Annotated in this window: 41 protein-coding genes and 3 pseudogenes (1 of these 44 only partly in view); 19 read left to right on the top strand and 25 right to left on the bottom strand. The window is 66.0% G+C overall.

Annotation, left to right across the window (positions count from 1 at the left end):
* Positions 1-1639: AIPR family protein (locus CWS39_RS05745; RefSeq protein ID WP_233213368.1), on the top strand; the 1639-nt coding region annotated here is incomplete at its 5' end.
* A gap of 575 nt (positions 1640-2214) precedes the next feature.
* Here CWS39_RS05745 and CWS39_RS05740 read toward each other — a convergent pair.
* Complete coding sequence (locus CWS39_RS05740; protein ID WP_102141933.1) at positions 2215-2688, bottom strand: very short patch repair endonuclease; 474 nt, start codon at positions 2686-2688, stop codon at positions 2215-2217.
* A gap of 27 nt (positions 2689-2715) precedes the next feature.
* Between CWS39_RS05740 and CWS39_RS05735 the strand changes: the two genes are divergently transcribed.
* Entirely contained in the window at positions 2716-4659 is a 1944-nt protein-coding gene (locus CWS39_RS05735; RefSeq protein WP_102141932.1) for a DNA cytosine methyltransferase, read from the top strand.
* Here CWS39_RS05735 and CWS39_RS05730 read toward each other — a convergent pair.
* The 3 genes from CWS39_RS05730 to CWS39_RS05720 form a co-directional block, all read right to left on the bottom strand.
* Positions 4656-5945 carry an ATP-binding protein gene (locus CWS39_RS05730; protein ID WP_102141931.1) on the bottom strand — a complete coding sequence of 430 codons (1290 nt, stop codon included), beginning with the start codon at positions 5943-5945 and terminating at the stop codon, positions 4656-4658. The genes CWS39_RS05735 and CWS39_RS05730 overlap by 4 nt on opposite strands.
* Before the next feature lie 214 nt (positions 5946-6159).
* Positions 6160-6873: an RES domain-containing protein gene (locus CWS39_RS05725; protein WP_102141930.1), complete on the bottom strand. Its 714-nt coding sequence runs from the start codon at positions 6871-6873 to the stop codon at positions 6160-6162.
* A complete protein-coding gene (locus CWS39_RS05720) occupies positions 6874-7482 on the bottom strand; it encodes a hypothetical protein (RefSeq protein WP_102141929.1) in 609 nt (202 codons plus the stop codon).
* A gap of 142 nt (positions 7483-7624) precedes the next feature.
* On the opposite strand from CWS39_RS05720, the gene CWS39_RS05715 reads away from it, so the two are divergent.
* From CWS39_RS05715 to CWS39_RS05700, 4 genes are read left to right on the top strand one after another with little or no spacing between them, the layout of a single operon-like run.
* Positions 7625-9292, top strand: a complete 1668-nt coding sequence (locus CWS39_RS05715) for an SWIM zinc finger family protein (RefSeq protein ID WP_102141928.1) — start codon at positions 7625-7627, stop codon at positions 9290-9292.
* A 44-nt stretch (positions 9293-9336) separates the two neighbouring features.
* Complete coding sequence (locus tag CWS39_RS05710) at positions 9337-10431, top strand: hypothetical protein (protein ID WP_233213367.1); 1095 nt, start codon at positions 9337-9339, stop codon at positions 10429-10431.
* A gap of 45 nt (positions 10432-10476) precedes the next feature.
* A complete protein-coding gene (locus CWS39_RS05705; RefSeq protein WP_102141926.1) occupies positions 10477-11127 on the top strand; it encodes a hypothetical protein in 651 nt (216 codons plus the stop codon).
* Entirely contained in the window at positions 11124-11726 is a 603-nt protein-coding gene (locus CWS39_RS05700) for an RES family NAD+ phosphorylase (RefSeq protein WP_102141925.1), read from the top strand. Before CWS39_RS05705 ends, CWS39_RS05700 begins: the two co-directional genes overlap by 4 nt.
* A 554-nt stretch (positions 11727-12280) precedes the next feature.
* Here the strand turns inward: CWS39_RS05700 and CWS39_RS05695 are convergent.
* The 3 genes and pseudogenes from CWS39_RS05695 to CWS39_RS05685 all read right to left on the bottom strand — a co-directional run bounded on the left by CWS39_RS05695 (position 12281) and on the right by CWS39_RS05685 (position 15530).
* Positions 12281-12781, bottom strand: a complete 501-nt coding sequence (locus CWS39_RS05695) for a GNAT family N-acetyltransferase (RefSeq protein WP_102141924.1) — start codon at positions 12779-12781, stop codon at positions 12281-12283.
* Positions 12778-13082 (bottom strand): annotated as a pseudogene (locus CWS39_RS05690) (type II toxin-antitoxin system TacA family antitoxin); the annotation flags it as partial. The pseudogene CWS39_RS05690 and the gene CWS39_RS05695, both read right to left, overlap by 4 nt.
* A gap of 54 nt (positions 13083-13136) precedes the next feature.
* A complete protein-coding gene (locus tag CWS39_RS05685; protein WP_102141922.1) occupies positions 13137-15530 on the bottom strand; it encodes an AAA family ATPase in 2394 nt (797 codons plus the stop codon).
* Positions 15531-15594: 64 nt separating this feature from the next.
* Here CWS39_RS05685 and CWS39_RS05680 point away from each other — a divergent pair, with 64 nt between their 5' ends.
* The 6 genes from CWS39_RS05680 to CWS39_RS05655 are packed head-to-tail and all read left to right on the top strand — an operon-like array spanning position 15595 to position 22861.
* Positions 15595-15834: an AbrB/MazE/SpoVT family DNA-binding domain-containing protein gene (locus CWS39_RS05680; RefSeq protein WP_102141921.1), complete on the top strand. Its 240-nt coding sequence runs from the start codon at positions 15595-15597 to the stop codon at positions 15832-15834.
* Positions 15831-16262 (top strand): PIN domain-containing protein, encoded by a 432-nt coding sequence (locus CWS39_RS05675; RefSeq protein ID WP_102141920.1) that lies wholly within the window; start codon positions 15831-15833, stop codon positions 16260-16262. The genes CWS39_RS05680 and CWS39_RS05675 overlap by 4 nt, the downstream gene beginning before the upstream one ends.
* 54 nt (positions 16263-16316) lie before the next feature.
* Positions 16317-17750, top strand: coding sequence for a DUF3375 domain-containing protein (locus CWS39_RS05670; protein ID WP_102141919.1), 1434 nt, complete (start codon positions 16317-16319; stop codon positions 17748-17750).
* The gene (locus tag CWS39_RS05665; RefSeq protein WP_102141918.1) at positions 17747-18325 is read left to right on the top strand and encodes a DUF4194 domain-containing protein; all 579 of its coding nucleotides are present in this window, start codon (positions 17747-17749) and stop codon (positions 18323-18325) included. Before CWS39_RS05670 ends, CWS39_RS05665 begins: the two co-directional genes overlap by 4 nt.
* Positions 18318-21701 carry an ATP-binding protein gene (locus CWS39_RS05660; RefSeq protein ID WP_102141917.1) on the top strand — a complete coding sequence of 1128 codons (3384 nt, stop codon included), beginning with the start codon at positions 18318-18320 and terminating at the stop codon, positions 21699-21701. Before CWS39_RS05665 ends, CWS39_RS05660 begins: the two co-directional genes overlap by 8 nt.
* Complete coding sequence (locus CWS39_RS05655) at positions 21698-22861, top strand: Wadjet anti-phage system protein JetD domain-containing protein (RefSeq protein ID WP_102141916.1); 1164 nt, start codon at positions 21698-21700, stop codon at positions 22859-22861. The genes CWS39_RS05660 and CWS39_RS05655 overlap by 4 nt, the downstream gene beginning before the upstream one ends.
* Before the next feature lie 7 nt (positions 22862-22868).
* Here CWS39_RS05655 and CWS39_RS05650 read toward each other — a convergent pair whose 3' ends face one another.
* The 4 genes and pseudogenes from CWS39_RS05650 to CWS39_RS05635 all read right to left on the bottom strand — a co-directional run bounded on the left by CWS39_RS05650 (position 22869) and on the right by CWS39_RS05635 (position 25162).
* The gene (locus CWS39_RS05650) at positions 22869-23264 is read right to left on the bottom strand and encodes a Uma2 family endonuclease (RefSeq protein WP_102141915.1); all 396 of its coding nucleotides are present in this window, start codon (positions 23262-23264) and stop codon (positions 22869-22871) included.
* 170 nt (positions 23265-23434) lie between these two features.
* Positions 23435-23806 (bottom strand): hypothetical protein, encoded by a 372-nt coding sequence (locus CWS39_RS05645; RefSeq protein WP_102141953.1) that lies wholly within the window; start codon positions 23804-23806, stop codon positions 23435-23437.
* Positions 23807-23880: 74 nt separating this feature from the next.
* Positions 23881-24072, bottom strand: a pseudogene (locus tag CWS39_RS05640) (AAA family ATPase); the annotation flags it as partial.
* Between the two features lie 73 nt (positions 24073-24145).
* The gene (locus CWS39_RS05635) at positions 24146-25162 is read right to left on the bottom strand and encodes a TIGR03617 family F420-dependent LLM class oxidoreductase (protein ID WP_102141914.1); all 1017 of its coding nucleotides are present in this window, start codon (positions 25160-25162) and stop codon (positions 24146-24148) included.
* 56 nt (positions 25163-25218) lie between these two features.
* Here CWS39_RS05635 and CWS39_RS05630 point away from each other — a divergent pair, with 56 nt between their 5' ends.
* Positions 25219-25572 carry a Fe-S protein gene (locus tag CWS39_RS05630; RefSeq protein WP_102141913.1) on the top strand — a complete coding sequence of 118 codons (354 nt, stop codon included), beginning with the start codon at positions 25219-25221 and terminating at the stop codon, positions 25570-25572.
* A gap of 242 nt (positions 25573-25814) precedes the next feature.
* Here the strand turns inward: CWS39_RS05630 and CWS39_RS05625 are convergent, their stop codons facing one another.
* Positions 25815-26969 (bottom strand): FIST signal transduction protein, encoded by a 1155-nt coding sequence (locus CWS39_RS05625; RefSeq protein WP_102141912.1) that lies wholly within the window; start codon positions 26967-26969, stop codon positions 25815-25817.
* 182 nt (positions 26970-27151) lie between these two features.
* On the opposite strand from CWS39_RS05625, the pseudogene CWS39_RS29470 reads away from it, so the two are divergent.
* Positions 27152-27451 (top strand): annotated as a pseudogene (locus CWS39_RS29470) (GAF domain-containing protein); the annotation flags it as partial.
* Here CWS39_RS29470 and CWS39_RS05615 read toward each other — a convergent pair.
* A complete protein-coding gene (locus CWS39_RS05615; protein ID WP_233213366.1) occupies positions 27397-29130 on the bottom strand; it encodes a fatty acyl-AMP ligase in 1734 nt (577 codons plus the stop codon). The pseudogene CWS39_RS29470 and the gene CWS39_RS05615 overlap by 55 nt on opposite strands.
* Positions 29131-29425: 295 nt before the next feature.
* On the opposite strand from CWS39_RS05615, the gene CWS39_RS05610 reads away from it, so the two are divergent.
* Positions 29426-29638, top strand: a complete 213-nt coding sequence (locus tag CWS39_RS05610; RefSeq protein ID WP_102141910.1) for a hypothetical protein — start codon at positions 29426-29428, stop codon at positions 29636-29638.
* A 123-nt stretch (positions 29639-29761) separates the two neighbouring features.
* On the opposite strand, the gene recD is transcribed toward CWS39_RS05610, so the two are convergent.
* From recD to CWS39_RS05550, 12 genes are all read right to left on the bottom strand, one after another.
* Positions 29762-31426: an exodeoxyribonuclease V subunit alpha gene (gene recD, locus CWS39_RS05605; protein WP_102141909.1), complete on the bottom strand. Its 1665-nt coding sequence runs from the start codon at positions 31424-31426 to the stop codon at positions 29762-29764.
* 73 nt (positions 31427-31499) lie between these two features.
* Entirely contained in the window at positions 31500-34757 is a 3258-nt protein-coding gene (recB, locus tag CWS39_RS05600) for an exodeoxyribonuclease V subunit beta (RefSeq protein WP_102141908.1), read from the bottom strand.
* A complete protein-coding gene (recC, locus tag CWS39_RS05595) occupies positions 34757-38038 on the bottom strand; it encodes an exodeoxyribonuclease V subunit gamma (RefSeq protein ID WP_102141907.1) in 3282 nt (1093 codons plus the stop codon). The genes recB and recC overlap by 1 nt, the downstream gene beginning before the upstream one ends.
* A gap of 208 nt (positions 38039-38246) precedes the next feature.
* Positions 38247-38792: a DUF3060 domain-containing protein gene (locus CWS39_RS05590; RefSeq protein WP_102141906.1), complete on the bottom strand. Its 546-nt coding sequence runs from the start codon at positions 38790-38792 to the stop codon at positions 38247-38249.
* Positions 38749-40029, bottom strand: coding sequence for an MFS transporter (locus CWS39_RS05585; RefSeq protein ID WP_102141905.1), 1281 nt, complete (start codon positions 40027-40029; stop codon positions 38749-38751). Before CWS39_RS05585 ends, CWS39_RS05590 begins: the two co-directional genes overlap by 44 nt.
* 57 nt (positions 40030-40086) lie before the next feature.
* Positions 40087-40674 (bottom strand): TetR/AcrR family transcriptional regulator, encoded by a 588-nt coding sequence (locus tag CWS39_RS05580; RefSeq protein ID WP_102141904.1) that lies wholly within the window; start codon positions 40672-40674, stop codon positions 40087-40089.
* Positions 40675-40683: 9 nt separating this feature from the next.
* Positions 40684-41376: a crotonase/enoyl-CoA hydratase family protein gene (locus tag CWS39_RS05575; protein ID WP_102141903.1), complete on the bottom strand. Its 693-nt coding sequence runs from the start codon at positions 41374-41376 to the stop codon at positions 40684-40686.
* Positions 41377-41418: 42 nt separating this feature from the next.
* Positions 41419-42333, bottom strand: coding sequence for a DUF8453 domain-containing protein (locus CWS39_RS05570; RefSeq protein ID WP_102141952.1), 915 nt, complete (start codon positions 42331-42333; stop codon positions 41419-41421).
* Between the two features lie 123 nt (positions 42334-42456).
* Positions 42457-43461, bottom strand: coding sequence for a hypothetical protein (locus CWS39_RS05565; RefSeq protein ID WP_102141902.1), 1005 nt, complete (start codon positions 43459-43461; stop codon positions 42457-42459).
* The gene (locus tag CWS39_RS05560) at positions 43454-43720 is read right to left on the bottom strand and encodes a hypothetical protein (RefSeq protein WP_102141901.1); all 267 of its coding nucleotides are present in this window, start codon (positions 43718-43720) and stop codon (positions 43454-43456) included. The genes CWS39_RS05565 and CWS39_RS05560 overlap by 8 nt, the downstream gene beginning before the upstream one ends.
* On the bottom strand, positions 43717-44058 hold the full coding sequence (locus CWS39_RS05555) for a hypothetical protein (RefSeq protein WP_102141900.1): 342 nt from the start codon (positions 44056-44058) through the stop codon (positions 43717-43719). The genes CWS39_RS05560 and CWS39_RS05555 overlap by 4 nt, the downstream gene beginning before the upstream one ends.
* Positions 44055-44291 carry a hypothetical protein gene (locus CWS39_RS05550; protein WP_142386807.1) on the bottom strand — a complete coding sequence of 79 codons (237 nt, stop codon included), beginning with the start codon at positions 44289-44291 and terminating at the stop codon, positions 44055-44057. Before CWS39_RS05550 ends, CWS39_RS05555 begins: the two co-directional genes overlap by 4 nt.
* A gap of 187 nt (positions 44292-44478) precedes the next feature.
* Between CWS39_RS05550 and CWS39_RS05545 the strand changes: the two genes are divergently transcribed.
* The 4 genes from CWS39_RS05545 to CWS39_RS05530 all read left to right on the top strand — a co-directional run.
* Positions 44479-46377: a S8 family peptidase gene (locus CWS39_RS05545; protein ID WP_102141898.1), complete on the top strand. Its 1899-nt coding sequence runs from the start codon at positions 44479-44481 to the stop codon at positions 46375-46377.
* Positions 46378-46383: 6 nt separating this feature from the next.
* On the top strand, positions 46384-47589 hold the full coding sequence (locus CWS39_RS05540; RefSeq protein ID WP_199177976.1) for a ComEC/Rec2 family competence protein: 1206 nt from the start codon (positions 46384-46386) through the stop codon (positions 47587-47589).
* The gene (locus CWS39_RS05535) at positions 47586-48638 is read left to right on the top strand and encodes a T6SS phospholipase effector Tle1-like catalytic domain-containing protein (protein WP_102141896.1); all 1053 of its coding nucleotides are present in this window, start codon (positions 47586-47588) and stop codon (positions 48636-48638) included. The genes CWS39_RS05540 and CWS39_RS05535 overlap by 4 nt, the downstream gene beginning before the upstream one ends.
* Positions 48639-48715: 77 nt before the next feature.
* Positions 48716-49150, top strand: the start of a protein-coding gene (locus tag CWS39_RS05530) for a S8 family peptidase (RefSeq protein ID WP_102141895.1). Its footprint extends 759 nt past the window's final position; the window shows 435 of its 1194 coding nt (coding positions 1-435); it begins with the start codon at positions 48716-48718; its stop codon lies off the right edge, out of view.

Here is a 49150-nt window from a genome sequence, read left to right as displayed (position 1 = left end):
GCGCAACGGTGCCTCATTCAGGTTGACAGGTTCCGCCGCCCGAGCTGTCGAATTGCCAGTGCTTGAAAGGATCGCTGATGTCACAGTCACATCACACCTTTGGGACCTACAACGTCTCTACCGTCTCGACACGTCGGGTCTAGAACGTGAGGTCATTACTGTCGATATCGTCGATCTCCTCGGACGACCTTTGCCATGCCTGCCGGGGCCTGCTGGAGCGGATCACACGGTGCATCTCGCCGTTGTTCCAGGCGGGCTAGTTGCCGACCTCTACGGTCGGTATGGCTCTCGACTGTTGGAGCGCAACGTCCGGTCCTTCCTACAGGCCAGGGGAGCAGTCAACCGCGGGATCCGCGACACGCTTATCAAACGTCCAGACCGCTTCTTAGCTTACAACAACGGGCTTTCGGCTACCGCAGCCGACGTAGAGCTGGTCGATCTCGTTGAGGGAGGCAGCGGGATCGCACGAATCCGTGATCTACAGATAGTCAATGGTGGCCAGACGACTGCATCGATTCACCACGCTGCAGCGCGCGACAAGATCGACCTGTCGGGAGTAGCTGTACAGCTCAAGTTGACCGTCGTACGTCCAGATCTGATCGACGAAATCGTGCCGGCGATCTCAATGTACTCGAATACTCAGAACAAGGTCACGGGCGCCGACTTTTCTGCAAATCACCCTTTTCACGTACGCGTTGAGGAGCTTTCGCGGACAGTGTGGGCACCTGCACCCGATGGTGCGCAGCGGCAGACCCGATGGTTCTATGAACGTGCGCGGGGCCAGTACGCGGACGAAGTCGCCAGGGCAGGAACACCTGCGAAGCAACGGCAATTCAAGGCCACCACTCCGACCACTCAAAAATTCACCAAGACCGACCTCGCCAAGTTCATCCATAGTTGGGAGCAGAGACCGAATACGGTGAGCCTCGGCGCAGAGAAGAACTTCCGCGAGTTCATGCTGCGGCTGCGGGAACGTCCGATCACGCCTGATGTCGAGTGGTTCCATCGCCTCATCGGCATGGCGATTCTGTTTCGAAGCGCCGAGAAGATAGTGCAGAAGCAAGGATTCGGCGGCTATCGAGCCCAGATCGTAACCTACACAATCGCCAAACTGGCCCATGAAACGGAGTCGAGGCTGGACTTAGACAGGATCTGGCGTCAGCAACGGTTGTCTCCGGCCGTTGAGCATGTAATAGCAGAGCTGAGCCATCCCATTCATGGGATTATCACCAACCCGTCTGGAACCGTGAGGCACGTTGGCGAGTGGGCTAAGAAGCTCGATTGCTGGAAGGCTGTCGAGGAGTTGCCGTGGAGCAGGCCGGTAAGTCTCTCGGAAGATATGCGGGCAACGGATGCGGGCCCCCGTCGCTCGGCTCCGACCAATGCAGGTCTTGCCGGCGCAACTCCCCAGGAGCAGGCACTCATCGAGGAAATGTCCGAAATCGCCCCAGAGTCTTGGTTTGGCATAGCTAAGTGGGCAAAAGATACGAGTAACTTGCAAGGTTGGCAGCGGGGCATCGCTTTCAGTATCGGTCGGCTCCTCGCGGATGGGCGGCGGCCTTCTGTTAAGCAGGCAAAGCAAGGGAAGGTTCTGTACGAGGAAGCCCTCAGACTCGGGTTCCGACCCGTCGTCGAATGAATGCGACGGGACGGGACCACGCTGGTGGAAGTATCCAAGCGCAGGATAGAGACGGAGTGCTATGTCACTAATTTCTTCCTTTCGATATCGGCCTGACCGCCGAGTCCACTACAAGACGGAAGCTGAATGCGGCTGGACGTTCAATGAGGTAGGTGGCCGGATGATTCTGCAGCTGGAGACGTACGCCTCGGACGGAACGACCAGCCAGGTCCTCCAGCTTGACCGACGGAATGCAGCAGAGTTACTGTCGATTCTGTACGAGGTGTTTCCAAGTCTCGGCAGCGCTTACTAAATGCGATGTGCGAAAAGGAATTTCGCAAGGGGAGCCATATTTCTACCTATCCCCTCGACGAGGGTGGCGGTTGGCCCTATGACTCGACCGCGTCCGACTTCGGCCGCTGCCCCGCAGAAGCGACCGCCGCAGGGCTGAGATTCTCAGCTCCTGCAACGGTGTAGTGCGCCGCTGCCAACACCGACACTATCGACGTCCGATCTGAGTAAGCGGAGGTAGCAGCCGATTGGTCAGGTCAGACCCGTTTGCACATCGCTGAGTGCTTCGGTCGAGGCGAGTGGTGTTAGACCTGAAGGTGAGCAACCACCGAATCGATGATGGTTGCCGGGTCGTCATGCTCCCAGAACCGCAGGACGGTCCAGCCGTGTTGTTTAAGGATCGCGTCAACACGTCGGTCTCTCTCCCGATTCCCATCGATCTTTCGGCGCCACCATTCAGTGTTCGATTTCGGAGTAGTGCCGTGAATCGGGCAGCCATGCCAAAAACAGCCGTCTAAGAAGACGACTAGCCGGCGGCCTGTCCACACGATGTCGCCGCGGAAGTTGTGATCCGGCAGGGGCCGTCGATCGATCCGGTAGCGATAACCCCGCGCATGCAGTCCTCGACGGACTGCCAGCTCGATACGCGTGCCGGTCGTTCTCTGGGCCTGCATCTGTCGTCGGACTTGCTCAGTAGGTGGGGTCAGGTCGCCAATCACGAACGTCGCTCCTGAGGGAATTCTGGACTGTTCCACCGCGTGTAGCGCCGAGGTGAGCATGTCAGACCGCTAACCTAGTCTTCCACCATGAACGAGATTGCGCCGACCCGTTCGGGTTCTTTTTATGCGGTCAAGCAGGTACGCGGGCCGTTCCTCAATCTGCCTCCACACCGCGACGGCGTCGAAACGGAAAGGGAGTTGGCGTCTTTGTGTGACGCCTTGCGGGGACAGGGCATGCCCTTGGCTGCAGATCTATTCGCGGGCGCTGGGGGCCTGAGCCTAGGGCTTGAAGACGCTGGCTACCGAGTCGTCTTTGGCGTGGACCATTACAGCTTCGCGATCGAAACACACCATCACCACTTCGCCGGAATGTCGGTTGATTGGGACCTTGCAGAGGCCGGCACCGTGAAACGAGTCGCGAAGCTTATCAAGCGGAATCAGATTGAGATGCTAGCCGGTGGACCGCCGTGTCAGCCATTTTCCAAGGCTGGAAGGTCCATGCTCCGACATCGTGTCCAGAGTGGTGCAAGTGATCCGCACGACGAGCGTCGGGACTTATGGAGATCTTTTCTCGAAGTAGTACAGCTGGCGCGTCCCCCTGCAGTGGTAATGGAGAATGTCCCGGATATGGCACTCGACCGAGAGATGTTCATACTACGCAGCATGGTTGAGGAACTTGAGCAGATCGGCTATTCAGTATCAGCTCGCGTAGTTGAGACTTGGCGGTATGGCGTACCGCAGATGAGGCAAAGACTTGTTTTGGTTGCGTTGAAAAATAACACGCGATTCACATGGCCTGTGGAATCCGCGAAGAGGGTTACGTTATGGAATGCTATCGGCGATATGCCTGAAGTGGAGGGTGGCTGGCGCCCATCGGGCGGGGCGTACGGTTGGGTAGAGTACGCCGGTCCACGTACTGAATACCAGATCTGGACGCGCCGGCGAGTACCCAAGCGAGACGCGCATAAACTGTTCGACCACATTACACGGCCGGTCCGAGACGACGATCGTGCAGCGTTCGAGTCGATGACCCACAAAACCAAGTACACGGATCTAGCGCCCGAGTATCAGCGCTATCGCAAGGATATTTTCGACGACAAGTATAAGAAGTTGGACGAGAATGATCTCTCGCGCACTATCACCGCCCACATTGCGAAAGACGGGTACTGGTATATTCACCCGAGACAACCGCGAACACTCACTGTGCGAGAAGCGGCGAGAATCCAAACGTTTCCCGACGATTTTCGATTCGCAGGGCCTCCGTCGGCGGCATTCAAGCAAATAGGAAACGCGGTACCTCCACTGATCGGGCGTGCGATCGGCGAGGCCGTGCGTTCTTCGCTTGCGGCGTCGGCTCCGGCAGGCCTTTCCACGCGTCAAACCGCAAAGAAACTTGCCAGGTGGTTCGAGAGCTCGAAATCGGTCAAATCAATGCCGTGGCTGAAGACAGCCAACCGTTGGAAGTTCGTCCTAGCGGAGTTGCTGTTAGATCGTGCATCCGCTACGGTGATCAACTCCATCTGGCCAGTTATCGATGCTGGATATGAACTGCGCCCAGGACAAGATCCGGACAAGCAGGATCTCGACTTGCTTGAAGAGCTGATGGTCGGCGTGGGTCGGCAACAACGGATGGCGACCGTTCGTCTACTCGTTGAGCAGGTCAAGTCCTCCCCGACAGCTCTTTGGGCGCCAAGCGTTGATCGGAGGAAATTGACTGCGATTCCCGCGTCCCTTGCTGACTTGGTGGAGCTGGCGATCCCTACTGCGGTTGCGGGTCGCGAGAGCGAAGAACCGGTCTTGGTGACTAAGGGCGTTCTTCGTGTAGCTAGTCGATTCCAAGGTAATGACGCCGACACGCGCAATATCCAAACAGACGGGCGAATCGCAGTCGCGAGCATGATCGGGCTCGGAGAGGAGTCGCGATCAGCCCATCTCGGTTTGATAGGACTGGCGGCAGATGTCTGCCTCGTGGATGACCCGAATTGTGGTATGTGCCCGCTTCAGAAATGGTGTAATGCTGCGAATTCTTAGAAGCCTAGTCCGCGGGCGAGCTCAGCATGCTGTGCGCGCATTACTTCCATGACGCGCTTGAACCCGTCGTACTGGCCGGACTGGATCGCTGCCGACTTCAGTGCCAGACCGACTTCAGCAAGCGCCCCGCTCGCGGGGGCCTCGCCGTTGTTGCGGTCGTTAACATCAGCATCGTCGTTGGGGTAATCGCCATTCTGGCGACGGTACGTTCGGTCAGCCAATATGCAGAGCTCGCTGACAGGTCGATCGAGCATTTGCTTAAGCTGCGCCGGAACGGAAACTCGCATCTTCGCGACATTGATGTTGAAGATCTCATCTAGATCACTCTTGAAGTCAAGGCTTGCTCTGGCAAGCTTGGTATGCTCGTCGATGCCGCGTGTGCCACCCCAGCTGCCCCATTGCACCAGCCGGTTTTCGCGGTACACATAAAGGCCTTGCTGCCGATTCCAGTTGAGGGGGCCGGCGGCATTTTCGAATGCATCCAGACTGCTGAATGTTCGCTTTCCCGGCAGTATGTATCGCCGTAGCTCCACCATCCCGACTCCAGTCGCGCTTTCCAATTCAAATTGTTGCGGGGGGAGCTGCTGCGTTGCGGGCTCGTCGCGTACGAATGGATCCCAGGGTGCTACCTTTTCGCCGTTAACCGAAATGGAGATTCGTGGCGCGCCGTTCTCCCCGATCAGAAACCTGTGGAACACCATTGCGAGGTGGTTCTTTGTCTTGCTCGTAAGGACTTCGAAACGCCGCTTTGCCCATCCGCCGTTCGCTCCAGATGCAGGAAGCACACGGTCAAGGGCTTCCCAGACGACTGTTCCATTACCGTCCCCAAGTATCTCCTCGCATTTCGCAATAACGCTATTCCGCGGATTCTCGGCGATGACCCATTCGTCTAACTCTGCAATGAGATCAAGATCAAGTGTGTGCCATAGCGGTCGCTTGCGCTCAATGGGCCGGGATACAAGAGTCAAACAGCGTCCTTGCGATAACGAGGCAGTCTTCAGTCCTAGGCCATACCGGCCGAGGTCGCCTAGGCCGTATTCGCGACGGCTGCCGAACCGCAGCGCTTCTGTCATACCTCGAGGCGTGAGGCCGCAGCCGTTGTCGGCAATGTACACAGCGGAGTCTTGTCCCGCGAACTCGATTTCGACCGATACTTCGGTCGCGTTCGCGGCGATACTGTTGTCGATCAGGTCGGCGACCGCGCTTACGAAGTCATAGCCAATGTCTCGCAGTGACGATGTGAGGCGGGCTGCCGATGGTGCTGCATCAGTCAACGTTGTTCGCACGGAGTCTCCACCTTCTAGGCGTGCTGTTGGTTACAAGTTAAGCAGGGGTTACCGACATCCCGAGGTTCGACTCGCGGCTCGTCGTCAGCGATATGCGATGGCAACGTCCTAGACCAAGGCTGTTGGTCAGAGCTGGGCGCGCAAATCACGTGTCGGCCGCGTAAGGCTGCACCTGCGTGACGTCACGACGCGGGACATCTTCTTCAGCATCGTCCTAGCCCTCGAGTTCGATTATCGCAGAAAGGTTTTCGGCGATCTCGTCGACGAGCAGCCGGCCTGGACCATCGAACAGGGACGAGGCGCCCGGACCAAAAAGCCGCCAACTGCCGCGCGTCGACGAGTACCGCGGCCCACCGTACAGCACCATTACCTCGAGTTGGTCGCGGCCGGCCAGCTCAGCCTGCCGAGAATGCCAGATCAGACCCTGGATACTGCGCCCGCCGCGTGCCTGCCCCAGCGCGGCGACTGCCAGTCGGCGTGTGCACGGATAGTGCTCGGCGTCGCTGGAGACGACTTGCTCGCGGCGCAGTCCCAGCCGCTCTAGTTCCGGATCGCGCAGATCGGCCAGTCTCGCCACCGCGGGTGCACGCACGTGCGCGAGCAGCATGCCTCGCATATTGCGTTCGTAGACGATGCGGCCGCTGTCGTGATGGACATCGTGAAACACCGTCTCCAGCAAGGCCGCGGCCGGTGTGGCGGCCAGGTACATGCTCGGCAGACGGTTGCCATCGGTCGGATCGTCGATCGGGGAGAAGCGGGCATCGCCGTAGCCGGGGTTGTGCTCGTCGTAGCCCCAGGTCGCGTTGTACACGCGGTACCAGGCGGTGCCTGCCCGCACGGAAGTGGTACGCAGACGCGGCAGCCGGTCCGCAACCGGGCAGCCTGCAGGATCCGGGCACGCCAGGTCGGCGGCCGGAAACGCGCTCATTCAGGCGGCTCGGGCCGCTGCGAATCGCTCCGCCGCCCGCCGCACCCGCTGTGGAGCGGTGCGCACCAGCTGCTCGGGAACTGCACCGGACAGCAGGGTTGTCGGCGAGGTCAGCCATGTCCACAACGCCCAGCCCTGCACTCCGGCGCCTTGCAGTACGGCCAGTACCGGCTGCAGCTCCGGGCGCGGCTCACCCCGGTCGTCGAGCTGGAACGCTGGGATCAACGTGCGCCCGTTGTGAGTCAGGGTGAAGACCTTGCCTTCGGCCTTGCGGCGGGAGAGCCATGTGCGGGTGCTGGACTCTCGGGCATCACCGCGCAGCTCGCATAGCGAACCGTGCGTGTAACTCGGCGTGGCCAACAATGCATCTCGGTGACTGGCCAGCCGCTGGGCCTGTGCGACGGTCGCCGGAGGAGTCAGCGGGACATTGCTGGCCATCAATGTGTGCACGAGATCATCGCGGGTGGCCGCGGCATGCTCGGCCTGCACCGCCCGGACCCGATCCAGCAGACTCAAGGCCTCCACGACACGGCGCCGACTCACCCCGCGGACTTCCACGTGATCGGAGCGCTCCGCGATGTCGTAGCGTTCCACGCCGGATGTCTTCATGTAGCAATCGTAGCATCAAAAGCCGATCATAACGGTCGCTACAACTCCCCAGCGAGTGCGACGACTACCTGTCCCTGACGCCGAGTTTGGGGGCATAGACGTCCCCGCCGGATCTGGCCCACGAATCGGGCACTATGGCGATGTGCCGCTTTCCGAGACAGCGCTGTTCAACGTGGCCGGTGATCTGGTCTACGGCCGGGGCGAAGACTACGTCCGCTATGTCAGCGGGCTCCGCACGACCGACTTCAAGGCCTACGCATCGATTCAGGCCAAGAACGTCTACACCGTGGAGCTCGACTGGTCCGGTCCGCTACCCGACGGAACCTGTACCTGTCCGCACAATGCCGACGGCAACTTCTGCAAGCACCTGGTCGCGACGGGACTTGCCGCGATAGACAGCGGACGCGTCGCCGTCGACGACACCACCAGCAGTACGGCCGACGCTGCGCTGGAATCAGTAGTGCATTCGATGGACGTCGACGAGCTGCGTGAACTGGTCATGACACTTGCCCAGCGCGATGACGGGGTACGCCGCATGCTGGAGATCCGCGCCGCGACGGCGTCCGGCGACGTCGAACAGGCCAAGGCCGAGTTCGAAGCCTATGTGCGAAACATGTTGGCGTTTCGGGGTTTTGTCGACTACCGGCGTTCCTTTGAGGTCGCAGAAGCGGCCAGTGAAATGCTCGATGAACTCGAGAGCCACCTCGACAATGGCGCCGCCGAAGTCGTGCGACCGGCGTTGCTGCGCGCACTGACCCGGCTGCGCAAGATGCTCGAGCAAGTTGACGACTCCTCGGGCTCGATCGGCTACGAATGCCAGCGCGCCGCCGACCTCTACGCGCGGGCCTGCCGGCTGGGTGAGCCCGACCCCGTCGCACTTGCGAAGTGGCTGGTGAAATTCCGCGCTGACTCGCCCGGCTGGCCGCACCTGGTCCTGGCGGATTTCGTGGACTGTTTCGACGAGCAGGCACTCGCGACATACCGCCGTGCGGTGGCGGCGCTGGACCGAAAGCTCAAGGACCGTAATGAATTCCATCGTTCCGAGGTCGACGACATGCTGCTGGAGCTCGCCGATCACGACGGCGACGTCGACCGTGCCATCGACCTGCTGAGTCAGGGCGAACATCCTCAGTACGGGGCGATCGTCGACCGGTTACGCGCGGCCGGACGTAACGACGATGCGGTGGCATGGATCGACCGCGCGGTCGCCGAGGGACGAATCAGCAGCCACGGTGGCGGCAACGCCTATTGGCTGAGCCCCGACCACGTCGCCAAGACGTACCTGGAATTGGGCCGCATTGATGATGCCGTCGGCGTCCTCCGTGCAGACTTCGTTCGACAGCCATCGGTCCAAAACTACCGTGTCCTACTCGATTTCGCGGCCACCGTCGATCGTGTCGACACCGAACGCGCCTGGGCCTTCGACCACGCCCGGCAACTGGCGGCCTCTGACCGCTTCGCTGCCGGCGCGGTCCTGGTGCAGCTCCATATGAGCGACGGCGATATCGATGCCGCCTGGCAGGCCGCCGACCGCTATGGCCCCGGCTGGGCGTGGCGGGAATTGGCCGTCCGAGGCGCCGACGCTCGGCCAGTCGACGCCGCGGATCTGTACCGGCCGGAGCTCGAGAAAGATCTGCGGTACCCCAACTCCAAGCTTTATCCCGACATCGCCGAGAGACTGGCGACGATGGCCGAACTCTACGAACGAGGCGGTCGCAGCGCCGATTTCGCGTCGTTCATCGAGCAGATCCGCCGGGACTACGGCAGGCGACCCTCGTTGATAAAAGCGCTGGACGCGAAGGGTCTCTGACCGGCGCGACGGCGATGTCACTGCCCGTGAGTAGCGTCCGCGATATGAGTAAAGGACGACGATTGCGCCGGGCTAAGAATCGCATCCCGGAAACCTCTGCCGACACGACGCTCACCGACGCCATACGCCGTGCGCTGGGCAAGCATCCCCTTGGTCTGCTGAGTGTGGCCAGCTTGTTCATCCACGTGGCGAAACCGGGACCGCTGCACGAAGAGAAGTATCTGGATCGGATGCTGACTGGCTTGATCGGTGTGCGGAATCGCGAGACGACCGCGCTGCTGGCCGTGGTCGCCGAACTGCTCGTCGACGACCCCGCGGCACAACTGCGATGCCGACATGAGTTGGCCGAACGGAACGAGCACTTGCCGCGATGGATCACCGCGCTTCCACAGGTCGAGGCGTACCGGGCTGTGTGCATAACTGATGTGCTCGGCGATGCTGACGAACTCGCGGTTGGTGCTCGACTCAATGGCGGGCACGAGCTGACTGTCGCAGTCCTGATCGACCACAACACCTTTTCGACCGTCGTCGACGTGGGCGTTGTGCCGGATCCGATCGATGAGGCTCTTGCACGGGCCGCCGATTTCAGTACCGATACCGACGTGGTCGAAATGAGCCTGGCCGATGCGCGGGTGCGGATCGAGAATGCCCTCAGCAAGCCGAGGCTCGCACCCGAGACCGACACCTGGCCGCTCTACCGCGCAGTGGTGCAGTGGCTGATAACGCGGCTACCCGAAGGTGGCGAGCACCGGTCACGGGCCACGAATTGGGAGGAGGCCGAGAAGATGTGCGACGGGTTCTTCGCCACCAGTTCCGCAGCGCCGTTCACCGACCCCAGCCATCGCGAGCTGCTGCTGGAGCTCCTTGAGACCGGTACGGGTGACCCCTTGCGGTGGAGCACGGCGCGAGTCGAACACGCGATCGGCGACCCGCTCTACTACGACGACAGGATTCCGCTGGAGGTCGTCCTGGATGCTCCCGACCTGCTACGCGCGTACGTCCCATACGCGCACGCGCAGAGCGGGATTCGAGACGAACTGACGTCACGAGCACTCGCGGTTATCGACGCGCGGAGGACGAGCTACAAGCGGGAAATCCTGAGGCAAGCGCAGCGCTGGGATTTCGACGACGCGGTCTAGCGGTGGCGACATCGCAGTCGCGTATTTCAGTCGTATGATAGCGACATGATTACGACCGTCGATCTCGAGGATCTTCTAGAGGAGGTCAACGACGCGACCAAGCTGATGCAGCGGTCCAAGACCGTTCCCCAGAAGGTCGTCGCGCTGATTGACGGCTTCGGATCGGCGCTGCAACACGGGATGCCGCCACGCGGGGAAGCCGACCCATATCTCACGGCCGCCTTATGGGAAGCGGCGTATCGCGCGGAAAAAGGGCTGCGGCATGACAACGCCTACGAGCAGCGTCGCGACGTGCGGCTCGCGCTCGAGCAGTTCCGCCATGTCCTAAGGGATCTCGTCGAAAATCAGCCGTACCGCGAGGGCGCGTCAGCCCGCGACATCCTGGCACGGACCGCCGAGACACTCGCCGCGCCGCAGAAAACGCTTGCCGAGCTGCTCGGCGTTTCCGTTCGTCAGCTCCAGCGCTGGCTCGCCGAGGACGGGCCCGAACCGGCAGCCGACGACGCCGCGCGCATCCGCGCGGTCGGACAGGTGGTGAATCAGCTGCGCCATACCTTCACCGGGCCAGGAGCCGTCGCCTGGTTTTACCACCCGCACCCGGTATTGGGTGAGCGACCGCTCGACCTACTTGCCGACCCGTTGCGCTACCCGCAGCTCATCAGTGCCGCCACCGCGGCGCGCGCCATGACGGTATGAAGCTAACGGCATTTCGGCACGCCGCCTACGACACGCCATGGTGGGTGTTCCCGAGTTCTCGTGAGGGTCGGTTTCATCGCGCCGGGCAAGACACCGTTCAGTACCTGAGTCTTCATCCCCTCGGACCGGCCGCTGAAATGCTTCGACACCACGTCGGTCCGAATGGCGATCCCGACGACGTGATCCTGAATTTGTGGACCGCGGTGATGGATATCGATGGTGTCGAACGGATCGACTTCGACGATTGCGAACGTTACGGCCTGACCGCCGACGAACTCGTCGGCGACGACTACACCGCAACGCAGGCACTGGCCGACGCGGTGCGTGCCCGTGGCGCACCTGCGATAGTCGTCCCGTCGGCGTCACTGCCGGGCACCCACAATCTGGTCGTGTTCGGCGTTCGTCTGCTGTGCCCATTTCTCTGGGAACCGCTGATGCCCGAGGAGATCCCGACGGGCCACGTGTCCGATGGAGCGCGGGCAGCGGCGGAGGTCGCGGGCCACGTGCGATGGTTGGGCACTTCGCATCCCGCGGTGCAGCAATGGAAGTCGAGCGGGACTTACGAACTGTTCGACGATCCCATGGCCATGCGGTGGTAAGACTCCCGCAGTGATTGCTGATTGCCGCGGAGGGTTCCGCGCCCGTTCGATTATTGCGATGCAGTCGTTGAATTAGCCGCCGTCGCGGATTCCTATAGCCAGCCCTTCAACGCCTCGCTCGCTCATCCCTTGGCGTCAGGAGGTTTGTATGCCAAGTGAAAGCAATCGACGCGCACCAGCATCGAGGCTTTCCGCCAGAGCTGGACACGCAAGATTACGGGCCGCCCGCGTAAGGCGGCGCCAGCGTGACAACCCGACGACGGGCGCCGTGTTCGGAACGGGTCGGACCACTACGCAATCCACATCGCCGCGTTGATTAGACCCCGGCGCAGAGCGTGGAGCGCACCGACGATTGGGTCGGTATCGCGGTAGGCGAAGGACTTTGCGCCTGCCGTGTGCCTGCGCCCGTCTTGCAGCGACTCTTCAGGACAACGTTTCGTCCACCATCACGATCCCGGCCTATTGCTGAAAGTCGCTACGAGGCGGGCATTTCGCATGATGGGGTCGGCGCCGTGACCGGTGTGACATGGCGGCTCCGCGCAACCGCGCTGCAGTCAACTGTCGAAGAGAGCCCGGGCGTCCTTGATCAGTAGCATCAGGTGCAAGGGGTCGGTAGGAGAAGGCTCGAAGTCGAAGTGGGCGTAGAACTCGCGAGCACTTTCATGAAGAGCGTGGACGAGCATTGCCCTCACGCCGATGATTTCGGCTGCTTCGACGCAGCGTGCGATCGCGTCGCGCAGTAGATGCTTGCCCAGGCCGTGGCCCTGCTCTTTGCGGTCGACCGCGAGCCTCGATAGCAGAATCACGGGCACCGGTTCCGGCATGTTGCGACGAACCTTGCCCGGTGCGTCGCTGCGCTGCACGCCCGCCGCTGCCAGTGCGTAGTAGCCAACCACCCGGCCATGTCGGCAGGTCACGAAACAGCGCGACGCCCCTTGCAGATGGTTGGCGTACGCCCGCTTACGCAAGTACTCGTCCAGGCTCGGCTCGCCGCTGTCGAAGGTAGCCGTGTCGTCGTCCTCGCGAATGGCTCGGGGCCGGCTGTAGCCCCTCATTCGTCGTCGAATACGGATGCCTCGGCAAACAGCTCTGCCAGCCGCGGCTTAGACACGACCGGCCGGTCCAATGCCGCCAAGAACTCCCTCCACGCGGCATCGTCGATCACGAACAGCCGCCGATCCGCGAGAACGTCCTGCGCATGAGCGAGCGTCGCCGTAACCGTGAAGTTAGTGAGATCGGTACCCTCCGCCTCTGCGGCGCGGCGAATGAGTGCATCCTGCTCTGATGTCAGGCGCACGGCGATACGGGAGTCCTTCGTAGCCATGCCACCACTGTACGCCTAATCGGCGTACAATCCCAGCTGGCGTACACGGGCCACCGCCGTCTGCGGCTGGAGTACGCCACCAGCTACTACGCCTTCGACATCGCCGCGTCGACGATCCCCGTGCCCGCGAGCCACGCGAAGAACTCGTCCGCGGAAAACACCGGCTTGCCGTACTCCTGGGCCTTACGCGCCTTCCCGGACTGACTGCCCGCCTCCGCCGTCACCAGCACCTCGCACCGCGTCTTGGTCACCGACTTGACAGGTGTCAGACCAGCTTTCGCCGCCAGCCGCTCCATCTCGTCGCGCTCGACGATCTGCCCGCTGGCGTCCTGCGCCGTCCCGGTGAAGCAGATCCGTGCGCCCGGTACCAGGACCGCGCCGATGTCGTGCCGCTCTAACACGCAAGCGCCAGAGACGATCTCGGCTCCTAGGAATGCCTCGGCCTCCCGCAGTCGCTCCATCACGACATCCGTCAGCGTCGCCCGGGACGCCGCCGCGCATAGCTGATCGGCCACCGACTGCCGCGCTGCCGCGATCCACGGCGTCTCCGTGGCTCCCGAAACCTCGTCCGCCGAAAGCCCTCCCAACACAATCGCACTCACATCCCGGCTCACTCGCAGTATTGCCGACAACCCCGGCAGATGGCCGGCCGCCGGCGTCGGCGCATCGTCATCGCGGCTGACCAGCAGCCCCGACACCGTTTCTGACCCTTCTGGTTCCTCGAACGCCGACGCGCCGCCGTCGTCCACCTCCGATCGGGCATGCGCCTCCAGCGCCGCCCGCGCCCGCTCCAGCGCCGTCGCCGCCCGCGAAGCCCCAGAAACCTCCAGCCCCAACGGCATTGGCGTCACATGGCCCAGCCTCTTCAACTCGAAGTCGATCAGACCCAGCGTCTCGTCGATGCCGAACCCGACCGGCGTGTATCCCGCCAGCATCGGCGCGATCACCGCCCACGCCTCCCGTAGCGTCGGCGCCAACAGCACGTCGGACACCGAGATCCCATACGCCTGACGGGCATCCGCCAAATCCCGCTGCGGATTGACCACCGTGGACACCGCCGTGCCGTCGTCGAACGCCACCGCCAACTCCACCGGCCGCGGCCGCGACATCCGCCCCTCCTCGCCGACCGTCAGGATGCCAAGACTGCAATACCGCCGCACCCGGTCATCGCGCACCGCGCTGCGCAGGAACCGCGCGATCCGGCGGTCGACCTTCAAATCCTTCGGCAGCACAGGCCGTTTCAGCACCAGTCCATTCATTGACGTGCACCGGCTCAGCGCGACATACAGCTGGCCCGTCGAGAACATCCCGCCCGTCAGGTCCACGATCAACCGGTCCAGCGTCTGACCCTGGCTCTTGTGGATCGTGATCGCCCATGCCAGCTTGAACGGCAGCTGCGTGTACGAGCCGATCACCTCGCGGGTCAGCGACCCGCCGGCCACCACCGGACGGGTCGCCTCCCACGTGAACGGCGTCACCTCCGCACACGACCCGTCGGCGAATTCCACCTCGACGACGGCGCCGTAGCGGTCGTAGTCGACGCCGACCACCCGGCCGATCGTGCCGTTGACCCAGCGGCCACTTTGGTCGTTGTTCAGCATCATCACCTGTGCGCCGACTTTGAACCGCAGCGTCTCCTCGACCGGCGGGTCGAACAACGACAGGTCACCCGATGCCCGCGCGTGGTGGACCAGCTCGTCGCCGGGCAGCCGCTCGAGGTGCTGGCGATTGCGCGCCGTCACCAGCCGGTTCGTCGGCGCCAGCGTCAGCCAGAACTCGTCCTCCGGCGGTACGAAATCGGGATTGGTGCGGGCGTTGAGCTGCTCCTGGGCGTGGCCCAGCAGAACCCCTTCACGAATCTCGTTGAGAATCGCGGTCATCCGATCATCGCCCAGCTGGCGGAACACCGTCGTCAACGCCACGGTGGGGAAGTCGTCGCGCCGGAAACTGTTGGCGGAGAAGAAATACGGCGTCTCGTACGTCGTCTCGAAGAACCCGGCCTCGCCTTCGGTGACCACCGGCGGCAACTGGTACAGGTCGCCGACGAGCACGATCTGCACACCGCCGAACGGCTGGCCCGGCGACGGCCCGAACCGCTCCAGCGCCGCGGCCAGCATGTCGAACACGTCGGCGCGCACCATCGACGCCTCGTCGATAATCAACGTCTGCAGCGACGCCAGCGTCTTGGTGAACCGTCCCGGCCGGTAGCCACCACCGCGGACGTCGTGCAGCGTCGTCGTCGCGCGGAACCCGAACAGCCGGTGAATCGTGAACCCATCGACGTTGAGCGCGGCGATGCCCGTCGGCGCGACCACCACGACGTTGCGGTCGGTCTCGGCCATGAAGCGGCGGATCAGCGTCGACTTACCGGTGCCCGCCTTGCCCGTCAGGAACAAGTGCTCGCCACCGGCCAGCAGCGCCAGCGCGTGCTTGAACTCGTCGGTGAGGACGATCTCCCGCTCGGCAGGTGCTGATGCCACGGGACAAACGTAACTGCGCGCGGCAACGAGACAGGGGATGGGATCTCATTGGTACTCTAATCCCATGGAGGCGATCATCGATTCCGGAGGTCGAGTGGTCCTGCCCAAGCACCTGCGTGATGCGTTGGGTCTGACCCCCGGCACGAAGGTCGATATCTCTGCATACGGCCGTGGACTGCAGATCGTCCCGGGCGGGCGAACCGCACGACTGGAGCGGGATGCGGATGGGCGCCTGGTCGCCAGGGCCGACACGGTCGTCACTGACGAGATGATGTTCGCCCTCATCGACTCTGGACGGCGTTGACATCGGTAGCTGTCACCGCGGTCGACACGAGTGTCGCGGTGCCGCTCCTCGTGACCTCGCACCGGCAACACACCATGGTTGCGAACTGGGCAAAGGGGCGAATGCTCGGGCTCAGCGGTCATGCGCTGGCCGAAACGTACTCGGTGCTGACGCGTCTGCCGGGTGATGCTCGGGTCGATCCTGCGGACGCGGTGCTATTGATCGACGAGAACTTCGAATTCCTCCCCCTTGGCGCACGCGCCGCGCGAGCGGCCCATCGCGAGTTCGCTCGGCGGGGCATCGCCGGTGGCGCGACCTACGACGGACTTGTCGCATTGGCGGCCCGCGAGCACGGTGCAGACCTTGTCACCCGGGACGCGCGTGCGAGGTCGACCTACGAAGCGCTTGGAGTCAACACCCAAGTGTTGGCAGACGGCACTGCGCGCTGACCGACCACCCGCCATTGCGGGATTCTGTCGGTGCACCTGCCTACCCTCTACCTCGTGGACTACGACGCGATCAACGCGGTGCGTGAGCGGCACCCGGCCTGGCGGCTGCTGCGGGCCGGCAACGCCGCGCTGATCCTGTCGTTCCTCGGCGACTTCTTCGTCGAGGGCAATCGTGGGGCGTGCGCGGCCAGCGAAGTCGCCGACGCACTGGACGACCACCTCTATGCCTTGGACGCCGGCGAGGACCGGTATCCGAAAGAACGGCGCGCCTACCTGGAAGACTGGGCCGCAACCGACGCCGGGTATCTCCGACGGTTCTATCCGCCCGGCGACGACGAGGTGCACTATGAGGTGACCCCGGCGTTCGAGAAGGCCTACGCCTGGGTCCTCAGCCTGCAGGGCAGATCATTTGTGGGCACGGAGTCCCGGCTGCATACCGTGGTCGAGCTGCTCCGTCAGATCGTGCACGGAACCGAAGTCCAACCCGAAGTCCGGCTGGCCGAATTACACCGCCGCCGCGCCGAACTCGACGCCGAGATCGCCGCCGTCGAAGCCGGCAACGTGCCGATGCTGGACGCCACCGGGGTGCGCGACCGCTACCAGCAGCTGTCGAGCACCGCGCGTGAACTGCTGTCGGATTTCCGTGAGGTCGAGGAGAACTTCCGGCTGCTGGACCGGGCCGCCCGCGAGAAGATCGCGGCCTGGGACGGTTCCAAGGGCGAGCTGCTCGCCGAGTTGGTCGGCAGTCGCTCCGAGATCGCCGGCTCCGACCAGGGCCGCAGCTTCCAGTCGTTCTACGACTTCCTGCTGTCCGAGCAACGTCAGACGGAGCTCGCCGAGCTGCTTGCCAAGGTGTCCGCCCTCGACATCATCGAAGCCGATCAACGGAGCCAAAGCGTCAGGGGCATCCACCACGACTGGTCCGAAGCCGCCGACCGGGCACAGCGCACGGTGCGACAGCTCTCCGAACAACTGCGCCGATTCCTTGATGACCAGGTGTGGCTGGAGAACCGGCGCGTGCTCGACCTCGTCCGCAAAGTGGAGGCCGCCGCCCTCGAGGTGCGCGACATCCCGCCGTCGTTCGGGCTCGAGGTTGACGAGCCGGGCATCGACATCGCGCTGCCGTTCGAACGTCCGCTGTATCAGCCGCCGGTGGCGGTCGCGGTCGAAAGCCGCATCTCGGCGGCAACCGAAGACGTCGACGCCGACCTGCTGTTCACCCAGACCTACATCGACCAGGCACGGCTGGCTGAGACCATCCGTGCTGTCCTGCCGGAGAACTCCTCGGCGCTGTTGTCCGACGTCATCGCGATGCACCCCATCGAGCAGGGCGCGGCCGAGATCGTCGGCTACCTTGCGCTCAACGACGAGGACTTGAGCATCGACATGGACGACACCGACCAGACCGTGCTGGACTACCCCGACGCCGCCGATCCGGACGTCACCAAACGGGCGCGGCTGCCGAAGGTGACGGTGCGACGCCTATGAGTAGCGACCGGGCCGTCGCCGCCGCCATCATCCGACTGATGCAGGGGGTCGTCTACCGCGACTCCGACGAGGACAGCTGGCTGACGCTGGAACGGTTGGGCGCCGGCGTCCGAGACCACTTCGCCACCATTGGCGTCGACGTGGTGGTCGACGACGCAGAGGGCTACGCCTACTTGCGCTCCCGGCCGGAGGAAGACGGTGAGGAGGCGCTGCCACGCCTGGTCCGCAGACGGGCCCTGACCTACAACGTCAGCCTCCTGCTGGTGTTGTTGCGCAAACGGCTCGTCGAGTTCGAGACCAGCGGCGGTGAGGGCAGGTTGGTGCTGAGCACCGACCAGATCGTCGAGACGCTGCGCCTGTTCCAGGCCGAATCCACCAACGACGCACGCGTCGTGGACCAAGCCGAGACCACCATCAAGAAGGCCGCCGAGCTCGGCTTCCTTCGCCAGCTGCGCGGCCAGCGCGACCATTGGGAGGTGCGGCGCATCCTCAAGGCCTACGTCGACGCCCAAACCCTGAACGACTTCGCGTCCAAGCTGCGCGAATACGCCGGATCGGCAGTCGATAATGAGTGAAACACTCTTCAGCACAACCGAACTCGGTGAGGGCCGCGGAGCCGGCTACCGGCTGCATTACGCCGAGGTCTACAACTGGGGCACGTTCGACGACCATGTCTGGAGATTCACGCCGGGCACCGATACCGCACTCTTGACCGGTGACATCGGCTCGGGCAAGTCGACGATCGTCGACGCGCTCACCACCTTGCTGGTGCCGTCGCACAAGGCTGCCTACAACAAGGCCGCCGGCGCCGACTCCAAGGAACGCACCCTGCGCTCCTACGTCGAAGGGCACTACAAGTCCGAGCGCAATGAAGCCACTGGCAAGTCTCGCCCCAAGGGTCTGCGCGAGAACAAGCGGACCTACTCGGTGATCCTCGGCGTCTTCTGCAACCACGGCTACGACGAGACGGTCACCCTGGCCCAGGTGTTCCAGCAGCGCGAAAGCACCGGGCAGCCCTACCGTTTCTTCGTCACCGCAACCAAGGAGCTGTCGATCGCGACGGACTTCGCCGACTTCGGCACGGATCTGCGCGAGCTGCGCAAGAGACTGCGCGCCGCGGGGGCGGAGATCTTCGATGAGTTCCCCAAGTACGCGACCTCGCTACGCCGGCTGCTCGCCATCCGCTCAGAGCAGGCGCTCGAGCTGTTCCATCAGACTGTCTCGATGAAATCCGTTGGCAACCTAAACGATTTCGTGCGTGATCACATGCTCGAGCCCAGTGACGCCACCGAACGCGTGCGCGACATCATCGGCCACTTCGAGGATTTGACCAAGGCCCACGACGCCGTCAAACGCGCCCGCGAGCAACTCGAAGCGCTCCAACCCATCGTGGACACCGCGGCAAAGTACGACGCCGCACTCACCGAGCGTGACGGTCTGGAGCTCGAGCGCTCGGCGGTGCGACTGTTCATCGCCGAACTTCGCTCCGGGCTGCTCACCGATGAGATCGCCCGGCTCGAAGCCGAAGGCGTCGCCGTGCGGCAGCAACAGGATGCCGCCGAATCCGACCAGCGCAAGCTCAACCGCGAACGGGAATCCCTGATCGAGGAGCGCGCCAAGGCGGGCGGGGACCGCATCGGCGAGTTGGAGCGACTCGCCGCCGAGGCCCGTAGCCAAGCCGAAACACGGCGGCACACAAGGGCTTTGTTCGATGCCGCCGTCGGCGACGCCGGGCTGCAACCCGTCACCGACAGCGAGGCCTTCAAGGCGCTGTCAACGCTGGTTGCCACCGAGCGCTCCCGGCTCACCACCGAGAAGCGCGACCTCGACGCTGCCACCGTCGACGCGATCGGCCGCGAGAAGGAGTGTCAACGCAAGTGCGATGTCCTCGCTGAGGAGATCGCCAGCTTGGAGCAGCGCACCAACAATCTGCCCCGAGAGCAGGTCGTGGTGCGCGCCGAACTGTGCGCGGCGCTCGGGCTGACGCCGGAGGACCTGCCGTATGCCGGTGAGCTGCTCGACGTGTACGACGAGCACGCCGACTGGCGGGGTGCCGCCGAACGCGTGCTGCGCGGGTTCGCACTTTCGCTGCTGGTGCCACAGCGGCATTACGACGCGGTCTCCAGTTGGGTCAACGCGCGCAGGCTCACCGTCGCGGGTCGCGGCGCGAAGCTGGTCTACGAACGCGTGCCCCAGCAGCGGGTTCGGCTGCAGCCGACGGCGCAGGACGGCCTGCTGCTGGCCGAATGCATCGATGTGCGGGACGGGCCGTTCCACGAGTATCTTCGCAACGAGCTGATGAAGAGGGCCGACTTCCGCTGCGCGGCAACGCTTGACGAGTTCCGCAGTCAGCGCCGGGCGGTCACCCGTGAGGGTCAGGTGCGCTCCGGTGACCGGCACGAGAAGGACGACCGGCACCGCGTCGACGACCCCCGCCGCTGGGTGCTGGGCTGGGTCAACGAACGAAAGATCGCCGCGCTGCGCACCGAACTGGCCGAGCTGGAGCACGAACGCGAGCAGGCCGCCGGCGCGGCGGTCAGGCTGGGCGAGCAGCGCGAAGCGCTGCAGCAGCGACTGGACGCGTTCCTTCGCGTCGAGGGGTTCCGCTCATGGGTCGACCTCGACGTGGAAGAGGCCGAGTCGCGCGCGAAAGAGTATGACGCCGAACGGATCCGGCTGGAGGCCGGTTCATCGCGGCTGGCGGAGATCACCCGGGCGCTTGAGCGCAACACCGATGCGTCTGAAGCTGTAGCGGACCTGATCAAGAAGCTCACCGGCGAGCTGGCCACCAGCCAAGCAGCGGTGATTCGTGCGCAGCAGGACCGCACGCGCGACGGCGAGTTCGTCGCCGCCCACGCTGCCGAGCAGCTGGAAACGGCCCGAGCGTCGTACCCGGCCCTGGATGAACGCCTCGGGGCAAGTCGGCCCATGCGCGCGACGGACTGCGCCGAGACTGAGACGACGCTGTCGGCCGATCTGCATCGGCGCATCGAGCGACTCACTCGGGAGCTCAACGGCCACGGGTTGAACTTGGGCCAGCACATGGTGGCGGTCTTGAACCGCTGGCCCGAGCTGCGCGCCGACATGGACGCCAGCGTCGAGGCCCGCGGCGACTTCCTGGCCTTCCGCGATCGCGTCGCCACCGACGATCTGCCGCGGTTCGAAGCCGAGTTCAAGGAGCAGCTCAACAAGAACGCGATCCAGGAGCTGGCCGGGTTCAACAACTGGCTCAACCGGCAAGCGTCGGCCATCGACGAGCGGGTCGATCGCATCAACGACGCCCTCGGTGCGGTGCCCTACAACCCGGGCCGCTTCATCCGGCTGGAGAAGGAACCGACCACCAATCAGGACGTCGCGCAGTTCCGTTCCGAGCTGCGCAACCTGACCAACGACACTCTGGCCGTCGACGGCGACCAGTACTCCGAGCAGCGATTCCTCGACGTGAAGCGGATCATCGAGCGTTTCCGGGGCCGCGACGGCTACGCCGAATCGGACAAGAACTGGACCCGGCGAGTCACCGATGTACGCAACTGGTTCGTGTTCTCGGCCTCCGAACGTGACGTCGACACCGACGCAGAGTGGGAGCATTACAGCGACTCCGACGGCAAGTCCGGCGGCCAGAAGGAGAAGCTCGCCTACACGATCCTGGCGGCATCCCTGGCCTACCAGTTCGGGCTCGAATGGGGCGTCGAGAAGTCGCGGGACTTTCGGTTCGCCGTCATCGACGAGGCATTTGGGCGCGGCTCGGATGTTTCTACGCGCTACGCGCTGGATCTCTTCGCGACGCTCGGACTGCAGCTGCTGATCGTCACGCCGCTGCAGAAGGTGCACGTCATCGAGCCGTACGTGAAAGCGATTGGCATCGTGGACAATCCGACAGGAACATACTCGCGGCTGCAGACCATGACGATCGAGGAGTACCGGAAACGGCGGGACGGAGCGCGGGTGTGAGCGCGGGGTGGACGACACCCGATGACATCGCCGCGAAAGTCCGACGCCGGTGGAACGATGGATCGTTGTTGCGCGCCTACGCCAACGGCGAACCCTTCGATCCGATCGAGGTGGCGCTTCGCGGTCCCAGACCGGCGCAGATCGGTGACGACCTCGCTGCTGCCCGTGACTGGGTGGCGGCCCTCGACGCCGGTCGCCGCGACGACACCCGCTACGCACTGGAATGGAAATCGGTCGGTGGCAGGCAGATTGGCCACAACCGGCTGCCCGTCCGTGCCGTGGTCACTTCGCATGAGCAGGCGTGGGCGCTGCTGGGCGTGACGGCGATGGTCCGTCGTTTCAACGAACTTCTGGCTGCGGCGCAACGACATCCGCGGATTCGCGAGTGGGTCATCGCCAACCCGCATCGTGCGCTGGCGCTGGCCCCGGAGATGCCCCGGCTGATCGCCGCCTACGAGTGGCTCGACGGTCACCGGCACTCGCAGCGCTACCTGCGGGAGATCAGCGCGCCCGGGGTGGACACCAAGTTCGCCGAGCGGTACCGATCAGACTTGGCTGGGATGCTTGGGGTTTCGTCGACGTCGTCGGGATTTCTGGCCGAGCTGGGGCTGCGGACCAAACCCGCGCTGGTCCGGCTGCGGGCCGCGTCGTCGCTTGGGCTGCCGACACCGCTCACCGAGCTGGCGGCACGTTCGGACGAGTTGGCGCAGCTCGATCTGGCCCCGCGTGTTGCGGTGATCATCGAGAACGAGATCAGCTATCTAAGTGCCGAGGTCCCCGAACACGGTGTGGTGATCTGGGGCAAGGGCTTTGAGGTCGACAGCGTGGGTCGGCTGCCATGGCTTGCCGGGGCCGACGTCGTGTATTGGGGCGACATCGATACGCACGGGTTCGCCATTCTCGATCGCCTGCGCGCATGGCTGCCGGGTGCCCGGTCCGTGCTGATGGACCGGGAAACCCTGATGGTCCATCGCGACCGCTGGGTGACCGAAAACCGCTCGGCGACATCGGTTCTCACGCGACTGACATCCGACGAGCAGAGTCTCTACCGGGAACTGGTTGAGGCCGCGCTAGGTGATCGCGTTCGACTCGAACAAGAACGAATCGACTGGGGATGGGCCGCGAAACGGCTGTGCGCTGCCACCCGTGCGAAGAGGTGACTCAGGCCTAAGTGCCGGTCAACACATCGATCGCGAATTCCATCTCGGCCGGCTCGCTTACCCGGATCGTGCCTCCATCGAGCGCAGCGGTGCGTTGATAGGCGTCGCCGTCGAGGCGATAGGCGAGAAAGCGATCATCTGGCGGTGCGTCCGGATCGACGATCCAGTAGTTCTCGATGCCCGCCTTGGCGTACTCATGCGACTTCATGACGTGGTCTGTTCCGCGTGAGCCCGGTGACACGATCTCGACGACCAGCACGACGTCGGCCGCCTGGACCCGGGCGGGGCGCTGCATGATGAGAGTGCCCTCGCTGAGCTCCCACCGTCGCGTCGGGTCGAGTTCAAGAGCGTCCCACTGCTCGAGGGTCAGCAGACCGCGGGGCAAGTTTGCAAGGTCGCACACCGCCCGCCTCCTCTCGCCACAGGTGTGTGCAGACTACGCGCAACGGCGATCACATCGGACGGCCGAGACGCGGTGCCTCACTGTGGCAATGCCGTCGATCGGTGGGGGGTTCTCTGGTTTAGCTGGTTGATCACTCGCGCCAGGTGTGAGCAATCAACCTGCCATGCGCACTACTCGGCGGCGTCGTCACGCCCTTGATCGGTGATCATCGTCTGAAGAAGGTCGACGATCTGTTCTTGTCCGGCGGCCATGACGTCGAACTTCCCGCGCATCTCGGTGAAGCCGATGTCGACGTGCGTACGGAGGTCGACGAAGTCCTGCCGTAGGTCGACGAAGTCCTGCCGAAGGGCATTGAAACTCGCAGTGGTGGCTTTGCGGAACTCGCGGATTTCCCCGCGGAACTCGCTGACGTCACGGTCGGCGGCGCCGGCGAGAACCCGAGCGGCCGCCGCGTCCTGCTCAGTTGCCCGGACTCGGCCGGCCAGATCCCGCACTTGCTCCTCAAGAGCGCTGACGCGTGGTTCGAGATCCCCAGACTCCACGTCGACCACCCTAACGCTGGCGCGCGCATCCATTCGACAGTTATCCAGCGTTAAGCGGCCATAGCCGCCAGTCGTCAGAGGTACATCCCCGCTGGGACCTCGGCCCGGTACCGCCCGCTGCCGAGCTCGGCCAATAGCGTTGCCGTGCTGACGCTTCCTTCGTCGCTCGCCAGCACCGCGCGGCGGACGACCTCGCGGATGTCGCTCCCGCTCGTCCGTTCGGGCAGCGCCGCGGCGACCGCCGCCGTGTCGACGGCCTGGCCGCCGCGCTGCGTCGAAAACGACGAAATGGCTGCGAAATGCCGTGTTGGCGCGACCATTGCGTCCGTTTCGATGCGGTCACCGACTCGATAGCTCTTGTGCCACAGTACCGTATCGCTCGACGCGTTCGGGGTCTGTCAACGCGTTGTAAAGCACGATGCGCGTGGCGATTCCGCCGTACTTCTCCGCCAGTGCGTCCGCCAAGCCGTCCCATGTCGATTCTGTCGCAAACATCGCGATGTGCTCGTCGGTGATTTGGGCCGCCATTCCCTTGAAGTCACCGACCTTCTGCTTCTCGCGGATACGGGCAGTCGTCCCCTGGAACCCCGCCTCGTCCCAAATGAACGCGTAGTTCGGCGTGCTGCCGTAGAAGCTCATGCTGGTACGCACCAGCTCCCGCTCGTTGTGCCGTTCCTCGTCGCTGTCACCCACGATCGTCATCACCGGCACAATCACCGCGATGTCCGACAGCGAGCGCCCCGACTTCGCCGCTCCCTCAGCCACATTCGGCATCACGTGACGCGTGATGTAGCCCGGCTCGCCGAGCGGATGCACATGCACTCCATCCGCAACTTCGCCCGCCATCCGCAGCATCCACGGATTCACCGCCGCCACATCGACTTTGGGATCCGGTGCATCGATCGGCCCCGCGCTCCACTGCGGCGTGATGAAGTCGAGGTCGTAGAAATCGCCGTGGTGATCCAGCTTTCCCGTCCGGAACGCGGCGAAGCACGCCTTCACCGCCCGCACATAATCCCGCAGCCGCGGACCCGGACGATCAAACGTCGCGCCGTAGCGCCGCACCACATGTGTGCGCACCTGCGTGCCAAGCCCCAGCCGGAACTTGCCGCCCGTCGCCTCCTGCAACTCCCACGCCGTCGCCGCGGTGACGAACGGACTGCGCGGAAACGCCACTGCCACACCGGTCAACAGCTCCAGACCCGGCGCGGCCTGTGATGCCACCGCGGCATTGAGATACGCGGTCCGGCCCGTCTCGGTGAACAGCAGGCCCGAGAAGCCCGCGGCCTGCACACGGCGGGCGAGATCGCCGGTCTTGTCCAGTGGCTGCGGAGTCGTCATCGCATCGACGCGCACGGTGGAACCCTACGCCGGGCCTGGCCGCCCGGGCCGCGCTGTCGTAGTCTCTACCCATGGAACTACTACGCAACGTAGTTGTACTGTTTCACGTCATCGGTTTCGCCGTCACCTTTGGCGCATGGGCCGCCGAGGCCGCGGCGAAACGGTTCCGCACCACCCGCATCATGGATTACGGGTTGCTGCTCTCGCTGATCACGGGTCTGGCGTTGGCGGCGCCATGGCCCGCGGGCATCGAGCTGAACTACCCGAAGATCGTCGTCAAACTCGTCCTTCTGGTGATGCTCGGCGGGCTGCTCGGCATGGGCTCCGTGCGGCAGAAGCGCACGGGCAACCCGGTGCCGCGTCCAGTGTTCGTCTCCGTTGGCGTGCTGTCCTTCGCCGCGGCGGCCATCGCCTTCTTGTGGTGACCGGCCGGCGGTTCGGCCATTCGCGCTTCCTCGGGATAGTCGCGCGTCCGCTCCCCGCGTCGAGATCGACATGAGGGGTCGTGATTTCGGGGGCAAAGGCCGAATCCACAGCCATGAGGTCGATCTCGACGCGGGGAGCGCATCCGGGTACATGCCGCCGGCGTCGTTTGAGATTGCGCCAAGGGTCGTGATTTCGCGGCCGCCACAGCCGTCAACGCAATCTCAACGCGAGCCCCGAAGGCTCACGAGTCGACGAACAGCACCATCGACGCGGTAAACCCGTGCAGCGCGTTGCGGCCCCCGATCGGCCCTATCTCCCCTGCCGCGAAGAAGCCGGCCAGGGGGATATCGCCGAGCATCTCCTCGATCGTCGACGCATCGTGATCGGCGACCCCGAACATGCGGCGTCCCCGCCCGTTGCAGGTGAACAACAACGCACCCACCGGCCGCCCGGGCAGCCCCGCGACCGCCCGCTGCACCGCCAGACACAGATCCTTGTCGGCCGCCGCCGCGTCCCGGACCTGGAACTGCACCGTCGCACCGACCTCGACGGCCTCGCCGATCTCGATCGCCCCGGACGACGGGTCAGCGCCGAGCAGTCCACGAATCATGAAGTCGCCCTGGCCCGGAGCCGCCAGGTGCTCGTCGACGACGATCCCGATCTGCAGGCCCTCGTTCACCAGTTTCTGCTCCTCGCGCGGCATCCCCTCGACGATCTCCCGCAGCCGCAGTAGCGGTGGCCGGCCGCCCAGCTCGGTGATCACCGCGCCCGACGACCCCGTGACGATGTACGGATTACCGATCGGCCGGCACCCCTGCGACACGATCGGGACCGTGTGTGCGCCGGGCAAATGCACTCCGACCAGGCCCGAGTGCAGCACGTTGCGGTCGCAGAACAGCCTGGTGTCGCCCGGGGCCAACCCGCCGCTGACCACGCCGCCCACCACGGTCGTTCCCGGCAGGTCGCTGTTGAGGTGCTCGATGAGCAGGTTCGACGGAAATGTGTACGGGTCCGGCAGCAGCAGGTATAGATCGTTCGCGGTCCTGTCGAACCGGTAACCAGTCAGCAGGGCACCCGATCCGGTGCGGACGAAGTCCAGGTGGAACGTCTCGGCGGGCAGCGCGGACGCCAACCACACCGCCACCGCGGACTCGTCCTCGAGCTCATGACGACCCGCGACGATCGCCTGCGCGACACACCCGATCAGCGCCGGCGGCTCGGCCGTCTCCTGGACCGCCTCGAGAAGGTCCGCCGCCTCATCGCCGTGCGATCGCGACGCCAGCAGCACAGCCAGCGACGGCGCCTCGCCCGCGAGTTCGTCGCGCGCGTGCGCGGTGGCCTCCGCCGCGGCCTTCCACGCGTCGGCTGCGGTGGAGATTCCCACCCCGATCCGCATATATCCATGATGCCCCCCGCCACGCTCGCCAAACCGCTTTGAAGAGAGAAGAGTGAAGACATGACCTCGCCAACGGCCCGGTTCCTGTTCGGGTAGATGTGGCGATCCACGAACAGCTGCTCGCGGCGGTCGACGGCCGCCGCGGGGTAGACGCCGCCGACCGTCTCTGCGAGGCCTGCGTGATGCTCTTCGATATCGACGCCGCGGCCATCTCCCTCGTCTTCGACGGCGCCAACACCGGCACCCTCGGCTCCAGCGGCGCCCCCGCCCGGGCCTACGACGAACTGCAATTCACCCTCGGCGAAGGCCCCTGCCTCGACTCCGTCACGCATCGCGCGCCCGTCCTCGTCGTCGACCTCGCCGCCCCCGACGAGCACCGCTGGCCCGTCTACGGCCCGGCCATGCTCGACCTCCAGATCCGCGGCGTCTACGCCATGCCCGTCGTCGTCGCCGGCGAATACGTTGGCGCCCTTGACTTTTTCCGCACCCAGCCCGGCCGGCTCGACGAAGAACACTTCGCCGGCGCCGTCGTCGCCGCCGAAATGGCCGGCGTCCCCATGCTCGACCTTCTCGACGCCGACCTGCAAGCGGCCGCCAACGACCCCACCACCGACGCCTGGGCCGAACTCCACACCCTCAGCCGCGCCGAGGTCAGCCAGGCCACCGGCATGCGCACCTCGTCGTGATCGTCAAACTCCTTGGATTCCACCGCGACCGCGAACGTTTCCCGCGAGTGCCCGGCGTCCAATCGCACCGCCACCGCGCACCCCGGCCGCACACCGTCGACGCGGGCCGCGGCGCGTTCGATGTCGGTGGGGTAGATGTTGCGGCCGGCCATGATGATGACGTCCTTGACCCGGCCGCACACCACGATGTTGCCGTCGTCGGTGAGGTAGCCGAGGTCGCCGGTGTCGTACCAGCCCTGCTCGTCCCGCGCGGCGACGAAGCCGGCGCTCGTCGTGTAGCCGTGCGTCACCGGATCACCGCGCACCTCGATCACCCCGACGCCGCGGGCGGGCAGCACCGCGCCGTCCTCGTCGACGACGCGGATCTCGAGGCCCTGCAGCGGCCGGCCCAGCGACACCAGCCGCCGGGTGTGGCCCCTGGTGGCCGGCACCGCGCGGTGCAGCACGGCGAGCAGGTCGGCGTCCACCTCGTCGACGACCATGCCGCCGCCGCACTCGGAGAACGACACCGCCACCGTCGTCTCGGCCATCCCATAGGCGGGGATGATCGCCTCGGGCTTGAGCCCGAACGGCGTGCCGGCGTCGATCAGGTCCTCGACGTCGTCGGGATCGACCTGCTCGGCGCCCGAGAGCGCCCACCGCAGCGACGACAGGTCGAACTGGCCAGGCGTGGCCTGCCTGCGCAGCCGCTTGGCGAACACGTTGTAGGCAAAGTTCGGCGCGGCCGTCATGGTGCCCTTGTACTTGTCAATCAGCTTGGCCCACAACAACGTATCCCGCATGAAGTCCATCGGCGTGACCTTGACGAGCTCGGCGCCGACATACATCGGCACGGCCAGATAACCCGTCATACCCATGTCGTGGAAGCACGGCAGCCAGCTCACGATCACGTCGGCGTCCAGGTCGAAATCGCAGCCGACCATCATCGCCTCGGCGTTCGCGACGATGTTGGCGTGCGTGATCCGAACCGCCTTGGGCGAGCCCGTCGACCCGGAGGTCAGCTGCATCAGCGCGACGTCGTGGTCGTCGGTGTCGATGGGGTCCACCGGGTCGCCCGCGAGGAGCTGTTCGGCGGTCAGCACCGTCATGCCGAGCTGGGTCAATAGCGGGGCCGCGGCCATGAACGGGTCGGAGACGACGACCGCGCGGGCGTCGATCATGTCGATGACGGCGGTGGTCTCCTCGGCCCATCGCTGCAGGTCGGTGCGCGGGGTGGGCTGGTGCAGCATGGTCAGGCTGGCGCCGCGCATCCAAATGCCCTGCGCAGTGGGGGCGATCTCGACGGGGGCGCCGGCCAGCACCGCGACGGCGTCACCATGCCCGACGCCCGCTGCGGCCAGGCCACCGGCCACCTGGCGGGCGCGCTGGTGGACCTCGGCCCAGGTGTGGCGCATCGGGGCGTCGGGTTCGCCGGTGACCATGCCCTTCATGGTCCAACGGGCATTGGCGTACATGGTCTCGGTAAATCGGCTCACGACAATCCCCTGGCTCCGGCGCAACCGCGCGGCTCTGGTCGGTGTTGTGCCGGGATTCCGGCCGCTCCATCGGCCGAAAGCACAACCTGAATCTGGCGGCTTACGTCCGAGGGCCGAGCCCTGCCGGCGGGGTGTTCAGATCGCCGCCGGGACGTGTCCGGAAGGCTGGGGAGTCAACCTCGTACGACGGTACAGTGCGGGCCGATCATCGGCGGCACCGACCGCCGATCCTGCTGTGGTGCGGCTCACTGCCGGGCTATAGTGTGTGCGCTGTCACAGCGAAAGGATGGGTCCAATGGTTGGTGCACAGGAGGGTCCGTTGGACCACCCGCACGTCGTCCCGCCGCGGGCGACTGCGCATACCTCGTCGCTGCAAAGCATCCTCTTGGTGCTGATCGCCATCTCGGGGATTGTCGGCGTGGTGGCATTCATCTTGATGGGGCAGCCGACCGTGGCGTTCATCATCGGCCTCATCTCCGCTGCAATCATCGCCGGCACGGTCTGCTGAGGCCGTCTCGCCGCTCGGCCGTCAGCTTCTGCTGACGCGGCCCGACGCCATGTCCTTGGAAACTGCGTCAACTCTTGCTGACGCGCGTGAGCGACATATGGCCGACGGCATCGCCGCACCCAGCTAGGCCTGCAGCCGCTGCCGCAGGCCGCTCGCCCGCACCACCCGCCGGTCGATCGCCATCCGCAGCGCAGCCTCGGACCCCACCACCCGCACCCGCTCCTTCGCGCGAGTCACCGCCGTATAGAACAACTCTCGCGTCAGCAACCGCGAATCCTCAGGCGGCAGAAGCACTGTCACCTCGTCGGCCTGGCTGCCCTGGCTCTTGTGGATCGTCATCGCATGCATGGTCTCGACGTCGGCCAGCCTGCTGGTGGCGAACTCGAGCGTGCCGACGACGACGCTCAACGCGTTATCCCTGACGATCGCCACGCCCGTGTCACCGTTGTACAGCCCCAGCCCGTAGTCGTTCGCCGTCACCAACACCGGCCGGCCCGCGTACCAGTCCGACCAGATCGGCTCACCCGTCGCGTCCGTCAGCCATCGCTCCACTTGCCGATTCCAATACCGCACGCCGTACGGCCCACGCCGATGCGCGCACAGCAGCCGATGCTCCTCCAGCGTCGCCAACGCCGCCGCCGCGTCTCCTAGAATCGCCGCCTCTCGCAGCCGCATCGCCTGCGGCACAAGAACTTTGCGCAACTGCTCGCCCGGATCGTCGACCTCGAGCCACTCGATGTGCTCACCGCCGGCGCGCAACACCTCGACCACCCGATCGGCGTCGCCGTCGCGAATCGCCGACGCCAACGCCCCGATCGACTCGCCGAACCGATGCGACGTCGCCAGCGCCGCTATCCGCACATCTTTGCGTGCACCCAGGCCGTCGACCAGATCGGCCAGCACCGCGCCCGCCTCCACCGACGCCAGCTGATCCGCGTCGCCGACGAGCAGTAACCGGCTGTCCGGCCGCACCGCCTCCAGCAGCCGCGCCATCAACGTCAGCGACACCATCGACGTCTCGTCCACCACGATCACGTCGTGCGGCAACCGGTTCTCCCGATGGTGCCGAAACCGCGACGAGTTGTCCGGCCGCGTCCGCAACAACCGATGCAAGGTCGACGCGCTCAACTCCGGCAGCCGGTCGCGGTCCACCGCGTCGAGCTTGTCCACCTCCAGCTGCACCGCCTCCAGTAGCCGCGCCGCCGCCTTACCCGTTGGCGCCGCCAACGCAATCCGCAGCGGCGGCCTGCCCTCCAACGACGCCTGCTCCGCCAACAACGCCAGCAGCCGGGCCACCGTCGTCGTCTTGCCGGTGCCGGGCCCGCCCGTCAGCACCGTAAGCGATTGCGACAGCGCCACATCCGCCGCCTCGCGCTGCTCCTCCCAGCCCGCCGGAAACAGCCGCTCCAGGCTCGGCACCGCACCGGGAAGCGACGACGACAGCAGCGTCAGCACGTCGCCGCACACCTGCTCCTCTTCGCGCCAATACCGGTCGAGATACAGCAGGTCATCGAATAGCCGGAGCACCTGCTTGTCGGCCAGTGTGCTTGCCCGCACGGCCGTCAGCCAGTCGTCCGGCGACGGCCACGGCAGCTCCGGCATCCCGACCTGTTCGGCGACCGACCGCAGATCCACGCACACCGACCCGCCCCGCAACGCCCGCACCGCAAACGCGACCGCCAGCGCCACGCTCTCGTCGGAGTCCTTGGCCAGCGCGGTGAGCCGACGCGCCACGTGGACGTCGGCCGGCTCGAACACCCCGGCCTCGTCGAACTCCGCGAGGCTCATTCCTCGACTCCCGCTCGCTCCGGTCCTCGCTCGTTCCTCGCTGCGATCCTCACTCGCGATCGTCTTCGGGCGCTCACGCCGCTGCCCTCCCATCGAGCATGTCCGACAGCGCCACGATCAGCTCCGCCGGCGGCTGCCAGCTGAACACCCCGGCCGGATGGCCGTCGACCACCGGCGTCTCCGGACCGCACATGCCACGGACGAACAGGTACAGCACCCCGCCGAGATGCTGTTCGGGGGCGTAGGACGGCAGCCGCCACCGCAGGAACCGGTGCAGCACAACGCAATACAACAGCGCCTGCAGCGGATAGTCCGAATGCAGCATCGCCTCGGCCAGCCGCAGCCGGCCGTAGTCCGCAGCGGTCAACGGCCGGTCCGGCTCGCCCAGCCAGTTCGTCTTGTAATCGACGACGAGATAGCGGTCGCCCACCCGCAGCACCGCGTCCACCGACCCGCTGAGGTAGCCGCGCAACGCCTGCCGCGCCAACGCCCCATCCGAGAGCCGTGACGCATACGACGCGAGGACGTCGTCGGCGGGCAGGTGTTCTTTCAGCAGCCTGCCCATGCCGGACAGTTCCCCGCCGCCCAGCGGGAACTCGAAGTCCAGCTCCCGCAACCGATCCCGCAAGCCGATCTGCCGCAGTGTCATCCCGGGCGCCAACGGGCCCAGCGGGGTGTCGTGCATCGGCACCATCGCAGCGGCCAAATCCGAAGCGGCCACATCGACCGGCCACCACACCGAGTGCTCGCGGATCTGCGCCTCCAGCTCTGCGGCCAAGTCGGGCGCGAACGGATCGGCGGTCTCCAGCACGGCATGCACCAGCGTGCCGAACTTCGCCCCGGTCGGCAGGTCGGCCATCGGCGACACCACGTCGCTGCCCGACGGCGGCGCCACCAGCGGGACGTCGGCGACTTCGTCGTCGAGCTCGACGACCTCCGGCTCGCTCGACACCCCGGCCGTCTCCGCAGCTCGAATCAAACCGGAGTACGACGTCCGACGCCACGACGTATCGATCGACCGGTGGAAGTGCCGCACCGCGAGATCCGTTGGTGGCACGGGCAATTCCACCGCAGCGGGCGGGGCCACCACCGACTCTTCGAGCACCGGACCGCCGACGTCCTCCCATGCGCGCAGAGCCGCCATCGCGTCGGCGTCGTCGATCTTCGCCGGGTCGCAGCGATCCGGCACCACCGGCTCGCCGGGCCGCCGGCCCCGCAAGAGCCGTGACAGCCCGCCGTTGGCTTCGTCGTACGACGGTGCCCACCATGCCACCACTTGCGACTGGGCCCGGGTCAGCGCAACGTAGGTGAGCCGGATGTCGTCGCTGGCCGCCTCACGCTTACCCAGCCGCTCGACGGCGGTGAAGTCGGGGCTGTCCTCGCCGCCGATGTGGAGGCACCGCTGATCGCGGTCGTGGAACAGCACCACATCGCGGGTTTGGATGTTGCGGTTGAATGCGAATGGCAAGTACACAATTGGGTACTGCAGCCCCTTGCTCACCCACACCGTCATGATCTGCACCGCGGCGGCGTCGCTGTCCAGGCGCCGGTTGCGTTCGGTAGCGCCGCCGCGCTCGTCGCGCTGGGTGCGAAGCCAATCACGCAGCGCCGGCAGGCTGTAGTGCTCGCGGTGCGCGGTGTCGTGCAGCACCTGCGTGATGTGGGTCAGGTCGGTCATATGCCGCTCACCGTCGTGCCACGACAACACCCGTCGCCCCATGCCCGCCAATTGCGCGGCCTCAAACACCGCCGCAACCCCGCGTTCGCGCGCGTGGTCGGCCCATTCGCGCAGCGTGTTCGCGATCCGGTCGGTCAGCTTCTCGCCCTCCAGCGCAAGGGTTTCCGCGGTTTCGCCGAAGAACATCGTGGTGGCTGCGGCGCGCACCAACCCGGACCGGTGCGGCTGGTCGAACGCCTCCAGCAGGCACAGCCAGTCGTCGGCGGCCCTGGAACCGAAGATGTCCGAATCGCCGGTGTAGACGGCGGGGATGCCGGCCGCGGCCAGCGCATCGAAGCAGGCGCGAGCGTCCTTGTGCGTTTCGACGATCACCGCGATGTCGCGGGCCTGCAACCGCTTTCCGCAGAACGTCGCGGCGCTGGCCAGCAGCTCGCCGATGTCAGCGGCCAGATCCTCGCCGATGTGCTGACGCAGCCTGTCGATCTGGATATAGCGGTCGGGCCTGGTGCCCAACGCTTCTCGCGACACCACCCGCAGCCGGAACGGTTCGTTGTGCGGCGCACCCTGCAGCCGATGACCGCCGTGGTAGGCCTCGACCGGACGCACGACGATCTCGGCGTCGCCGAGCTGCGCGTCGCGCAACACCGCCTGCAGGCTGTCGACGAGCACCCCGTCGCTGCGCCAGTTGATGCCCAGCGTGCGGCGCTCGCCGGCGGTCTGCGCGGCCCGCAGATAGGTGACGATGTCGCCGCCGCGGAACGCGTAGATGGCCTGCTTCGGATCGCCGATCAGGATCAGCGTCGAATGGCCGCTGAACGCCCGCTCGATCACCTGCCACTGCACCGGATCGGTGTCCTGGAACTCGTCGACCATCACGATCGACCACCGCCGGTGCATGCGGGTGCGGGCGGGGGAGTCGTCTTTGTGCAGCGCCGCGGCGAGCCGGGTCAGTAGATCGTCGTAGCCGAGGATGCCGAGCCGGCGTTTGCGTCGCTCCAGCTCGGTGCAGACAGCGTTGGCGAAGTCGACGCGCACGGCGGCCTCGGATCCCGGTGGCGGGCTGACCGGCCGCAGTTCGGTGCTCGGGTTGGCGACGACTTCGCGGGCCAGCTCCAGCGCCTGCCCGCGGCTGAGCACCGGATCGTCGCTCTGGTGTCCGAAGTGCGCGAGATAGAGGTCGTCGACGATCTCGCTGACCAGGTCGTCGAGGCTCTCCACCAGCGTCACACCAGCGTCGGTATCGCCTGCCACACCAAGGGATTTCAGAACCAGCTGGCAGAACTGATGGATGGTGGCAATAGTGGCGGCGTCAAACGTGGCCAGCGCGTCGTGGAGCCGCTGCTTGCGTTGGCGCAGTTCCTCGGGCGTGCCGTTGAGCAGGTGCGCGACGAGCTGGTTGTCGCCGACCGTCGACGGGTCGTCGAACGCCACCAGCGCGTGGAGCATCTGGCTGCGCACCCGCTCGCGTAGCTCCTGGCTGGCGGCGCGGCCGAAGGTGATGAGCAGCATCTGGTCCAGCGTCGCCACACCCTCCGCGACATAGCGAGTGACCAAGCCCGCGAGCGCGAACGTCTTTCCGGTGCCGGCACTGGCTTCCAGCACGGTCGTCGATCGCGGTGGGGGCAGCGGACCCAGCAGATCGAAGCGCTCCATCAGTCGGGATCCTGTTCGGCCATCAGCATCGGCAGCCACAGCCGCATGGCGAATGCGCCGAGCCGCGTGGTCTCGCCCTCGTACTCCTCGCCGGGTTGCACCGGTTGCAGCAGCACGCTCAGCGGCGCGTTGCGGCCCCACTGCTGCACATGGGCGGGCTGTTCGTTCTCACCGGGAAACCGGTTCGAGTTCCACCGGAAACCCGCCTCACGCATCGGATCGCCGCGGCTGTAGCGGGCTTCGGCCCAGGCGTAGGACGTCTTGAGCGGCAACGGAATCGGCTCGCGACGGCCCGTGTCATAGATTGCGACGAGATCGCGGAGCACGTCGACGGCCTGTTGCGGCGAGCCGAGCAGCCGCTCCTTCGGCGTACTACCCCGCTTCGGCCGGCCGATGCACACCGCCGACCACTCTTTGCCCGGATGCTGAGCGGCCAACGCCACCAAGCGAATCCACGACTCCAGCAGATGGCGTCCGTCGAGTTTCGAGTACGTGACCGCGACGAGCCTTTCGCCGTATACCCTCGGTACGGTGCCGGTGACGCGACGGCCATCACCGATGTGGACGTCGACGTCGTAGGCCCGCGGCTCGTGTGCGCGATGCCGGCGGGCCGCACTCGCGAGCGCCGCGACCTGGTCCCGCAGTTCGGTGGCCTTGCGCCAGCCCAGCTTTCCCGGTGGCAGCGAGCCGCGACGCCATTCCGCCTGCTGCGCGGCCTTGGGGTCCATGCCGCGCAGCATGTCGTCGAGCATGCGGTCGCCGACCTTCCACTCCTGCAGGGCGTCGATCTCGACGGGCATGGCGTCTTCGATCGCCCCGACGTCCCACGGCAGCGTGTAGTCGAGCGCGCGGAAGAACCCCTTGACGGGATCCTTGAAGAAGCCGATCAGATCCTCGAGCGCGACGTCGTCCGGAGGCGGTGGTGGCAGCGGCTGCGTCAGCAACGGCGGACGTGGGGCCCTTTGGCCGGCAGCGACTTTCGCCGCGGTGAGGGCGGTCGGGTCGAAGGTGAACGGCTCCTGGGGAACGCCGAGCGCGCCCGGCGTGACATTGCGAATGTCAAAGGGCTGCAACGGGTGTTCGACGACTATGGTGTCGCGGATCTTGGCTTCAGTGGTGATGTCGAGGGTGTCGAGCAATTCGACCAGAGGGACCGCGGGTGGTTTGCGCTGGCCGGAGTATTCATTGGCGCCGGTGTAGGTGATGACCAGCTTCTCGGTCGCCGCGCCGATGGCGTCGAGCAGCAATTGCCGGTCCTCGGAACGGATGTCGCGTTCGCCGGTCATCGGGTCGCGGGCCAATGCGTCGTCGCCGTCGACCACGCCCAGCCGCGGGAACACTCCGTCGTCGAGCCCGACGAGGCACACCACGCGATGCGGGACGGAGCGCATCGGCACCATCGTGCACACCGTGAGTGTGCCGGTGCGGAAGTTGGCGCGGGTGGGACGGCCGGCGAGATGACGGTCCAGCAGCGCCTTGACGTCGGGGAGCCGGAGCACGGTGTCGGCCCGCGGGCCAGCGGTGGCAAGCACATCGCCGAATTCGCGTTCGACCTGGCTGGTCTGCCAGGCGTGGTCGTCGGGAGCCTCTGTCAGCGTTGCGATGCCGTCGCTGAGCGCGGCCAGCCAGTCGGTGAGTGGCCGTGCGCTTGAAAGGGATTCGACGACGGTGTGCAGGCGTTCGACGTATTCGGCGAGGCGGCCGGCCAGCTCGACGCGGTTGCTGCTGACGTCGTCGAGCGGCAGGGTGGTGTCGAGCCAGGCGTGCGAATCGTCGGACATCGCGACGCCGGCCAGCACCCGGTCGATGCCGAACCGCCAGGTGTTCTGCACGAAGTCCACGCCGTAGGGCAGCCGGTGCTGCTGGTCGAAACCCCAGCGAATGTTGGCCTCGCGCACCCAGTCTCCGATCGCGTCGAGGTCGTCGTCGGTGAAGCCGAATCGGGCCCGGATCGGCGGGGCCTCGGCGAGATTGAGCACCTCGCTGGCGGTGGCGCGTCCGCCGGCCAGGCTCAGGAGTTGCGATGCCACCCCAAGCAACGGATTGGTCTGGGTGAGCGCGCGGTCGGCCAGCTTGACCCGCAACCGGTGGGCCGGATGCGCACCGTGCACGACGTCGCCGAGACCGAACCCGGCGACGATCAGCGGGGCATAGGTTTCGATGTCCGGGCACATGACGAGGATGTCGCGCGGCTCCAGCGTCGGATCGTCCTGCAGCAGACCGAGAAGCACCTCACGCAGCACGTCGATCTGACGGGCGGGCCCGTGGCAGCTGTGCACCTGGACGCTGCGGTCGGTCGAAGCCAGCCTGCGGCCGGTCGGGCGGACGGCGTTGGCGGTGATGTCGGACTGCAGCCAGCCGAGCAGCGTGTCGGGATGTTGTGCGCTGCCGAGATATTCGTCGGTGTGCGGCTCGGGCAGAGAGCGTTGGAGCTCGCGCAGATCGCGGCCGAGGGTGGCCAGCAGGGGATGAGCAACGGCGCGGTGGCTGGTGTCCTCGCGGCGGGGGACAGGCCCTTGCATGCCTGCGAGCGCCTGCCACAAGCTGTCGCTGGGGTGCGGCAGCCACAGGTGCAGGTCGTGGTGGGTGGCCAGCGCGTCGAGCAGCTCGATCTCGGTGACAGGCAGTCGGGTGTGGCCGAACAGCGAGAGCCGTTCAGGCAGATCTATCGGCGACTCCTGCAGTCGGGCAAGGGTTTTCGCGTGGCGGATGTGCGGCGGGTCGGCGTCGATACGGTCGACAAGTGCGCGCCACAGCGGAGGCTGCCAGCGCAGGTCGTCATCGAGCGCCGTGTCGTCGCCGTCGAGCCAGTCGACGAGCAGCTGCGGGCGCTGGCGGGCATAGGACGCGAACAGGCCCGCGAGGCGACGCGCCACGGCGTAGCGGCGGCCCTGCCGCAACTCCTTCTCCTCGCCGGCCTCGAAATGGCCGAGGTGCGTGGCCAGCGTCGTGCACCAGGGCTCGTCGAGGCAGCCGTCGATGACCTCGAGCAGCGGCCACACCATCGCGTCGGGCGACCACGGGTCGTCGGCTTTGGTGCCGGTGATTTCCGCGATCAACGAGCGGGGATTGCGGAACGCGATGCCCGCGCAGACCCCGTCGGCGCCGTCCGAGCGGCCGAGGATATGCGAGAGCCGCTGACTGAGCCAGCGCTCGACACCCTTCGCCGGGACGATGACGAGCTCCTCGGCGAACGGGTCGGGCAGCGGTGTCGAGAGCAGGGCACCGAGACCGTCGGCCAGAAGATCAGTGCGCTCAGCACGGTGCAGGTGCAGTGCCATTGCGCTCAACGATAGGAGAAGGGGCTGACGTCACGTGCGCGATCGCGGGGCGCATAGTTCGCTAGGTAGAGGATTTGTGTCAAATAGTGGCACGGGTCCTCCACCTAACGGCCGCCGCAGACGCGGGCGCGGCGCTATGCCTAGGATTCGAGTCAAATACTGGCACGAATCCTAGGCATAAGCCCGCCGCAACGGCCGACGGAGTAGCTCAGCCCTGCTCGACGCTGTTGTCGTTTCCTATGTTGTGGATCTCCGGCGACCCCGAGTGGTAGACGATCTGATTCTCGAAGCCGGACACAATGATGTACTCGACGTCGTCGACGGTGACGCGGTTGTAGACGCCCGACACGCTCAGTTTGCCGCAGCGGCCGGTGATCGTGACGGTGTTCTCGGCGCCGCTGATAGTGATGAGGCTGTTGTTGCAGTCAACCGTTCTATTCTCGCCGATGCCGGAGACGCTCAACACACCGCTCGCAGAGTCCGTAATCGGCGGCGCCTCAACGAAAGTGGTGGTCTCCTCGATTGCACCGCCGCTGACGACGTCGGGCGTGCTCGTCGTGAAGTAGCCAATTGCTGCGATCACCGGCACGACGACAGCGAGACACACCAGCGCCCAAAGCCACGGCCGAAAGCCCTTCTTCGGAGGCGTATACGGCGCATAGGGCGTGGTGCCCAATTCGGAGGTCCGAGCGACATCGGCGAGCGGGCGCTCAAGCTCCCGGATCCGGGCCTCGGGATCGTCCTGCGGGTTCATCTGCAGATCGTCGCACACGTGCGAGCGTCGACGGCCGACACAGCAGCGCGACGGCCAGCGTCACCGCTCCGGCGACCGCGAACGCGGCCTGCACGTTGAGCGCGTCGGCCGTCCCGCCCAGCACCAGCGCGGCGAACGGGCGCGATCCGATGAAGCCAACCAGCCACAGCGCCATGATGCGGCCCCGCAACGCGTCGGGCGCGCGCTCCTGCACGACGGTGCTGAGCCCCGTCATCGCCCACCCGAAGCCCAGGCCCGCGACGACGAAGCCCGCCAGCGCCACGGCGATCACCGAATCGATCGCGAGCAGCACGCAGCCCGCGCCCATCAGCCACAGCCCGATCGTCGACACCCATCCCGATGCGACCCGGCCGCGCATCAGCGCCAGCATGGCCATACCGGCCGCCGCGCCGATGCCGAATGCCGCAGACAGGATGCCGACCAATTGCGTTCCGCCGCCGAGTTGTTCGGCCATCGACGGCGTCAGGGTGATCGACGGGTCGGACGCAAACCCGACCGTCGTCACCGCGACCAGAGCCAGCAGCAGCGGGCGATCCCGCCAGACATAGCGCAGCGCGGCGCGCACCCGGAAGTCGGTGTCGTCCGGCAGGCCCGGCGGAGCCGGGAAGCGCACCACGACAAGGAAAATCGCGAAGATGAGGTGCAGACCGGCGCTCACGGCGAACGCCGTCGTCGCGCCGAGATGCGCGGCGATGTAGGCGCCGACGGCGGGTCCGATCAACCGGCCGATCGTCATCGGAAAGCTGTTGAGCGCCATCGCCGTCGGCAGTTCGCCGTCGCGAATCAGGCTCGGCACGATCGACTGCATGGCTGGGCCGCCCACCACGAATCCGATGCCCACGAGCAACGAGCCCAGCAGCACCGCACCCGCGGCGTGCTGGCCGTCCAGCGCCAGCCAGGCCGCCACCGAACCGGACCCCGCGACGCAGAGCACGCGCCCGAGCAAGATCTGACGGGCGGGGTTGCCGCGGTCGGCCCACTTGCCGCTCGTCGGGCTGAGGAGCAATTGCGGTCCGAACTGCACGACACCGACCAGGCCGACCATCAGCGCCGAGCCGGTGGCCTCGAACATGACGATGGCGGCGACGATGCCGTGCGTCCACACCCCGACGACGGCGAAGATCTTGCCCCAGAACAGCGCGCCGAACACCGGGTCGAACATGAGATGAAGCGCGCCCCGGGCCCGCAGCTGGGCGGTGGTCGGGGCGATATCCATGACCTCGAACGTATCGCCCGCCGACGGGCGTGCTACGTCACACCCCCCGCTGGACCGCTACCGAAACCCCGCCAACAGCGCCGAGACGCCCGTCTTCCACCGCCGCTCGATCTCGGGTGCCGACGTGCCCAGCCACCGCCCGGCCTCCTGCACCGCCAAACCCTGCGCCAGAGCAAGCAATACGTGCGCGATGTCGGTCGGGTCGCCGGCCAGCAGGCCTTCGTCAATGCACCGCTGGATCCGGCCGACGAACAACTCGCGCACTGCCGCTCCGGCGGCCAACTCCGAAGCGCCCGGCTCGAAATCGGCGAACGGCCGCGAGAACATCACCTGCGCCAGTTTGGGATAGGCGCGGCAGAACAACCGGAACACCGGCACCAGCCGCTCGACATCGGCCAACGCATCATCTGAGATGGGCACCTTGGCCAGTTCGGCGCCCAGCAGCCGGAAGCCCTCGAAGAACATCGCCCGCACCAGGCCGGCCTTGTCGGTGAACAATTCGTACACCGCGGGCACCGACGTGCCCGCCCGCTCGGCCACTCGGCGCGTCGTCAACCCGGAGATACCTTCCGAATTCAGTGTGTCGATGGCCACCGACAGCAGGTGCTCACGCAGTTCGGGCGTGCGCTGCTTCGCCCTGGGCACGGCGGCGGCCTAGCCCGTGAATTCGGTTGCCAGCCCGTCGATCCCGGCGCGAATCGCGGTCAGCGCCGCCTTGCGGGCCTTGAGCTTGCTGGCCCGGTGTGCGCCGGTGTTCAACGTCGACGCCGCCTCGGCGGCCACCTCCTGCGCGCGCGACAGCACGGCGTCGGCGTCGACCACCTCGTCCAGCCAGCCCGCGGCGAGCGCGTCGTCCCCCGCGAACGTGGCCGCCATCGACACCGCCCGCTGGAAGGCCGCGGGCGCCAACCGCATTCGCATGATCTCGATCGCCGCGTTCGGAATGGTCATCCCGATCGCCACCTCGTTGGCCTGACACCGCGATTTCGGCCCGCCGACGCGGTGATCGCCGGTCAACAGCAGAAACGATCCCATCGCGATGGCCGGGCCCGTCGCGGCCATGATGACCGGCACCGGGAAGGTCAGGCACCGCACCGCCAGTTCGAAGCCGCCCGACAGCATGCCCAGCGCGGCCTGCGCGTCGCCCGACGAGAACACCGACAAATCGAACCCGCCGCTGAACACCCGCTGGTTGCCGGCCAGCACGACGGCCTTGGCGCCGTCCGCCTCGGCGCGGTCCAGGGCCTCGTTGATCGCCGACTGCATTGCCGGCCCCAGCACGTTGACCTTGCCGTCGTCGAGGGTGATGGTCGCAACGGACTCGTTCAGCTCGTAGTGCACGTTCATCGGAACGATGTTACGTAACGACGTTACGAAAGCCAAGGCCTGCTAGGCGCTGCGATGCCGCCCGTTGATGGTATCGGTCTCGGGCTCGTGATAGTCGGGGCTGCGAGGGGGCCGACCGGGGCCGATGGGGGCACTGGGGCCGCTGGGGCCGCCGGGGCCGCCGGGACCGTTGAAGGCACGGGCCGGCTCCTCGTACGTGGGGGGCGGCTCGTTGTACTGACGCTGCCAGCGCTCGCGTGCGTCGGCCGCCATTTTGTTCATCCGGTTGATCTCGGCCCGCAGCACCTTCTCGTCGGTCTCCTTGGCCGTGTACTGGAAGTAGGACAGCAGAGCCCGCAGCAGCTCGAGCTTCTGCTTCTCTTGACGGGCGCGGTCATGGGTAGTCAGCAGCTCGAGCCGGTCCACCGGCGGCAGCGTCGCCCAATCCAGCACCGCAGTGTTGCGGAACTTGCGGCCCGCGGTCTTGCCCTGCCTGCCGGCGGTGGGCTGGTCGTAGTAGGTGATGGCGCCGTCGAAGCGCGACGCGATGGCCTCGCCCAATTGTTTGCGGTCCATCGCCGAATCCCAGATCATCCGCCATTCCTGGCCGGGCGCCAGATAGGGGATCTCGGCGGGCAGGTTCAGCGGGACGATGTCGACGAAGTGGTCGTCGGCGGTCTCGTAGCGGCCGACGGTCGGCGGATTGGCAAACTCGAACCGGATGCCGTACGCCGGTCGCTGGCCGAAGTTCTTCACCACGAGTTCGATGAGATGCCAGTCGGTCGCGCTGGGCTCCATGAACATCGACACGTTGGGTTGTGTCAATTCGGCTTTGCGTTCTTTGGAGCGCTGATATTGCCGCCACACGTACAGCAAAGCCACGACAACGACGACGATGGCCACCCACGCGGCGACTGCGAGCCATGCGCCGGGACTGAATTCGGCCAACTCGCGCCCCCACTCCTCGACTGTCCCCATCATGCGCTTATATCACGATGCGCCGAGGGTCACAGTAGTCGCCGCAAAGCACCAAGCCCAATTTGCTGGGACACCGCTGCCTGATGTGTTTGGAGGGGCAAAAGTGCCAGGCGAGACTCGCGCCTACTGTGGCGGCAACTGGTAGGCCGATCGCGGCGCCACCTCGGGGCACTGCCAGCCGTCGCGGCCGTTGGACGCCTTCCAATTCACCGCGCCGGTGCGGGCGATGTCCTTGCGCCGCGTCGCCGAGATGCGGTTGGCCGAGTCGTCGGTGACGACCACGGCGTACCCAGATTGCGGAGTCCACTTCGCGGGCACCAACACCCACCGGTCGTCGCGGACCACCAGCGGGCGGAAACACTCGTAGCGGTAGACGACCGTCTCTTTGGGGTTGCCCGACGACGGCGCCGCTGTCACCGTGGAGCTCTTGATCAGCGCGGGCGGCGGATCCAGTTGGTCACTGGTCTCCAGGATGACGCTGGATTCCTTGGTCCACAGTTTCGCGGCGGCCTTCTGCGCCTCGCGTTCGCCGTAGGTGGTCGCGAACAGGTTGGTCAGCCAGAACAATGCCATCAGCATCATCGCCCCCGCGACGAACAGGCTGGCCCGTTCGGCCGGCGCATACGGGCGTGGGATCGCCTCCGTGCGCAGCAGCGTGAGCAGCCAGATTCCGCTTACCAGCAGCAGCGGACCCAGGCCCAGCGCCAGCGGCGTCAGCAGCGGGTGGCGGAGGACGGCCCATTGCGGGAGCAGCACACCTACCACCCCGCGCAGCACGCCGAGCGCGCCGACGACGATCGCCGCCCACGCCGTGCGCCGGATCAAGGTGGTGCGACGGCCGTCCTGAGCCAGGCGACGGGCATAGCCGCCCGCCCACAGCAGCGCCACCCATGCCAACAGCAGCACGAGGATCGGGGCGTAGAGCACGCTGATGCTCGTCGTCACGTAGTCGGTGGTGGTGAAACCAATTGCATTGGAATCGATTCCGAAGTACCCGTAGAACTTGCGGGTGTACACCAGGCCGAAGTAAACGCACACCGACGTGATGATGGTCGTCGGCGCGATGAACAGGCCGATGATGCCGACCCATCGATGCACGGGCGGGGCGGCGGCGTCGTCGTCACTCATTGTCGAACGCCGGCGTCGGAAGGGGCAGCGGCAGAGCCGATTCCGGAGTCGTCGGCTCCGGCGTCGGGCTCGGTGTCGTCGGCACGATGACCAACGGGCCCGGCTCGGTGGGCTGCGGGCCGGGGGTCAGCGCGGGCGCGCCGGGTCCCGCGGGCGCTTCGGGCGCGGGGGCGGGTGGCGGTGTGTACGACGGCGTTGTCTCGCCACCGCAGGACGTCAGGAGAATGGCGGCGACGACGACAGTCGCGGTGAGTTTCATTGCGGTGGCTCGCCTTCGGGCGTCGGCTCCGGCTCCGTCGTCGTGGTGGTTGGCGTCTCCAGGGCTGACGGTGGCGCTTCGAAGTTGGGCACCGGCGGCGCCTCGACGAGCGGGGGCGGCGCGACCGGCTGCGGCACGTCGACGAACGGTGCCGGCTCTTGCGGTTGCGGTCCGGGCGCGCCGACCGCTGGGTCGTCCTCCGCGCCGGAGCCGATGGATGCGATCTCCGGTGGCGCCGGTGGTGGCGAATACGCCGGCAGGGGTTGACCGCCGCTGCACGCGACCACCGGGGCGACGAGAAGGCCGGTGATGAGCTGGGCTAGGCGTGTCGATGTCATGGTGTCGGCTCGAATTCCGGTGTGGGGCTTGGGGTCGTTGTGGAGGTGGGTCGCAGCGCCGGTCCGGGCAGCTGCGGCGCGTCCGGAACGTCGACAATGTCGGACACCTCTTGCGGCTGCGGACCCACCTCGCCGGGGCCGTTTTCGGGCGGCGGCGTCTGGCTGCCGCACGCCACCAACGGCGTCAGCGCAATAAGCGCGCCGACGAGTTTCGCGGCAATTGTGTCCGTCACCATAGCGACTCCCTGGCAAATCAATTGCACTGTGATGCTCCACCAATGCGGGCCGAATATCGCGAGTAGTGCACTACTTCATTTCTGTCGATTTCGGGATCCGGCCGCCTTACTCACGCCAAATGGGCGGGACGCGGGGTTTACTGAATGCGGGAATTACGTCGGGGAGGAAAGGCGAGGGAATGCCATGGCGATCGAAATTCCCCGGGCGCTGATCGAGTACATACTGCTCGGCAGTGGCGATAGTCGACGCCAGCTGCAGGATTCCCCGATTCTCGGCGATGTGTGGGTGCGCTATGCCCAGCATCCCGCCGCCGCGGCGGACCTGTTGATCACCTCCCACAAGGACACCACCGCCAATGAGCTGGCCGCGGCCATCTACAAGGGGATCGACCGCCCGGCGTCGGCCGAGGACGATCCTGACATCGCCCCGCTGCAAGGCTTCGTCGCCGCGCGGCTGTTCTTCGGTGAGCTGCTGCGCATCGTCGTCCCGATGACCAAGTGGTGGCACGAGCCTCGCACCCAGGCCGAACTCGAGAAGTACCGCACACCCGACACCGCCGGGGATGACGACGGGCCGGAGAAGCTCACCGACACCGTCGACGACGTCGCCAGCCTGCTCGAGCGCTGGACCACCACCGCCGACACCACGCTGACCGCGAACCGGCGCTCGGCGTTCGAGCGGTTCGTCGCGCTGTGCGCCCTGGTTTTCTTGGCGCAGGCCAACATTCCCGACTCGGTCGCCGAGACCCAGCCCGACGGCTCCACGCCCACCATGTCCGCCGACGAGGTGGCCGCGGTGACGGAGGAGGCGGTGGCCAACCTCCGGCAGAGTTCGCGCTCAGACATCTCCGCCGCGGTGTTCGCGGTGCTGCAGACGATGAACCTCGAACCCCAGTCGGAGCCGATGGTGTTCCAGATCTCGTTGAACCGACGCGCCACCCCTGCGATCGAAAAGTCGATACCGACGGTCAAGGCGGACGCCGCACGGCGACTCTTCGGCGTGGACTGCAGCGGAATCAATTGGGCCATCATCGATTCCGGTGTCGATCACCGCCATCCCGCATTCGGCCGCAATCAGATCAAAGGCACCTACGACTTCACCAGCTATCGCCGCATCGTCAGCCTCGGCAACGACAAGCCGGCCGTCCGTAAGAGAAATCTCGAACACATCGCGGCGGCCAGCGCCGACCAGCTGCCCGACGACGCCGACGCCAAAATCGCCGAGATCGCCGACAATGCTGTCAAGGGCCGACCGGTGCGCTGGGATCTGGTGAAGGAGTTCGTCGAACTCTCCGATGCGCCGACGCCCGACAGTGAACACGGCACGCACGTCGCCGGCATCATCGGGGCCTGCAAGGGCGAGGACGCCGAATCGGCCGACGGCATGTGTCCGGGTATCGGCATCTACGACTTCCGTATTCTCAGTTCGGATCTCACCGACACCGAGTTCGCGGTGATCGCCGCGCTGCAGTTCATCCGCTACACCAACGAGCAGGCCGGCTTCCTGCTCATCAACGGCGTCAACATGAGCCTGTCCATCCCGCACGACGTCCGCAACTACGCGTGCGGCGGCACACCGGTGTGCGTGGAAAGCGAACGCCTGATCGACAGCGGGGTCGTCGTCGTCGCGGCCGCAGGCAATCTCGGCTATCAGCACAGCGTCGTGGGCGGTCAGCCGTTCGACAACTACACCGCATTCTCGATCACCGATCCCGGCAACGCCGACCGGGTGATCACCGTCGGCTCGACCCACCGCTATGCCCCGTTCACCTATGGGGTGAGCTACTTTTCGAGCCGCGGCCCCACCGGCGACGGCCGCCTCAAGCCGGACCTGGTCGCGCCCGGCGAGCGCATTCACGCCCCGCTGCCGGGCACCCGCTGGGGGTGTCTGGACGGAACCAGCATGGCCGCACCGCATGTCAGCGGCGCCGCCGCCATGCTGATGGCCCGCTATCCCGAACTGATCGGCAAGCCCGAATGGGTCAAGAAGATCCTGTGTGAGACCGCGACCGATCTGGGTCGCGAGCGCAACTTCCAGGGCCACGGCATGCTCGACGTCCTACGAGCCCTGCAGAGTAGGTGAAGGATCGTGTTCAGTCTCGAAGTGCTACGGGCCCGCAAGGGCGACTGCCTGCTGCTGCACTACGGCACGGCCGACGAGCCCGCGCTGGCGTTGATCGACGGCGGACCCGGCGGCGTGTACAAACCGTTCCTGCGACCGCGGCTGCTCGCGCTGCGCACCGAGCGGGGGCTTGCCGACGACGAACCCCTGCCCGTCGATCTGTGCATGCTCAGCCACATCGACGACGACCACGTCGTCGGCCTGCTCGGATTGACCAAAGAACTCGTGGCGGCCAAAGACGACAACAAACCCAGGCTGGTTTCGATACTGGACCTGTGGCACAACAGCTTCGACGACATCGTCGCCAACGACGCCGAGGAGCTGGCCGGTGCGGTAGAGGCCCGGTTCGGGCCCGCGTCATTGACCGGCGACCTGCCCGCGGGTGTCAATGTGGACTCGGTGATGGTGCTGGCCAGCATTCCCAAGGGCCGCCAATTGCGCAACGACGCAATAAAACTGGGCATCGAACGAAATCTCGAGACTGACGGCGAGCTGATCGCCGCCAGCGATGTGAGCCAACCGATGGAGATGGGCGGCGGGTTGACATTCACCGTCGTCGGCCCCATGCTGCCCGAGATCGAAGAGCTGCAAGCCGATCACGCGGAATGGGTCAAGACCCATCCCGATGAAGTGCGCGCCTCCGCCGAGGGCCTCGCGAGCTATGACGACGAATCGGTGCCCAACCTGGCCAGCATCGTGGTGCTCGCCGAAGCCGACGGCAAGTCGATCCTGTTCACCGGCGATGCGCGCGGCGACAAGATCCTGGCGGGCCTCGAGCTGGTGGGCCTCGTCGAACCCGGCGGCGCCCTGCACGTCGACGTGTTGAAATGCCCGCACCACGGCAGCATCAACAACGTGGATCGGGACTTCTTCGAGCGCATCACCGCCGACCATTACGTGTTCTCCGGCAACGGCGAGCACGGCAACCCGGACCGCGAAACCCTGGAGCTGCTCGCCGATGTCCGCGACGGCGACGACTACCGCATCCACCTGACCTATCCGGCCGCCGAGATGGACGTCGAGCGTAAGAAGCACTGGGAACGCCATCACGACGAGCCGTGGTCGGCGCCGTCGCAGGGCCTCGTGGCGTTCTTCGCCGACCACCCAGACCTCACGGTCGACATCGTCGAGGACGGCGTGCCACACATCATCGACCTAGCGGGGCAACGATGAAGAACATCGCGCTGTGCTTCGACGGCACCGGCAATCTTGTTCGCGCCGAGGGCAATACCAACGTCATCTTGCTGTTCAAGCGTTTGACCTACGACCCGGCGCGGCAGTTGACGTACTACGACCCCGGCGTCGGCACCTTCTCGTCGGGCGGGGCGTGGACGCCGGCGGCGCGGTGGGTGTCTCGAACGCTTGGGCTGGCGTTCGGCTCCGGCATGCGCGAAAACCTGGAGAATGCCTACACATATCTGATCAACCATTGGGAACCCGGCGACCAGATCTATCTGTTCGGCTTCAGCCGCGGCGCCTACACGGCGCGGGCGATGGCGGGTCTGCTCCGCACCGTCGGAATCCTGCGCCCCGGAGCGGACAATCTCGTCCGCTACGCCATCGGCAACTACGCCCGGCGCAAATCGCGGTGGCGCTCCACGGAGTGGAAGCAGGCCGGCCAGTTCGGCTCGTTGATGTCGCGGCGCACACCGCAGGGCAAAGTGACGGTGCCGGTGGCGTATCTCGGCGTGTGGGACACGGTGAAGGCGCCGGGGTTGTTGCGCCGCAGCATGGTGTGGCCGTACACCCGAGCGCTGCCGAACGTCAAGGCCGGCCGGCACGCGATCTCCATCGACGAGAAGCGCCGGCCGTATCGCGAGTATCTGGTCGACGAAAAGGCCAGTGCGCGAATCGAAGAGGTGTGGTTCGCCGGAGTGCATTCGGACGTCGGCGGCTCGTACACGGATAAGCCACCGCTGGGGGAGATCACGCTGAACTGGATCGCGGACGGCGCCCGGGACGCCGGGCTGTTGTTCGAGGACGAGCCGCCGTTGCCGGTGCTGACGCCCGAGCATGCGACGGGGCCCATCCACAAGATGTCGTGGGCGTGGTCGTTGCTGGTGCCTCGGCGCCGGCCCGTGCCCGCGGGGGCGAAGGTGCACGCCAGCGTGCGCGCGCGCATCGAGCGCCAGCCGGGGTATGGGCGCCGGCTGCCCAGCGATGTGGTGTGGGCCGAGCCGGACTGGCTGGGCGCTGCGGAGATACCCGCGAAAGTCGAGTAGTCCACCACGCGTGTGCATGCGGCGGGTTCGCCGAATGATCAAAGCGTACAGGTCGTTCGACGAAAGGAACCACTGCCATGACCACACCAACGCCCACCGGGCCGCAGTACACCGGCCGCCAGGTCATCGTCCTGGCGCCCAGCCGCGCCAACCCCGAACGTGCGCTCGCGCGCATCGCCGGCTTGGAAAACATCGCGCGCACCAAGGACTTCGAATCGCAGGCGCTGGAGGTCAGCGCCGTCGGCGGTGCCGATGCGACGATCTTCGATGAGCTCGGCGTCGCGGTGGTATCCGGTGACGCCGATCAGCAGTCGGCACTGGCCGCCGCTGCCGAGCGCGGTGATGTGGTGCTCTCCGTGGAGCCCGAGCTGATCCACCACGCACTGGTGGGCACCGCGATGCCGGTGGTGAGTACGCCGCCGACCGACACCGACGAATTCACCTGGGGGCTGCTGGCAACCGGCGTCTCGACGACGTCGAAGACGGGCAGCGGTGTGCGGCTCGCGGTGCTG

This window comes from Mycobacterium hubeiense, from assembly GCF_002838065.1.
GTDB lineage: Bacteria > Actinomycetota > Actinomycetes > Mycobacteriales > Mycobacteriaceae > Mycobacterium > Mycobacterium hubeiense.
This window is presented reverse-complemented; position numbering and strand designations above follow the sequence as displayed.

Bases quoted from the DNA above. Each gene is read 5' to 3' on its own strand.
- CWS39_RS05725 (WP_102141930.1), bottom strand. From the start codon at position 6,873: ATGAGCGCGTTTCCGGCCGCCGACCTGGCGTGCCCGGATCCTGCAGGC.
- CWS39_RS05710 (WP_233213367.1), top strand. From the start codon at position 9,337: ATGAGTAAAGGACGACGATTGCGCCGGGCTAAGAATCGCATCCCGGAA.
- CWS39_RS05720 (WP_102141929.1), bottom strand. From the start codon at position 7,482: ATGAAGACATCCGGCGTGGAACGCTACGACATCGCGGAGCGCTCCGAT.
- CWS39_RS05575 (WP_102141903.1), bottom strand. From the start codon at position 41,376: ATGAACGTGCACTACGAGCTGAACGAGTCCGTTGCGACCATCACCCTC.
- recD (WP_102141909.1), bottom strand. From the start codon at position 31,426: ATGAGCCTCGCGGAGTTCGACGAGGCCGGGGTGTTCGAGCCGGCCGAC.
- CWS39_RS05565 (WP_102141902.1), bottom strand. From the start codon at position 43,461: ATGAGTGACGACGACGCCGCCGCCCCGCCCGTGCATCGATGGGTCGGC.
- recB (WP_102141908.1), bottom strand. From the start codon at position 34,757: ATGGAGCGCTTCGATCTGCTGGGTCCGCTGCCCCCACCGCGATCGACG.
- CWS39_RS05545 (WP_102141898.1), top strand. From the start codon at position 44,479: ATGGCGATCGAAATTCCCCGGGCGCTGATCGAGTACATACTGCTCGGC.
- CWS39_RS05535 (WP_102141896.1), top strand. From the start codon at position 47,586: ATGAAGAACATCGCGCTGTGCTTCGACGGCACCGGCAATCTTGTTCGC.
- CWS39_RS05590 (WP_102141906.1), bottom strand. From the start codon at position 38,792: ATGAACCCGCAGGACGATCCCGAGGCCCGGATCCGGGAGCTTGAGCGC.
- CWS39_RS05705 (WP_102141926.1), top strand. From the start codon at position 10,477: ATGATTACGACCGTCGATCTCGAGGATCTTCTAGAGGAGGTCAACGAC.
- CWS39_RS05630 (WP_102141913.1), top strand. From the start codon at position 25,219: ATGGAACTACTACGCAACGTAGTTGTACTGTTTCACGTCATCGGTTTC.
- CWS39_RS05555 (WP_102141900.1), bottom strand. From the start codon at position 44,058: ATGACATCGACACGCCTAGCCCAGCTCATCACCGGCCTTCTCGTCGCC.
- CWS39_RS05695 (WP_102141924.1), bottom strand. From the start codon at position 12,781: ATGAGGGGCTACAGCCGGCCCCGAGCCATTCGCGAGGACGACGACACG.
- CWS39_RS05735 (WP_102141932.1), top strand. From the start codon at position 2,716: ATGAACGAGATTGCGCCGACCCGTTCGGGTTCTTTTTATGCGGTCAAG.
- CWS39_RS05625 (WP_102141912.1), bottom strand. From the start codon at position 26,969: ATGCGGATCGGGGTGGGAATCTCCACCGCAGCCGACGCGTGGAAGGCC.
- CWS39_RS05585 (WP_102141905.1), bottom strand. From the start codon at position 40,029: ATGGATATCGCCCCGACCACCGCCCAGCTGCGGGCCCGGGGCGCGCTT.
- CWS39_RS05680 (WP_102141921.1), top strand. From the start codon at position 15,595: ATGGAGGCGATCATCGATTCCGGAGGTCGAGTGGTCCTGCCCAAGCAC.
- CWS39_RS05700 (WP_102141925.1), top strand. From the start codon at position 11,124: ATGAAGCTAACGGCATTTCGGCACGCCGCCTACGACACGCCATGGTGG.
- CWS39_RS05570 (WP_102141952.1), bottom strand. From the start codon at position 42,333: ATGGGGACAGTCGAGGAGTGGGGGCGCGAGTTGGCCGAATTCAGTCCC.
- recC (WP_102141907.1), bottom strand. From the start codon at position 38,038: ATGGCACTGCACCTGCACCGTGCTGAGCGCACTGATCTTCTGGCCGAC.
- CWS39_RS05660 (WP_102141917.1), top strand. From the start codon at position 18,318: ATGAGTGAAACACTCTTCAGCACAACCGAACTCGGTGAGGGCCGCGGA.
- CWS39_RS05560 (WP_102141901.1), bottom strand. From the start codon at position 43,720: ATGAAACTCACCGCGACTGTCGTCGTCGCCGCCATTCTCCTGACGTCC.
- CWS39_RS05740 (WP_102141933.1), bottom strand. From the start codon at position 2,688: ATGCTCACCTCGGCGCTACACGCGGTGGAACAGTCCAGAATTCCCTCA.
- CWS39_RS05665 (WP_102141918.1), top strand. From the start codon at position 17,747: ATGAGTAGCGACCGGGCCGTCGCCGCCGCCATCATCCGACTGATGCAG.
- CWS39_RS05610 (WP_102141910.1), top strand. From the start codon at position 29,426: ATGGTTGGTGCACAGGAGGGTCCGTTGGACCACCCGCACGTCGTCCCG.